This window comes from Streptosporangium sp. NPDC000095 (assembly GCF_042899335.1).
GTDB lineage: Bacteria > Actinomycetota > Actinomycetes > Streptosporangiales > Streptosporangiaceae > Streptosporangium.
Window position 1 is genome coordinate 171092 of the sequence record NZ_JBIAZS010000003.1, and the last position, 57008, is coordinate 228099.

General features: G+C 70.2%; 50 protein-coding genes (1 of these 50 cut by a window edge). 32 read left to right on the forward strand and 18 right to left on the reverse strand.

Annotated features, from left to right (window positions below):
- Positions 1 to 715, reverse strand: the 5' portion of a protein-coding gene (locus ACFY3V_RS09095; RefSeq protein ID WP_389771606.1) for a helix-turn-helix transcriptional regulator. It extends 125 nt beyond the left edge of the window; 715 of the gene's 840 nt are visible here — the first part of the coding sequence; the start codon lies at positions 713 to 715; its stop codon lies beyond the left edge, outside the window.
- 224 nt (positions 716 to 939) lie between these two features.
- Here ACFY3V_RS09095 and ACFY3V_RS09100 point away from each other — a divergent pair, with 224 nt between their 5' ends.
- The 7 genes from ACFY3V_RS09100 (at position 940) to ACFY3V_RS09130 (ending at position 9477) form a co-directional block, all read left to right on the forward strand.
- Complete coding sequence (locus ACFY3V_RS09100; RefSeq protein ID WP_362901685.1) at positions 940 to 1884, forward strand: SDR family oxidoreductase; 945 nt, start codon at positions 940 to 942, stop codon at positions 1882 to 1884.
- A 22-nt stretch (positions 1885 to 1906) separates the two neighbouring features.
- Entirely contained in the window at positions 1907 to 2488 is a 582-nt protein-coding gene (locus ACFY3V_RS09105; protein ID WP_362901687.1) for a hypothetical protein, read from the forward strand.
- 339 nt (positions 2489 to 2827) lie between these two features.
- Positions 2828 to 4387 (forward strand): serine/threonine-protein kinase, encoded by a 1560-nt coding sequence (locus ACFY3V_RS09110; RefSeq protein WP_362901689.1) that lies wholly within the window; start codon positions 2828 to 2830, stop codon positions 4385 to 4387.
- A gap of 297 nt (positions 4388 to 4684) precedes the next feature.
- Positions 4685 to 5935, forward strand: a complete 1251-nt coding sequence (locus tag ACFY3V_RS09115) for a hypothetical protein (protein ID WP_389771612.1) — start codon at positions 4685 to 4687, stop codon at positions 5933 to 5935.
- 353 nt (positions 5936 to 6288) lie between these two features.
- A complete protein-coding gene (locus tag ACFY3V_RS09120; protein ID WP_362901693.1) occupies positions 6289 to 7260 on the forward strand; it encodes an FkbM family methyltransferase in 972 nt (323 codons plus the stop codon).
- 227 nt (positions 7261 to 7487) lie between these two features.
- Positions 7488 to 8141 (forward strand): response regulator transcription factor, encoded by a 654-nt coding sequence (locus ACFY3V_RS09125; RefSeq protein ID WP_386209040.1) that lies wholly within the window; start codon positions 7488 to 7490, stop codon positions 8139 to 8141.
- A 163-nt stretch (positions 8142 to 8304) separates the two neighbouring features.
- On the forward strand, positions 8305 to 9477 hold the full coding sequence (locus tag ACFY3V_RS09130; RefSeq protein ID WP_389771617.1) for a sensor histidine kinase: 1173 nt from the start codon (positions 8305 to 8307) through the stop codon (positions 9475 to 9477).
- Between the two features lie 192 nt (positions 9478 to 9669).
- Here the strand turns inward: ACFY3V_RS09130 and ACFY3V_RS09135 are convergent, their stop codons facing one another.
- The 4 genes from ACFY3V_RS09135 to ACFY3V_RS09150 form a co-directional block, all read right to left on the reverse strand.
- A complete protein-coding gene (locus tag ACFY3V_RS09135; RefSeq protein ID WP_389771620.1) occupies positions 9670 to 11076 on the reverse strand; it encodes a S41 family peptidase in 1407 nt (468 codons plus the stop codon).
- A gap of 230 nt (positions 11077 to 11306) precedes the next feature.
- Positions 11307 to 14198: a DUF6493 family protein gene (locus ACFY3V_RS09140; RefSeq protein WP_389771623.1), complete on the reverse strand. Its 2892-nt coding sequence runs from the start codon at positions 14196 to 14198 to the stop codon at positions 11307 to 11309.
- Positions 14199 to 14476: 278 nt separating this feature from the next.
- Positions 14477 to 14803, reverse strand: coding sequence for an NYN domain-containing protein (locus tag ACFY3V_RS09145; protein WP_389771626.1), 327 nt, complete (start codon positions 14801 to 14803; stop codon positions 14477 to 14479).
- A 454-nt stretch (positions 14804 to 15257) separates the two neighbouring features.
- Positions 15258 to 15962 (reverse strand): formylglycine-generating enzyme family protein, encoded by a 705-nt coding sequence (locus ACFY3V_RS09150; RefSeq protein WP_389771629.1) that lies wholly within the window; start codon positions 15960 to 15962, stop codon positions 15258 to 15260.
- Between the two features lie 126 nt (positions 15963 to 16088).
- Here ACFY3V_RS09150 and ACFY3V_RS09155 point away from each other — a divergent pair, with 126 nt between their 5' ends.
- Positions 16089 to 16787 carry an alpha/beta fold hydrolase gene (locus ACFY3V_RS09155; RefSeq protein WP_362901705.1) on the forward strand — a complete coding sequence of 233 codons (699 nt, stop codon included), beginning with the start codon at positions 16089 to 16091 and terminating at the stop codon, positions 16785 to 16787.
- 54 nt (positions 16788 to 16841) lie between these two features.
- Complete coding sequence (locus ACFY3V_RS09160; RefSeq protein ID WP_350945117.1) at positions 16842 to 17450, forward strand: hypothetical protein; 609 nt, start codon at positions 16842 to 16844, stop codon at positions 17448 to 17450.
- Positions 17451 to 17518: 68 nt separating this feature from the next.
- Here ACFY3V_RS09160 and ACFY3V_RS09165 read toward each other — a convergent pair whose 3' ends face one another.
- The 5 genes from ACFY3V_RS09165 to ACFY3V_RS09185 all read right to left on the reverse strand — a co-directional run bounded on the left by ACFY3V_RS09165 (position 17519) and on the right by ACFY3V_RS09185 (position 21867).
- The gene (locus ACFY3V_RS09165; RefSeq protein ID WP_362901708.1) at positions 17519 to 18235 is read right to left on the reverse strand and encodes an NIPSNAP family protein; all 717 of its coding nucleotides are present in this window, start codon (positions 18233 to 18235) and stop codon (positions 17519 to 17521) included.
- A gap of 82 nt (positions 18236 to 18317) precedes the next feature.
- On the reverse strand, positions 18318 to 18740 hold the full coding sequence (locus ACFY3V_RS09170) for an Rrf2 family transcriptional regulator (RefSeq protein WP_350945119.1): 423 nt from the start codon (positions 18738 to 18740) through the stop codon (positions 18318 to 18320).
- A gap of 278 nt (positions 18741 to 19018) precedes the next feature.
- Positions 19019 to 19765, reverse strand: a complete 747-nt coding sequence (locus ACFY3V_RS09175; protein WP_389771634.1) for a phosphotransferase family protein — start codon at positions 19763 to 19765, stop codon at positions 19019 to 19021.
- 257 nt (positions 19766 to 20022) lie between these two features.
- Positions 20023 to 20676, reverse strand: coding sequence for a response regulator transcription factor (locus ACFY3V_RS09180; RefSeq protein WP_362901862.1), 654 nt, complete (start codon positions 20674 to 20676; stop codon positions 20023 to 20025).
- Positions 20677 to 20688: 12 nt separating this feature from the next.
- The gene (locus ACFY3V_RS09185; RefSeq protein ID WP_389771637.1) at positions 20689 to 21867 is read right to left on the reverse strand and encodes a sensor histidine kinase; all 1179 of its coding nucleotides are present in this window, start codon (positions 21865 to 21867) and stop codon (positions 20689 to 20691) included.
- A 352-nt stretch (positions 21868 to 22219) separates the two neighbouring features.
- Here ACFY3V_RS09185 and ACFY3V_RS09190 point away from each other — a divergent pair, with 352 nt between their 5' ends.
- From ACFY3V_RS09190 to ACFY3V_RS09205, 4 genes are all read left to right on the forward strand, one after another.
- Positions 22220 to 22645, forward strand: a complete 426-nt coding sequence (locus ACFY3V_RS09190; protein ID WP_389771640.1) for a hypothetical protein — start codon at positions 22220 to 22222, stop codon at positions 22643 to 22645.
- Positions 22646 to 22734: 89 nt separating this feature from the next.
- Positions 22735 to 23484 (forward strand): ATP-binding cassette domain-containing protein, encoded by a 750-nt coding sequence (locus ACFY3V_RS09195; protein ID WP_362901718.1) that lies wholly within the window; start codon positions 22735 to 22737, stop codon positions 23482 to 23484.
- Between the two features lie 3 nt (positions 23485 to 23487).
- A complete protein-coding gene (locus tag ACFY3V_RS09200) occupies positions 23488 to 24744 on the forward strand; it encodes a hypothetical protein (RefSeq protein ID WP_389771644.1) in 1257 nt (418 codons plus the stop codon).
- The gene (locus tag ACFY3V_RS09205) at positions 24741 to 25367 is read left to right on the forward strand and encodes a hypothetical protein (RefSeq protein ID WP_389771647.1); all 627 of its coding nucleotides are present in this window, start codon (positions 24741 to 24743) and stop codon (positions 25365 to 25367) included. The genes ACFY3V_RS09200 and ACFY3V_RS09205 overlap by 4 nt, the downstream gene beginning before the upstream one ends.
- Here the strand turns inward: ACFY3V_RS09205 and ACFY3V_RS09210 are convergent.
- Positions 25333 to 25602, reverse strand: a complete 270-nt coding sequence (locus ACFY3V_RS09210) for a hypothetical protein (protein WP_362901724.1) — start codon at positions 25600 to 25602, stop codon at positions 25333 to 25335. The two genes, ACFY3V_RS09205 and ACFY3V_RS09210, sit on opposite strands and share 35 nt — an antisense overlap.
- Before the next feature lie 592 nt (positions 25603 to 26194).
- Here ACFY3V_RS09210 and ACFY3V_RS09215 point away from each other — a divergent pair.
- The 13 genes from ACFY3V_RS09215 (at position 26195) to ACFY3V_RS09275 (ending at position 42555) form a co-directional block, all read left to right on the forward strand.
- On the forward strand, positions 26195 to 27943 hold the full coding sequence (locus tag ACFY3V_RS09215; protein ID WP_362901726.1) for a hypothetical protein: 1749 nt from the start codon (positions 26195 to 26197) through the stop codon (positions 27941 to 27943).
- A 247-nt stretch (positions 27944 to 28190) separates the two neighbouring features.
- Positions 28191 to 29186 (forward strand): zinc-binding dehydrogenase, encoded by a 996-nt coding sequence (locus ACFY3V_RS09220; RefSeq protein ID WP_389771652.1) that lies wholly within the window; start codon positions 28191 to 28193, stop codon positions 29184 to 29186.
- A 115-nt stretch (positions 29187 to 29301) separates the two neighbouring features.
- Complete coding sequence (locus ACFY3V_RS09225; RefSeq protein WP_389771655.1) at positions 29302 to 30258, forward strand: NADP-dependent oxidoreductase; 957 nt, start codon at positions 29302 to 29304, stop codon at positions 30256 to 30258.
- Between the two features lie 304 nt (positions 30259 to 30562).
- Positions 30563 to 31612, forward strand: coding sequence for a LacI family DNA-binding transcriptional regulator (locus tag ACFY3V_RS09230; RefSeq protein WP_362901732.1), 1050 nt, complete (start codon positions 30563 to 30565; stop codon positions 31610 to 31612).
- Positions 31609 to 32859: a sugar ABC transporter substrate-binding protein gene (locus tag ACFY3V_RS09235; RefSeq protein WP_389771659.1), complete on the forward strand. Its 1251-nt coding sequence runs from the start codon at positions 31609 to 31611 to the stop codon at positions 32857 to 32859. The genes ACFY3V_RS09230 and ACFY3V_RS09235 overlap by 4 nt, the downstream gene beginning before the upstream one ends.
- Before the next feature lie 2 nt (positions 32860 to 32861).
- A complete protein-coding gene (locus ACFY3V_RS09240; RefSeq protein ID WP_362901736.1) occupies positions 32862 to 33809 on the forward strand; it encodes a sugar ABC transporter permease in 948 nt (315 codons plus the stop codon).
- Complete coding sequence (locus tag ACFY3V_RS09245) at positions 33806 to 34687, forward strand: carbohydrate ABC transporter permease (protein WP_389771665.1); 882 nt, start codon at positions 33806 to 33808, stop codon at positions 34685 to 34687. The genes ACFY3V_RS09240 and ACFY3V_RS09245 overlap by 4 nt, the downstream gene beginning before the upstream one ends.
- Positions 34688 to 34705: 18 nt before the next feature.
- Positions 34706 to 36316, forward strand: a complete 1611-nt coding sequence (locus tag ACFY3V_RS09250; protein ID WP_362901740.1) for a glucoamylase family protein — start codon at positions 34706 to 34708, stop codon at positions 36314 to 36316.
- Between the two features lie 102 nt (positions 36317 to 36418).
- Complete coding sequence (locus tag ACFY3V_RS09255) at positions 36419 to 38242, forward strand: hypothetical protein (protein ID WP_389771670.1); 1824 nt, start codon at positions 36419 to 36421, stop codon at positions 38240 to 38242.
- 158 nt (positions 38243 to 38400) lie between these two features.
- Entirely contained in the window at positions 38401 to 39036 is a 636-nt protein-coding gene (locus tag ACFY3V_RS09260) for an RNA polymerase sigma factor (RefSeq protein WP_362901744.1), read from the forward strand.
- A complete protein-coding gene (locus ACFY3V_RS09265; RefSeq protein WP_362901746.1) occupies positions 39029 to 40114 on the forward strand; it encodes a CU044_5270 family protein in 1086 nt (361 codons plus the stop codon). Before ACFY3V_RS09260 ends, ACFY3V_RS09265 begins: the two co-directional genes overlap by 8 nt.
- A gap of 105 nt (positions 40115 to 40219) precedes the next feature.
- Positions 40220 to 40765 (forward strand): hypothetical protein, encoded by a 546-nt coding sequence (locus ACFY3V_RS09270; RefSeq protein WP_362901748.1) that lies wholly within the window; start codon positions 40220 to 40222, stop codon positions 40763 to 40765.
- A 320-nt stretch (positions 40766 to 41085) separates the two neighbouring features.
- Positions 41086 to 42555: a PepSY-associated TM helix domain-containing protein gene (locus ACFY3V_RS09275; protein ID WP_389771676.1), complete on the forward strand. Its 1470-nt coding sequence runs from the start codon at positions 41086 to 41088 to the stop codon at positions 42553 to 42555.
- 114 nt (positions 42556 to 42669) lie between these two features.
- Here the strand turns inward: ACFY3V_RS09275 and ACFY3V_RS09280 are convergent, their stop codons facing one another.
- The 3 genes from ACFY3V_RS09280 to ACFY3V_RS09290 all read right to left on the reverse strand — a co-directional run bounded on the left by ACFY3V_RS09280 (position 42670) and on the right by ACFY3V_RS09290 (position 47354).
- Positions 42670 to 43473 (reverse strand): helix-turn-helix transcriptional regulator, encoded by an 804-nt coding sequence (locus tag ACFY3V_RS09280; protein WP_350945146.1) that lies wholly within the window; start codon positions 43471 to 43473, stop codon positions 42670 to 42672.
- Between the two features lie 219 nt (positions 43474 to 43692).
- Complete coding sequence (gene secA2 / locus ACFY3V_RS09285) at positions 43693 to 45903, reverse strand: accessory Sec system translocase SecA2 (protein ID WP_389771681.1); 2211 nt, start codon at positions 45901 to 45903, stop codon at positions 43693 to 43695.
- Positions 45904 to 46289: 386 nt separating this feature from the next.
- On the reverse strand, positions 46290 to 47354 hold the full coding sequence (locus ACFY3V_RS09290; RefSeq protein ID WP_389771684.1) for a DMT family transporter: 1065 nt from the start codon (positions 47352 to 47354) through the stop codon (positions 46290 to 46292).
- A gap of 477 nt (positions 47355 to 47831) precedes the next feature.
- Here ACFY3V_RS09290 and ACFY3V_RS09295 point away from each other — a divergent pair, with 477 nt between their 5' ends.
- The gene (locus ACFY3V_RS09295) at positions 47832 to 48197 is read left to right on the forward strand and encodes a VOC family protein (protein ID WP_362901754.1); all 366 of its coding nucleotides are present in this window, start codon (positions 47832 to 47834) and stop codon (positions 48195 to 48197) included.
- Positions 48198 to 48322: 125 nt separating this feature from the next.
- Positions 48323 to 49180: a DMT family transporter gene (locus ACFY3V_RS09300; RefSeq protein ID WP_350945150.1), complete on the forward strand. Its 858-nt coding sequence runs from the start codon at positions 48323 to 48325 to the stop codon at positions 49178 to 49180.
- Between the two features lie 124 nt (positions 49181 to 49304).
- Here the strand turns inward: ACFY3V_RS09300 and ACFY3V_RS09305 are convergent, their stop codons facing one another.
- The gene (locus ACFY3V_RS09305) at positions 49305 to 50585 is read right to left on the reverse strand and encodes an FAD-dependent monooxygenase (protein WP_389771689.1); all 1281 of its coding nucleotides are present in this window, start codon (positions 50583 to 50585) and stop codon (positions 49305 to 49307) included.
- A 73-nt stretch (positions 50586 to 50658) separates the two neighbouring features.
- On the opposite strand from ACFY3V_RS09305, the gene ACFY3V_RS09310 reads away from it, so the two are divergent.
- Positions 50659 to 51237 carry a TetR/AcrR family transcriptional regulator gene (locus ACFY3V_RS09310; RefSeq protein ID WP_362901769.1) on the forward strand — a complete coding sequence of 193 codons (579 nt, stop codon included), beginning with the start codon at positions 50659 to 50661 and terminating at the stop codon, positions 51235 to 51237.
- 15 nt (positions 51238 to 51252) lie between these two features.
- Here the strand turns inward: ACFY3V_RS09310 and ACFY3V_RS09315 are convergent, their stop codons facing one another.
- Both ACFY3V_RS09315 and ACFY3V_RS09320 read right to left on the reverse strand, forming a co-directional pair.
- Positions 51253 to 51840: a GNAT family protein gene (locus tag ACFY3V_RS09315; protein WP_362901771.1), complete on the reverse strand. Its 588-nt coding sequence runs from the start codon at positions 51838 to 51840 to the stop codon at positions 51253 to 51255.
- A gap of 44 nt (positions 51841 to 51884) precedes the next feature.
- A complete protein-coding gene (locus ACFY3V_RS09320) occupies positions 51885 to 52481 on the reverse strand; it encodes a YdeI family protein (protein WP_389771693.1) in 597 nt (198 codons plus the stop codon).
- Between the two features lie 77 nt (positions 52482 to 52558).
- On the opposite strand from ACFY3V_RS09320, the gene ACFY3V_RS09325 reads away from it, so the two are divergent.
- The 3 genes from ACFY3V_RS09325 to ACFY3V_RS09335 all read left to right on the forward strand — a co-directional run bounded on the left by ACFY3V_RS09325 (position 52559) and on the right by ACFY3V_RS09335 (position 56374).
- Positions 52559 to 53761 (forward strand): acyl-CoA dehydrogenase family protein, encoded by a 1203-nt coding sequence (locus ACFY3V_RS09325; RefSeq protein WP_350945156.1) that lies wholly within the window; start codon positions 52559 to 52561, stop codon positions 53759 to 53761.
- Positions 53762 to 53950: 189 nt separating this feature from the next.
- Positions 53951 to 55126, forward strand: coding sequence for an acyl-CoA dehydrogenase family protein (locus tag ACFY3V_RS09330; RefSeq protein WP_389771697.1), 1176 nt, complete (start codon positions 53951 to 53953; stop codon positions 55124 to 55126).
- A 147-nt stretch (positions 55127 to 55273) separates the two neighbouring features.
- Entirely contained in the window at positions 55274 to 56374 is a 1101-nt protein-coding gene (locus ACFY3V_RS09335; RefSeq protein WP_389771700.1) for an acyl-CoA dehydrogenase family protein, read from the forward strand.
- Positions 56375 to 56381: 7 nt separating this feature from the next.
- On the opposite strand, the gene ACFY3V_RS09340 is transcribed toward ACFY3V_RS09335, so the two are convergent.
- Positions 56382 to 56984 (reverse strand): TetR/AcrR family transcriptional regulator, encoded by a 603-nt coding sequence (locus ACFY3V_RS09340; RefSeq protein ID WP_389771703.1) that lies wholly within the window; start codon positions 56982 to 56984, stop codon positions 56382 to 56384.
- Between the last annotated feature and the right edge of the window lie 24 nt (positions 56985 to 57008).

The following is a 57008-nucleotide window of genomic DNA, read 5'->3' on the forward strand; positions in this document are numbered from 1 at the left end:
TCAGCTCCAAGGCTCCGACCTCGGGGTGGACGAAGTGCTTGACCTCGTGGGGGCGTATCCCGATCTCGTGGGCGTCCCACACGCGCCGGAACTCGTCGCTGCGGGCGAGGAGCAGGTCGGCGAGATGCGCGGCTCGGGATCCGGGGCCGCGGAGGGTGGCGATCTCGCGCAGTCCCGAGGCGAACATCCGGGTGAGGAACGGATGTTCTTCCGGCGCGTAGAGATCCCGTGCGGCCGGATCGGTGAACCACCGGTATCCCAGGCTGCGGGCGGGCCCGGCGTAGCGGGTAGTGTCGCCGGTGAGCGCGACGCCCATCGAGGTCTGCCGCAGGGTTTCGCCGAGCTCGGTGACGATCTCCGCGGGAGTGTCGTCCAGACGGTCGAAAATGCGCAGCAGGCCGGGGCTGATGTGCTCGCCGACCCCGCTGCGGGCGGGTGGGTTCTGCCCCGCGAGACGGAACAGATGGTCTCGCTCGTCGAGCGAGAGGTGCAGGCCCTGGGCGATCGAGGCGAGCATCTGGCTCGACGGCCGCGGTCCGCGTTCTTGCTCAAGGCGGGAGTAGTAGTCGGTCGACATGTGGCACAGCGTCGCGACCTCCTCGCGCCGTAGCCCGTTCGTCCTGCGACGGGGACCGCGCGGGAGGCCGACGTCCTCGGGTTGCAGCACTTCTCGACGGCTTCGGAGGAACTCCGCCAGCCCGGCGCGATCGATCATGGCATTCCCTCCGCTCGCGGTGCTGTTCCGTTTCTATCGTCCTCGCGCGACGGCAACCACGGACCGTCGATCCCCCTCTCGGAGGTCTCGGAGGTCTCGGAGGTCTCGGAGGTTTTCGAGGTTTCCGAAGTGGGCGAGGCCGCATCCATGGATCGGTGGTCCCTGGAACATCCACGCCGCCTCCGGGACCGTGGATCCGAGACGACACCACAGGGAGCAGAGCAATGTCGCGTCAAGCAATCGACATCACCATTCCGGACCTGTCAGGAAAGCGTGCGCTCGTCACCGGCGCCAGCGACGGCATGGGGCTGGGCATGGCCGCGCGACTCGCCGCGGCCGGCGCGGAGGTCGTCATGCCCGTCCGCAACCTCGGCAAGGGCGAGAACGCGATCGCCGCGATCCGCCGGAACCTCCCGAACGCGAAGCTCTCGCTGCGCGGCCTCGACCTGTCGTCGCTCACGTCGGTCCAGGCCCTCGGAGAGACTCTCCGCGAGGAGGGGCGGCCCATCCACATCCTGATCAACAACGCGGGCGTGATGACCCCGCCGAGCCGGCAGACCACGGCGGACGGCTTCGAACTCCAATTCGGCACCAACCACCTCGGCCACTTCGCCCTCGTCGCCCACCTCCTCCCGCTGCTGCGCGCCGGTCGTGCCCGCGTCACGTCGCAGGTCAGCATCGCCGTGAGACGCGGCGGCATCAACTGGGACGACCTGAACTGGGAACGCGACTACGACGCCATGCGCGCCTACCGGCAGTCCAAGATCGCGTTCGGGCTCTTCGGTCTCGAACTGGACCGTCGCAGCAAGACCCACGGATGGGGCATCACCAGCAACCTCTCCCACCCCGGAGTGGCCCCCACCAGCCTCCTCGCCGCCCGCCCCGAGCTCAACCGCGACAAGGACACCGGTGGCGTCCGACTGATCCGCGCGCTCTCGGCGCGCGGCATCCTCGTCGGCACCGTCGAGACCGCGATGCTGCCCGCGCTCATGGCCGCGACCGACCCCGACGCCAAGCCCGGCGTCCTCTACGGCCCCAAGGGCCTCGGCGACCTGGGCGGCGCACCGGCCGAGCAGCGGATGTATTCTCCGCTACGCGGTACGGAGGACGCCGAGCGCGTCTGGCGGATCTCGGAGCAGCTCACCAAGACCGTCGTTCCGGCCACTTGACCCACGCCGAGGCCCTACGGGGGTGCGCATCAGAAAGATCGTCCTCATTCTGGCGTTGGGCGCGGTCGCCTGCACTCCCGACGCCTCTCCGGCAAGGCAGGAAACCGGCGTGCCGGCCTCGTCCTCGCCCGCTACCTCGGTAACCGTCGAGTGTGAGGCGACGGTCGGCGGAGAGCAGGTCCCCCCTGCCGGGTTCGAGATCATCGGTGGTGCGGTGGCGCTGCCGACGAGCCGTGATCGATCACATGCCCTGCAGGCCGGCGAGGTGAAGCTGCCTGACGGGAAGACGGGATTGTTCGCGAAACAAGGGCTGCTCGTACGGCGGGGCGAGCTTGTCGAGCTGATCGTTCCGGAGAATTTTCGGGACCGGTTCTGGATGAAATGGGGCAGGCCGGAGCCGCTGGGCGACCAGGTGATTGTCGATCGTTGCGACTCGGACAAGGAATGGCTCGCATTCGCGGGTGGCTACACCGTCCGGCGTGCTGCCTGTCTTCCGGTAGATGTTCGAGTCGGGAACGGTGAGCTGCACCGGGTGCAGATCGGTATCGGGGCGCCGTGTCCGGGACAACGGCCCGCGCCCGAGGCCGATTCGGGCTCTGGCTGAACCGGCGGCTCGCAGGTGACCGGGGCGCCGGGCTGCCGCGATGTCGGGTTGGCGGCAGCGGTGTAGAGAGTTCTGGATAAAAAATATCCTCATATATCCGTCAATGTCGTTTATGTCTGCTTAGACATTGAGAGACGTGCCGAAAACGGGGCTAAGTTTGTTTCAGTGAACGACTGAGGCATGAACTCCGCGAGAGGTGTCGGCGGGCGTGGTAAATGATCAGGAAGGCCTGTTTCCGGACTTAAGGGATAGACGGCAAGGGCTTAATCTGTCACCCGAAATCACCGCCGGACCGGTCGAAAACAAACAGGCAGCCCCTGATCCAGACGGCGGGCGGTTGTGAGCAGGCGGACGATCATCGGAGCCCGTTACGAGCTGGACCCTCTCTCGCGTCGCTCGGGAGGAATGGGCGAGGTGTGGTTCGGCTACGACAACCGCCTCGACCGGCCGATCGCCATCAAGTTCATCAGGATCGACAAGCTGCCCGACGGCCGCGAGGACGAGGAGCTCGCAAGACGATTCGTGCGCGAGTCACGGATCACCGCCCGGCTTGAGCACCCGGGGGTCCCCACGGTCTACGACTGCGGATCGCACGACGACGACCTCTACCTCGTCATGCAACTCGTCAACGGCGCCCCCGTCTCCTCGCTTCTCGACGAGACACAGGTGCCCGTCGCCTGGGCGGTGGCGATCGCCGCGCAGGTCTGCTCGGTGCTGGCCGTGGCCCACGCCAACTCCCTGGTGCACCGCGACCTCAAACCCGCCAACCTGGTGCTCTGCCCCGACGGCACGGTGAAGGTACTCGACTTCGGGATCGCCACCGCGCTGGCCGGTACGGAGACGACCCGGCTCACCAGAACGGGAGAGATACTCGGCACGCCGGCCTACATGGCACCGGAACAGGCGATGACCGGAATCGCCGGTCCGCAGAGTGATCTCTACTCCCTCGGCGTGATCCTGGACGAGATGCTCGCGGGCGAGAACCAGTTCGCCGCCCCCACCGCGCTCGCCTCGATGCGCAACCACACGGACGTCCCGCCCCGGCCGCTGCGCGCCAGAAGGCAGGGCATCCCAGAAGGTCTGGAGCGGCTCGTCCTGTGGCTACTCGCCAAGTCACCCGAGGAACGGCCGGCCAACGCGGGGGTGGTCTACGAGCGGTTGCTGGACTTCTGCCGCGAACTGCCGCCCTTTCCCGGCTACGTGAACCTGGACGCGCCGCACCCGGTGCGCATGTACGCCGCGGTCGTCGGACGCGTCGCCCCCATGGGAGCGAACCGGAACCGTCGGCCCGCCGATCCGGTACGGCCGCCGCGGATCAGGCTCGCCGCGGAATCGGCGCAGATCGGAGGGGACGATCTTGAGCGTGCCCGCAGGGACGCGAGGAAGCTCAAGGTGGAGTCCCGTTTCACCCAGGCGGCGGATGTGCTCGCGGAGGTGATGCGCCCCGCCGAGGGGTCGTTCGGCTCGGCCAGCTCCGAGGTGGTGGACCTGCGGATCGAGCTCGCCGAGGCGCTCTTCCTCGGCGGGGACTACCGCCGGGCGGCGCCCGAGTTCCGCCGGCTGGCGATCGACGTGGCCCAGGTGGAGGGACCCGGCAACAACCTCGCACTGCGATGCCGGTTGATGGAGGCGAACTGCCACGCGGCGGTGGGGGAGATGAGCCTCGCCCTGACGCAGTTTCGCGAGCTCCTCGCCGACGAGAGGCGGTTCGGTGCCGACGAGGAGCGGATTTTCGAACTCCGGCGTCAGATCGGGCTGGTGGAACTCGGTTCGGGTCATCGGACCCAGGCCAGGCGCACGCTGGGCGACCTGCTGGGCGACCTGGAGCGGAAGTACGGCCCGCAGCACGCGGAAGCCGGTAAGGTTCGCGCGATCCTCGAAGCTCTCGACGACCGATGACGCCTCCGCGACATCGACGTCCTTCGTCGTACGGAAAAGATCGATGACGCCCCGGCGACGCCGACATCGTTCGCCGTACGGAAAAGGCAGGAGCCCCCGGTTCCGGGAAATTCCGGAAAGCCCTGATCGCCACTGACCGGGGCGAGCATTCTTGTAGGGCGCCTGCACACATGAGAATCCCCGGAGGACACGGCGTGCCGAAGCTCGGAATCGACGAGGACTTTTCTCCGTGACTTCGGAAGGCGCGAACGATCCGCTCACGCCCTCGACCACGGAAAGCCACTTCAGGAGCCGATGATGGATGACGACATTCAGCTGATCAGCGACGGCGACGGCCTGGCGGTCATCGGAAGTCCGGCGGCCGTCGAACGCTTCCTCGCCTCCGAAGGACTGCCGTCGAAGGATCTCGGGCTGCCAAGGCTCCGATCCACCCTCGGCGCCGCGGCCGGAGTCGCGCAGGTGGGTTCCGAGATCGCCGCCAACTCGGGCCGCTGGGTGAAGTTGACCAAGGAGTCCGCGCAGGCTCTCAAGAAGTACAAGCTGATGAAAGGTTCGAGTCCGGGCGTCGACCGTGCCGTGTTGACGGAGAACAGCAAGTTCAAGGGAATCCTCGAATTCGTGAAAACGCCCGGACTGCGTTCGACCAACCCGGCGCTTCTGGCCAATGTCGGGGTGCTCATGGCGCAGCTCGCGATGCAGCAGGCCATGAACGAGATCACCGACTATCTCGCCGCGATCGACGAGAAAGTCGACGATGTGCTCCGCGCCCAGAAGGACGTGGTGTTGGCGGACATGATCGGAGCGGGCTTCGTCATCGAGGAGGCCATGACCGTCCGGGAGCAGGTGGGCCGGGTCTCCGAGATCACGTGGTCGAAGGTGCAGGCCATGTCGATGACGATCGCGCGAACCCAGGCCTACGCGCTGCGCCGACTCGACGCGCTCGCCGAGAAGATGGAGAACAAGACCAAGATCGGTGATCTGGCCAAGGCGTCCAAGGAGGCGGAGGTCGCGGTTCGGGAGTGGCTCGCCGTTCTGGCTCGTTGCCTCCAACTGCACGACGCGATCGCCGTGCTCGAACTCGACCGTGTGCTCGACGCGTCTCCGGACGAGCTGGACCGGCATCGCCTCGCACTCCGGGTCGCCCGGCAGAACCGGATGGAACTCATCTCACGGAGCACCGAGCGTCTGATGGCCCGCGTCGCCGCGGCTGCCGACGCGGCCAACACGAAGGTGCTGCTGCACCCGACCGCCTCCCCGGCCGTGGTGCATTCGAGCAACCACGTCGCGATCGCCGTCGTCGACTTCCACGGGCGGCTCGGGATCGAGCGGGGGCGGCAGTCATTGGACGCGAGACGATGGGGAGACGCGGCCGCGGAGGCGAGAGACAAGGTGCTCGAGACGGGAGCGGAGGGCGTCAATACCGCCAAGCGCCTCGGTAACGAGACCTTCGACCGAGCCAGATCGGTGACCGGCAGGCTCTCCGGCGGGATCACCGAGCGAGTGCTCCGTCGACGCGGCGACAACGAGGAACGCGACAAGGAAGGCTGAGACGCCGACACAGGTGCGCCGACGGCGGGGCGGCCGTTGCGGGAGGTCGGTGGATTCGGGCCCCACCAGCGGCCTCGATCTCGATGGGCCGGTTATCGGCTCGCGTCGGCGGTCGAAGGCAGGGTCAACGAGCCGCATTGCCCCGGTCGGTGTCGAAGGGGCATACCGGGGCAGGGGGAGCGAGAAGAGACCCGGATCTATTTCGGAAGGCGGCAGCGCTCCTTGAGACCCTGGATGACTCGGACACCGCGGACCTTTGGCGAGGATCGGCCCGTTGTTCGCCACGCACGCCACGTCGAAACGTTCTTCACCGACGTCCCTCGACACAACGGCGTCGGTGTCACGTCACGGTCATGTCGTTGAAGAGGCTGCGGCAGGATCTCGCCATCGGGGTGATGCGGGCGGCGAGGGCGGCGAACAGGAGTCGGGTGACCCGCACCCTGCTGCGCGGCCGTAGCGTCCGGCGTCTCCCCCTGGTCAACCGGCTCTATCACACGGTGTTCCGGCTGGGGGTCACCACCGGGAATCGCGACGCCGAGGCGCGCTACCGGGGCGTCGTGCTCACCGGCCCGGTGTGGGACGCGACGATCATGCCCTCGATCTCGGCGGGATACTACGAGGAGTTCGAGGTGAGCGTCTTCGAGCGGCTGGCCGCGTGCAGTCGTTCGATCCTCGATGTCGGGGCGAACATCGGCGTCTACGCCTGCACCGGCGGGACGCACCTTTCGCGGGGCGGCAGTCTGATCGCCTTCGAGCCGGTGCCGGAGAACCTCGCCTACCTGCGGCGCAACGTGGAGCGCAACGATCTGACCGGTTGTGTGACCGTGGAGCCGGTGGCCGTGGGGGCGTCGACCGGAGAGTTGACGGTGCATCTGTCGGGTGAACAGTCCGGCAAGCACTCGGCCGCGGCGGCGAACGTCGGGACGTCCGCGGGGACGATCACCATGCCGATGACGTCGATCGACGCCTATCTGGCCGACAATCGCCTCGGCCCACCCGACATCATCAAGATCGACGTCGAGGGGTACGAGGGCTTCGTGCTGCAGGGTGCGGCCCAGACCCTGACCGCCCTGCCGACGCTGCTGTTCGAACTGCACCCCGAACTCCAGGCGAACTGCGGCTGCGACACGAGCGAACTCCTCGACCTCGTCTTCGCCCGCTATCCCTGGGTCTTCCTGGTGGACGAGCTGAACAACGTCCTGCGGTCGTGTACGCGAGCCGACCTCGACGCCCCCGACGCGATCGGCCTCTACCGCTCCAACCTCGTGGCGGTCGGCCGGCAGGAGCACCGGGACGCGCTCCGGCAGTGGCACGACCTCGGCTGAGCGCCGCCGTACCCGGAGATAGGGCGAGGGCTTCCTCCAGGGGAAGGCGGATTCGTCAGAGGCGAGTCCATGTCCCGGACCGAGAGGTAGGGTCTGCCGGGTGCCGGGTGCCGGGTGCCGGGTGCCGGGCGATGACGAGGCGTACCCCCGCGCGGTCACCCCGGCGGTCGACGGTGTGGCACGGGCGTTAACGCCGCTGATACCGGTCGTCGGATACGACTTCGATCATGCGAATACTGGTGGCGGAGGACGAGCGGGACCTGGCAGACCTGGTGGCCATGGGGTTGCGGCGGCACGCGATGGCGGTCGACGTCGCGTACGACGGCGAGGCCGCGATGGAGCGGCTCACCGTCAACGACTACGACGTGCTCGTACTGGACCGGGACCTGCCCGGGATATCCGGCGACGTGATCTGCCGGGACCTGGTACGAGCCGGGGCACGCACCCGCATCCTGATGCTGACCGCGGCCGCGTCGATCCCCGAGCGGGTCGCGGGCCTGGGGTTGGGCGCCGACGACTACCTGCCCAAACCCTTCGACTACACCGAGCTGGTGGCGCGGGTACGTGCCCTGGGGCGGCGCAGCCAGGCAGCGCTGCCACCGGTGCTGGAACGCCACGGGATCGTGCTGGACCCGCAGCGGATGCAGGTCTCCCGGGACGGACGCTTCCTGAGGCTGTCGTTGAAGGAGTACGCGGTGCTTGAGGTGCTGATGCGGGCGAACGGTACCGTGGTCAGCGCCGAGACGCTGCTGGAGTCGGCGTGGGACGAGCACGCCGACCCGTTCACCACCGTGGTCCGCGTCATCGTCAGCCGGTTGCGCGCCAAGCTCGGCGACCCGCCGTGCATCCACACCGTGCCGGGCGCCGGATACCTGCTGTGACCTGGCGTACGCTCCGGAGGAACCCTGCGCTCCCGGTACACGACAGGAGGCGCGCGGCATGCCCGGCGTACGGTCGGAAAGGCACGGCATGCCCGGCACACGGTCGGAGAAGGGCGGTGCGTCCGGTGTGCGGTCCGGGAACGCGCGGTGCCGGAGGGCCGTTGTGAGCGGGCGCGCGGCCCGGAAGGTCTTCGGCACGGTACGGATGCGTCTGACCCTGCTGTACACCGGCCTGTTCCTGGTCACCTCGACGATCCTGCTCACCGTGGTGAACCTGCTGCTCAGCAACGCGCTGGAGAGCCGGGTCAGATCCATCAAGGAGGACTTTCCGCCCTTTGAAGGATTCCCCCCGGGGGTGCCCGCGCCGAGGGCACCAGACCTGCCCGACCTCCCGGCGCGCCCCGAGGTCGTCGACGTTGTGAACACACTGTCCGGCGCGGTGCTGCGCTACCAGTGGACGGTGAGCGCGATCGTGATCGCCCTGCTCACCGTCGTCTCGGTGGCCGCGGGCTGGTGGCTGGCCGGACGGGTGCTGAGCCCGCTGCGGCACATCACCGCCACCGCGCGCCGTCTCTCCCTGTCCAACCTGCACGAACGGATCGGGCTCGCCGGTCCCCGCGACGAGCTCACCGACCTCGCGGAGACCTTCGACGCGATGCTGGAACGGCTGGAACGGTCGGTCGACAGCCAGCGCCGGTTCATCGCCAACGCCGCCCACGAACTGCGGACCCCGCTCTCCGTCCAGCGGGCCGCGATCCAGATCGGGTTGGACGACCCGCTGCCGGACCGGCTGGTCCCGGTACGGGAGAAGCTGCTGACCGCGAACCGCAGGACCGAGCGGCTGATCGACTCGTTGCTCCTGCTCGCCCAGGCGGAACACGGCCCGGACGGCATGGAGCCGGTGGCCCTCGACACGCTGGTCCGCCAGGCGATCGAGGAGACGACCGCCGACGGCGTCGACGGCATCGTCATCACCTCGGAGCCCCGGCCGGTCGTCGTCGCGGGTGACCCGATCCTGCTCGGCAGGCTCCTGACCAACCTGCTGCAGAACGCGGTCCGCCACAACCGTCCCGGCGGGACCGTGCACGTCGGCCTCACCGTGACCGGCGTGCTGACCGTACGAAACACCGGCCCCAAGGTGCCCGCAGAACGGGTCGACGAGCTGTTCCAGCCGTTCCGCAGGCTGCACTCCCGGACCGGAAGCGCCGACGGCGCCGGTCTCGGCCTGTCCATCGTGGCCTCGATCGCCCACGCCCACCACGCCACCGTCACCGCCCGGCCCAACCCCGGCGGCGGCCTCGAACTGACCGTGATCTTCCCCGTCCTTAGTGGCTGACATGAGTCTCCTCGCCCGCAGCGGCCGACCGTTACAGCGTTCGATCGCGACTCTTCTCGCCCGTAGCAGCCGACCGCGAGCTTCCCCGTACGGGGCAGGGACCGCCCGCGACACAGAACGTACGCGGCAAGGGCCGCCCGCGACACAGAAGAAGGAGCCCGGCGGTCGCCGGGCTCCTTGCGCGGGGAGGGCCTACTTCAGCAAGGTGAGGGCCTTCGCGACGCCCGGGTCGCGTCCGGCGGACAGGTCCGCCGAGGTCATCGGGGCCTGGTGGTCGGGGGCGACACCGATGGTGTTCACGACCTCCCGGTTCGCTCCGATCTCGTGCTTCTTGGGCAGGATGAGGGCGCTGCCGTCGTCGAGCAGATAGCCGGCTCCGGGACCCGACACCGCGCCGGCGGTGCGGGTGCCGACCAGGGTGCCGAGACGGAGATCCTTGATCGTGCTGGTGAAGGAGTCGCACGCCGAGGCGCAGTTGCGGTCGGTGAGCGCGACGAGGGGCAGGCCCAGCAGCGGCACGGTGTCGTCGCTCCGGTTGGCGGTGCAGCGGCCGTGCACGTCGCACCAGTAGCTGGTGACCTTGCCGTGCGTCCAGGCACCGAGCAACCTGGAGACCTCCTGCGGGCTGCCGCCGCCGTTGCCGCGCAGGTCAAGCACGACCCCGCGCAGGGTCGCCTTCTCGCGCAGGGAGGCGATGGCCTCAAGGACCTTGTCCGCCGCGCCGGGGAAGAAGCCCGGCAGTGCGACGTAGGCGACGGAGCCGGAGAGCAGCCTGGAGTCGACCTTCGGCTCGGAGCCGGAGGAGGGGGCGGGGGTCACCGAGACATCGATGGTGCCGCCGGTGGAGGGACGGCGCAGGGTGAGCCGGATCTCCTTGCCCGCAGGGGGTCTGATGAGCCCGTCCAGGACTCCCTGGGAGAGCACCCCGTTGACGAAGAGCGGCACCCCCTCGGCCGAGACGAGTTCGTCGCCCGGCCGGATCCCCGCCTTCGCGCCCGGACCCTCCGGGCGTACGTCGGTGACGAAGAGCGGCGGGGTGGCCGCCGGATCGATTACCCCCGGGGGACGGAGGCCGGAGAGGCGGACGCCGAGCGACAGCCCGCCAGGGGCCGGGCGGTCCCAGTTCGCGTGGTTGTCGTCGAGGCTCCGCACCATGCCCCGCATCGTCGCCTCCGCGACCGCCTGCCGCACCTCGGGGTCGGCGGGCAACGTGCCGACGACCTTCTGGTAGACGGCGCTGAACGCAGCCCAGTCGGCTTTCTTGTTGCCGGTGAGCGCCGGCATCGTCGCGTTCGGCCGGTCGAGCCCGCGGCGCTGCAACTCCTGGGTGAGCGCGGCGAATGCGGGCACCAGCAGCGCGCGGGGATCCAGGACCGGGCCGCTGTAGTAGTTGGCGAAGACGCAGTGGTACGCCTGCTCGAGGGTGGTGACGGTGGTCGGCTTCAACGGCGGAGGCTCGGAGGGCCCCGACGGTCCTGACAGGGACACGCACGCCGGTGATCGGCCGCCGTACCCACGGTCGGCGCTCGCGCCGGTGGCCCCGGAACCGATGAGAGCGGCGAGCGTGATCGCGATGACGAACGATTTTCTGCTTCTCATGCCGCCGAGCTTCGCGATCATGCTGTTGCCCGGATGTGAACGCGAACGTTAACACCGCCGTAGCGGTCCCTCCGGTAGGAACACTGCTTTTGGGAGCCCGGCGCCGGTCGCGGGGAGATGGTACCGGCCGCGACCGATTGTGTCGGCTTGGCCGATCGGCCGACAGGCAGCCGGGCTACGTCATCGGGAGCGGGGGAGGAGGGATATCCGGTCGAGAAGGTTTTGCCTGTTCAGGCGGGTGTCTGTGTCGCGGTCCGCTCCTGTCGGCCGAGGAGTTGTTCGTGCAGGGTACGGGCGGTGCGTACGAAGTTGCTCGTCCCCTTGCGGGCCGCCGCCTCGGCGACCGCGGGGACAGGACCGCGCGCTCCGGCCCAGCGGGCGGCGTCGATCGCGAGGGAGAGCGCCTGGGTGTGCCCGGAATACGGTCGCTCTTCCGGTCCTGGCAGGTAGACCGGCAGCAACCCGGTCATGATCTCCCACACCTGCCGGTGCGCACCCTGTTTCGCGCATTCCTCCAGCGCCGAGCGCACGGGGCTCATCGTGGTCACCTCCCTGCGCAGGGACAGCCCGAGCTGACGTCCGCATTCCACGGCGGGCAGGCAGCCGGCGGCGGCCGCGTCCAGCAGCAACCGCAGACCGCGTTCGGGCCATGCGAACATGCCCAGCTGGGCCAACTGGACGGCGATCAGCAGCGCCGTCGCCTCACCCACCGGCCCGTCCTGGGAGAACAGCGCGGTCACGTACTGATGGAAGTAACCGGGCCGCTCCCAGGTGTTGAGCAGGTGCGGCAGCAGGTGCATGGCCACCGCCTCCCGATCCGAGGGCAGCGTCAGCCGCCAGAACTCCATGTACTTGCCGTCGTCTTCGCCCGTCCAGGAACGCGGGTCGGAGAGCAGCGTGTCGATCAGCGCGAGCCCCGTCGGTTCGATCCGGATGCGGGGGTTCAGCCGGGGGGAGTGCTCGCCCTTCTGCCGGTCGTGCGTGTAGGCGCCGCCGGCGTGTGCCCAGTCCACCCGCAACTGCGGCTCCGGCCGGTCGGTGAGCCAGCGCACCAGTGTGGCGCCCGCCTGAGAGGTCAGCTTCCCGGCACGGTCGATCACCTCGGCGGACGCCTCGCGAGGCAGTCGCAGCAGCGCCTGCCCCAGGTCGGCGGGCAGGGCCTGGGCGCCGGCCCGCTCGTACCCCTCCAGGCGGGCCACCAGCTCGGCGGGATCGAGGTGACCGGAGGTCAGGGTCGGGGTGGCCAGCAGGTACGGGGGCAGCGTCCCGGCTTTCAGCGCGGAGTGGACCTCGGCGCAGCGCAGCAGCATGGCGTAGTGCGGTGCCGAGAGGTGACGCGGGTCAGGCAGGCGGTCGTGCGGCGGCTTCTCCTGCTCCTCCAGGCTTCTCCAGCTGCCCGACGACATGATCCACACGTTCAGGATCTCCGCTTCGAGCGGCGGGCCCTGGGTGAAGTGCTCAAGATTGCCGAGCGGAGTGCCGTTCTCGGTGAGGGCCGCGGCGATGTTCTCTCGCATCTCGGCGGGCAGCCGGCCGAAGTCCACCTCGATGTCGCGCTCCTCGCCGCCTTCGGCGATGCGCACGCCGATGACGTGCCTGGCGTACTTGGGAGCCTGTTCTGGCTCGGGGATCGGCGGCTCCTGTCCGGGGTCGGCGGCCTCGCGCAGCAGCGCCTCCGTCCACTCCTCCAGGTGGCACCATTGGCGCCGCTGGTAGATGCGGCCCCGGCCGGGGCGCGGTCGCCTGGACGGGTCGCGGACGAAACCGTCGAGCCACCGTTCGAAGGTGATGACGTCGCTCACCTGGTCGTAGGTGGCGGTCAGGTCCTCCAGCGCCGGTGGGAACGGCTCGCGGGCGACCGGCTGGAACGGCGGCAGCGTCCCCGGCTCGAAGTCGTCGATCTCCTCCGGCTCGGCCGCCACCACCCCGTAAGACTGGGAGAGCCGCGCCGCCAGTTCGGCGGGCAGGACGCTCGCCGCCTCGCGGACGGCCTCGGCCCCGGCGGGCGTGAAGCGCCGGGCATGCTTGACGGCCAGGCGCACCGCGCGCTCGCGCACCTCGTAGGGCTCGCACAGGAATGCCGAGGCGAGCGCCGGGGCCAGCTCGTCGAGGTCGCCGTCCGCGTCGCGGGCGGCTTGGTCGAGCAGGGTCAGCCCGGCCCGCACGAGCTTGCCCTCGGGGCGGAACAGCAGCGCCGACACCGCCTCGTCGATCTCCTCGCCGCTCAGCCCACCCGCACCGCGCAGCTGCCGTAGCGCCAGCTCGGCCACCGGCCCCGGCGCGGCGGGCAGCAGCCGCAGGTAGTCGCGAGTGCGCTCAGCGCTCGGCGCCGGGTCGAGCATCTCGTGCAGGCGAACGAAGAAACGCAGGTCGGCGGGGTTGCCACCGCGCAGGAACCGGCGCAGGCAGCCGTCGACCAGCGGCTCGGGGGCGAGCCGGCCGGCCGTGACCGCGGCGCGCAGCGCCCCCAGCCAGGTGCGGAGGCTGGGATCCCACGAGGGCGGATCGACGCTGTCTCCGCGCAGCGCCCGGCCCACGCCCTCGGCCTCGAACAACCGGGGCACCAGGTGCTCGGCCAACGGGTCGTGCTCCAGATCCGGCGGCTGGGACACCCAGGCGACGGCGAGCGGGTCGTGCTCGGGCGGGACGGCACCGCTACGGCGCAGCAGCTCCAGGGCCAACGGCATGCTGTCGTCCCTGACCTGGGTCCGGTTGCCGCGCAGCCGCAGGGCCAGCCGCACCGCGAGACCGGCCTGCCACTGCTGCGGTCGCGCGGCGATCACCCGCAGCAGCGGCCCGGAGTCCAGCGGTGGCCGCCAACGGGTGAAGTCGCGCCGGTACAGCCAGGTCGCGACGGCGGCCACCCCGCCGAACACACCCGCGCCGGCGACCCGCATGGGCTCGATCCATTCCTCGCCGTCGGTCCACACCCCCTGGCGCCGGTCGCGTTCCTCGACCGCTGTCCTGGCGACGCCGATATGGTCGGGCAACTCGCGAGCCACCTCCCGGCACCCGGCCTCGTCCAGAGCCAACACGGTGTCTGCGACCAGGGCCGGGTCACCGGCGGCGATGGCCGAGCGCACGCTCGACCAGGCCCCGCTCACGGGGGAGTGTGTCGTCATGCCGCACACCGTAGAGATCGCCCCCGACAGAACCGGATCTCACATGAACAGCACCGGGTAGGCGATGCGTTGGAGGTGGAGGGCGGAGGTCGCCCGCCTCCTTGGCCTTGCTCAGGAGTTCGCGCACCCCGTGTAGGACATGGTGGCCGGACGGACAGGCCTGTTACTCCGAGTGGTTTGACAGACACGGAGGTGGACTGCTTCACTTGGGGCATCGCCCCACGGGACACGCGCCGGTGGGAACAGGCCCCGTCCGTTGGACGGGGCCTTGTATTTTCTCACCAGGTCGTCGGCCGCCGGATCTCTCCTCGCGAGTCCTCCAGCTTTTCCGGAAACTGGCAGGTGGCCAGGACGGTCTCCCGGATCTCTCGGAAGAAGGTTGGGGCGGCGGCTTGTAGGTCGAGACTCCGTCCGCGTATGCGATGGGGGTTGACCACGCCCACGCGAAGGCCGACTTCGTGGCAGACCAGTCGGATGGGCTCGGCCAGATCGGCGTCGTTGCTGATCACGATGGCGACCTGGCAATCCTCTCGGAAGGCGTCCGCGAGCAGATAGGTCGCAAGATTGACGTCCGAACCCTTCTCCTCGGTCTTGATGACCTCCACCGTCGTGGGGCCTACTACCGGTGGATAGGCGAGTCGCATTCTTGTCTTTTCCGCTGGAACCGTCCCAGATGGATGGTGAGGTGAGGAATGGTAGACAGGGCTCTGAGGTAAAAATCCTGTTTGTTTGGGCCATCGGGGTCATCGGGGCGGGCTGAAACCTTGGCGGTGAAGTAGCGGATGCGGTGGATCTGATGGGTGGGTGCGAGTCGCCGGGAAAGAGCGTCGAGGTCCAACCACTTGTAAGGAGTCCCCTTAAGGCAGCCGTAGAACAGGTTGAACCCGTCAACATAGAAGTTCGTAATCACAGAGTGAATCTATCGTCACGCAAAGTTAAAACAGTGGGGTTTGGCATACTGCTTGGGCGGAAGCGTGAGAGCCGGAAGCCGGTAGGACAATCGCCTCTCAACTGAAGAGTGCGACGTCGAGCGTGGCTCATCGAGGGCAGGCGGTCTTCTTACCGCGATCGGGCGAGCCGGAATCCCAGGTCGTCGATGCGGAGGGTCGGGTGGCTCTTGCGGCGGCACGACGCCCGGCATCCCCGGGGGTGATCGGACACACCTCCGCCCCTGAAGACCCGGTACGGGCCGTAGACCTCGGGGTCGTAGACGTCCCAGCACCACTCCCACACGTTGCCGATCATGTCGTACAGCCCCCATGGGTTCGGCGCCCTGGTCGCGACGTCGTGGACCTCGCCGCCGGAGTTGCCGCGGTGCCAGGCGATCTCGTCCAGCTCCCCGTAGCGGACGCCGGTGGTCCCGGCCCGGCAGGCGTACTCCCACTCGGCCTCGGTCGGGAGGCGGTAGCCGTCGGCCTCCCGGTCGAAGACCACGTCCTCGCCATCGGGGTTGTCGCCCATCGAGTAGCAGGGGGCGAGCCCTTCCGCCCGCGAGAGCAGGTCGCAGAACCGGACGGCGTCCATCCAGGAGACCTCGGTCACCGGCGTCCGCGGCCCCGCCGGGCTCGTGGGCGCCTCACCCAGGACGGCGCGGTACAGCTCGCGGGTCACCGGATGGGGGGCCAGCTCGAAGGCCCCGATCTCGACCTTCCAGATCGCCTTCGTGCCCTCGTCCCGCAGGAAGACGTTTCCCGCCGGGATCGCGACCATGTGCTCGGCGACGGCGATGGCGGTCGCCTCGCGCGGCGTCGACTCGGCGATCATCGTTCGTCCTGCTCCACCCGATCGGTCCCGGACACACCCGTCCGCGAACGCTACCAGGCGCGTCGGCGGGCCGACGGTCTCGCGGTCGCGACCGGGATTGTCGGTCTGTTCCGCTACGTTGCCGCCATGGCGGATTTCGTACTGGTCGCAGGTGCGTGGCTCGGGTCGTGGGCGTGGGACGAGGTGGTGCCCGAGCTGCGCGCGGCCGGGCACGGCGCCCATCCGCTGACACTGTCCGGTCTCGCGGACAAGCGGGGCGTGCCCGCCGGGCAGCGGACCCACGTTCAGGACATCGTCGACGAGGTCGAACACCGCGATCTGCGCGACGTCGTCCTGGTCGGGCACAGTTACTCGGGAATCCCGGTCGGTCAGGCCGCCGAGCGGATCGGTGACCGGTTGGCCCGCGTGGTCTTCGTCGACGCCAACGTTCCGGCCGACGGAGAGTCCTTCGTGTCCGGCTGGCCGTACGGCCGGGCGATGGTGGAGGCCTCGATCGCCGAGACCGGCGGCTTCTGGGCGCCGCCCGTCGCGGCCGACTACGACGGCCAGGGTCTCACCGGCGAGCAGATCGCCCGGATCGTGAGCGGCGCGACGCCGCATCCGGGCGCCACGTTGACCGAGCCGGCGGTGCTGGCACGCCCGCTCGGCGAGCTCCCGGCGACGTACGTCAAATGCCTGCTCGACGGCGACGAGCCGAGCGACGACGTGGCCAAGCTGCTGAGCGGTGAGCACTGGCGGCTGGTCAAGATGGACACCGGTCATTGGCCGATGTTCTCCCTGCCGCGAGAGCTGGCGCGGATCCTGCTCGACGAGGCCGCGGCGTGACGGCCACCGCCGTTCCGGCCACTTTTGTCAGGCGCATGAGTGGACGGTGTGGGAGTGCCTGAGCGGGGCGCGGGTGCCGCGGCGGAGCGCGGCGGTCTCGCGTGGGCGGTGACCGAGATGGCCGCGCCCCAGTACGTCGCGGTCGCGTTGCCGCCGGTGGCCGGTCTGCTTGCCCACGGATGGGTGGGCGCGCTGTGGGGTCTGCTCGCGTCGGCGCTGTGCGCCGGTGTGCCCGTTGGGGTGATCGCGGTCGGCGTGCGGCGGGGCCGCCTGGACTCGATGCATCTGGTCGACCGGAATTCTCGTAGGGGGCCGATGCTCACCGGGCTGATCGCGGTGGTCGTCGGTCTGGTGGTGCTGGTCCTGCTGGACGCGCCGCTCATCGTGACGGCCACGGCAGGGGTGATGCTCGGCTGGATCCTGGTCATGGGGGCGATCACCTTGACGTGGAAGGTCTCCTTTCACACGGGGGTGTCCGCCGGGGCGGTGGTCGTGCTGGCACATGTGCTGCCCGCCGCGGTGACGCTCGCGGTGGGTGCCGTCCTCGTCGGCGTGATCGGGTGGGCTCGGGTGAAGGTCTCCCACCACACGCCCGCCCAGACCCTCGTGGGTGCGGTGACCGGGGCGGGCGTGGCGTGGGCGGTGCTGGCACTGACGCTCTGACTCTGCCTTCGGTTTCGCGTGCTCCATCCCGGGATCGCGCTCCATCCCGAGATATGGGGCCGCACGCCTCAGCGCAACGATGACCTGGCCGTGGGCGCCAACCGGAGTCGCCGCGGAGCGCCGGTGAGGGTTTCCGACAGTTCCGGGAGCACCCGATCGCGCCATGTGCGTGAGCCGGCCAGCCGCTCCTGATGATCGGCGAGATCGTCGGGACCGGCGAACCGGGAGAACCACACGAAGACGTTCTCCCCGATGCGGATCGGCAGGGCGGGGAAGGTGTTCTCGGCGTACTCGGTTCGCAGGCAGGCGAGCGGTCGTGCTCCGGTCTCGGTCAGCACCGGTCGTACGAAGTGGTCGAAGAAGTCCGCGAACGCGTCGTCGAACGGCCGGTCGCGGTGACAGAGCGTCGCGACGACGATCGACGTCGGAGTGGCATCGCCGAGTGGAGGCCGCGCCGCTGCCGGGAAGTCCTCTCGGGTGCGCAACAGCAGCACGTCATCGGAGTCGATCATCGTCGCGTTGGCCCGATCGCGGTTCGCCTTCCAGACCGGACCGCCGTAGAAGGAACGCAACGCCTCGGCGCGGCGCTCCATGTCGGGAAATCCGCGGAGCCAGACGAATCGGTCCGGGGCGTCGAGGTCGCGGAACTGGCCGATGACGGTCATTCCCGTCGCCTCCTGCGGCTCGACGAACTCCCGCTCGAAGAGGTCGATCAGTACGTCGCGTTCACCCTCGTGCAGGGTGTACTGCCTGAGCTCGACGATCGGGTATCGACTGTCCTCCACCGGTGAGGCTCCTTCCGTTTTGATGGAACAAACATTGTTACTACTGAAGGCGCGTGTTATCCGAAGGCGGGCGTCGGTGCGCCTACAGGCAGTCCCGCAGCACGTCGGCGATCGAGGTGAGAGCGAGTTCGCGGCGCAGGCTCTGGTCGGCCCGGTCGTAGACCACGTCCAGCACGGGCCGGATTCCCCTGCCGATCGGGCATTCCAGGTTGGGTTCGGTGCGGTGCATGGCGAAGAGCGGTTCTCGCTCCACGGCGTCGTACACCTGAAGCAGGGTGATGTCCTCGGGCGCGCGGGCCATGCTCCAGCCGGCCCCGGCCCCGTGGCGGACCTCCACCAGGCCCGCCCGGCGCAGATCGCCGAGGCTGCGTCGGATGATCACCGCATTGGTGTTGACGCTGGCGGCGACCTGCTCCGAGGTGAGCCACTCCTGCCCGCGTCGCTGGGCGAGCGCGATCCAGGTCAGCGCGTGTACGGCGATCGTCAGCCGGCTGTTCGCGGCCATCGGCCCTCCTGTCTGTAACAAGGCATGTTACAGCTAAACGGCCGACGCTGAACCGGACGCGGGGCGCGCGAAAAGCGATCGGGTGCTTGGTCGTACGTGTTCACCGGCGGCGACGTGAGCTGATTCATGTCTGCAAGAAGGTAAGGCACAGGATCGGCCGATCATTGTTTAAAGGCGGCCCTGGCATCCGGAAGGTGCGCGACAGCGCCTTCCCGAACGCCGTCGCGCGGGCCGCCTCGTGAAAGCCCAGCTCCAACGGCATTCGGGCCCGCGCGACCTCACATCCGGGACCTCAGCACGTCGACCTCACAGCCCGGCGCGAACGGGTCGAAGCCATGCTCGCCCAGCCAGCGAACCACCAGCAGGCTCCGCAACGACCACCAGGCGCGGATCACGTCGAGGTCGACGTCGGTGCCGTAGCCGGTGACGACGTCGCCGAGGTGCTCCTCGTGTCCGAGCGTGAAGGTGGCGAGGTCGAAGAGGGCGTCACCTCGGCCCGCCTCGGACCAGTCGATGATGCCCGTGATCTCGTCGCCGTCGACGAACACGTGAGCGATCTGCAGGTCGCCGTGCGTGAACACCGGAGTCCACGGCCGGAGCGCGACCTCGGCGACCTGGCGGTTGCGGGTGACCAGGTCGGCGGGCAGGACGCCGTTCGTCACGAGCCACGCGCACTCGCGGTCGAGATCCGCCGCCAACTCCTCGATGCCCCGGCCGGCCTGGCCGAGCCGGGGCGGCAACGGCGCGTCGTGCAGCTTCCGGATGGCGGCGCCCGCCGCGGCCCATGCCGCCGGGGACGCGGTCGACGGCTCGCCGAGGCGGCCGAGGGCCGTTCCCGGGACCGCGGTGATCGCGAGCACCGGCGGCTTGTGCCACAGGACCTTCGGGGTCGGGACCGGCGCCAGAGCCATCGCCTCGACCTCGACGTCGATGCGCGCCTGATCGGCGTCCACCTTCAGGAAGACGTCCCCGACGCGCAGGGTCGCGCGCTCGGAATGGGCGACGACTACTTCGACCTCATCCATGGGCAGCCAGTATCCCGGGGGTGATCGTCGAAGTCGCCGGGTTTGTCGCGTGTGACGGCAGCGGCCGACCGCGTCCCACCACCGAGCGGCACCGGGCCACCCGAGCCGGACCTGGCTCGTCCCCGTCACCCGTGACTCGATGCGGGTGCGTACCGCCGCCGCCCGCCGCCCGCCGGTCGTCGTAGTCGGCGAGGAGGTTCGGCGTCTTCGCCCGGTGCCGGACGGAGGAACCCGGGTCGTAGTCAGGCGCGAGCGGGTCAGCCGAAGCGGACGAGCCCCTGCTCGAAGGCGAAGACGACGGCCTGGACCCGGTCGCGGAGGTCGAGTTTGGTGAGGATGTGACTGACGTGCGTGCGGACCGTCCCCTCCGACAGGTGCAGGCGGGCCGCGATCTCGGCGTTCGTCAGACCACCGGCGATCTCGGTGAGCACCTCGTGTTCGCGCGGACTGAGCAGCGCGGCCCGTCTGTCCGGGGACTTGCCCGCGTCGGGAAGGCGGGGGACGAAGTGCGACAGGAGCCGCCGCGTGGTGGAGGGGGCGATGACCGCGTCGCCACGGTGCACGGTGCGGATCGCCTCGACGAAGGAGGCCGACCCGGTGTCCTTCAACAGGAAACCGCTGGCACCGGCCTTGATCGCGCCGAAGGCGTACTCGTCCAGGTCGAAGGTGGTGAGGATGAGCACCTTGGGGCCGCCGCGCGCGCAGATGCGCCGGGTCGCCTCGATCCCGTCCATGCGGGGCATTCGCACATCCATCACCACCACGTCGACCTCGACCTCGTCCAGCAGGTCGAGCGCCTGCCGGCCGTCCGCCGCCTCACCGACGACGTCGATGCCGGGCTCTCGGCGCAGCACCAGCCGGAAGCCGGTGCGGACCAACTCCTGGTCGTCGGTGAGCAGCACGCGGATCATCTCGCCCACGGATCACGTCCAGGGAATGGTCGCCCCGACCTGGAAGCCGCCGCCGGGCAACGGCGCGGCCCGCGTCGTACCGCCGAACATCGCGGCGCGCTCGGCGATGCCGACCAGGCCGTACCCGGCCCCGCCGGGGTCGGGCGATGTCGCCGACCTGCGACGACTCTCACCGGCACCGTCGTCGGTGACCTGGATGTGCAGTCCGTCTTCGGCGTAGCGTAATAGCACCTCGGCGTTCGCTTCCTTGCCAGCGTGCTTGAGCGTGTTGGTCAGAGCCTCTTGCACGATCCGGTAGGCGGCCAGGCCCAAGCTGGCCGGTGGTTCACGAACTCGTCCCTCGACCCGTAACCGTACCCTCAGCGGCAGCCGCTCGACCAGGTTTTCTATCGCCTCGATGCCGGGCTGCGGTGCTACGGGGGCCTCACGCAACACCCCCAGGAGCAGCCGCAGCTCGACCAGCGCGACCCGGCCCGACTTCCCGATCGCGCCCAGCGCCTGCTCCACCTCGGCACGGTCGTCGTCCAGCAACGCGGCCGAGGCGCCGTCCGACTGGACCACCATCGCGCTCACGTTGTGCGCCACGATGTCGTGCAACTCCCGCGCGATCCGCACCCGCTCCTGGGCCAGCACCAGCTTCACCCGCGCGTGGGCCACGGCCTCGGCCTCGGTGTGCCTGAGCCTGCCCAGCCCCCAGGCCGCGACGCACACGACGGCCGATATCGCGAACAGATCCTCGGGAGGTACGGGCCGTGGGAGCGGCGTCAGCTCCAGACCGCTCCAGATCCGGGCAGCGGTCAACGCGAGGGGCAGCAGCATGCCGGCCAGGAAGAAGCCGACCCGTTTGGAAGAGACCCACCGTCCCGCCGTGTAGAACATCAGCATCAGCGCGGTCGGGGTGCTCAGGTCGGCCCACGAGGCGTTCCACTCCGTCCAGATGTCCCACCTTCCGCCGACGAACCACAGCGTCCAGACCAGGGCCAGCACCGACAGCGGGAACCTGCGCCGCCACGCCAGACTGGCGTAGGCCAGCAGGTCACCCCAGAACATCATCGGCAGCCGGGTGAAGTCGGCGATGCTCTGGTCGTAGTAGGGCACCTCGATCAGTAGGTACGTGCAGGCCGCGACGGCGAGGAAGGCGTCGGACACCTGCGGGTGACCGCTCCACCACACCAGCAGGCGCCGCACCATGTCCCCGACGCTACGGCAGGATCTCCGCGCAGGCATCGTCCGTCCCGCGTAGGTTCGCCTGCCTATCCGCCCCGGGGAGAATCGGCCGTGAGACGGATGCGCGCCGAGCGCGCGTCCGTCTTCTCCTTCGCCGCCGATCGTCTCGCCGGGGCATCCGCAGGGACTTTTCCCTTTCCGGCCGGTGTGCGCCCATCGGGGCTACGTAGATCCGCCGACGACGAATTCCGCGACGCGGCCGATGTGGACCGATCCGCTCGCGTCGCACCCTTGGGACGTCAGCGAATCCCGGGACCCGTCCGGTGAAACGCCGGACCCGGATTCCGGGCTCCAACCACCGAGGAAAGGGGTTCACATGGCGTTCCTGAGCAGGCGCCTTCTCAGCAGGGGGGTGGTGACCGCCGCCGCCGTCTGCGCGCTGGGCGCCTCCGGCGCGACCCTCGCCCACGCGGAGGGCCAGTTCACCACCAGGCTGGAGAACGTCGCCGCGGGCTTCGAGTCCCGCACCTGGAAGGATGCCAACAGCGACCACTGGAGGACGGCGGTCGAGCTGTCCGGCTGCTCGGCCAACTCAAGAGCGGCGGTGCCGAGTCTGGGGCTGTACCGGGAGCGCATCGGCCCGGACACGCACTACGGCACCAAGGGCTACGGCGGCTGCGGCTCGCGGAAGGTCCGGGGCGACTGGGGAGACGTCCGCTCCGGTAAGTACCACTTCACCGTGAAGAACATGGGCGCGGACTTCTACCGGATCTCCGCCCGCAGGGTCCAGGTCTACTGGTAAAGAGCGCACGGGGTCACGGCCGTTCAAGGTTTCGCACGATTCGGGAGCCGGCCGTGACCCCCGCCCGACGCGATCCCGTCGAGGAAGAAATGCCGATCTCATTTCAGGGGTGCGGATTCGGCCACCGCCGAGGCTCCCTCGTTCTCACCGGTCTTGATCTCTCCCTTCCCGAGGGCCGCACGGTGCTGCTCGGACCGAACGGGTCCGGCAAGTCGACGCTCCTCGGACTGGCCGCCTCGCTGTTGCGCCCGCGTACGGGCCGGGTCCTCTACCGGGGACTCGATCCCGCCCGCCGCCGGGACAGGGCACGCTACCGGTCGCTGGTCGGCTGGATGCCCCAGGAGATCCGGCCGCTGCCCGGACTGACGGTGCGCGAGCAGGTCGGCTACGCCGGCTGGCTCAAGGGACTGTCGCAACGGGAGGCCTGGCGCAGGTCACTGGAGGCACTGGAGGTGGTGGAGCTGGGCACGCTGGCGGACGGCCCCTGCGCGGAGCTGTCGGGCGGCCAGCTCCGCAGGGTCGGGCTGGCTCAGACGCTGGTGCACGACGCCGAGGTGATCCTGCTGGACGAGCCCACCGCGGGATTGGACCCGGACCAGCGCGAGCGGTTCCGGGAGATCGTCGCACGGGCGGGGGAGCGCGCCCACCTGGTCGTGGCCACCCACGACATCGCGGACCTGGCAGGCACGTACGACTCGGCCGTGGTGCTCGACGCGGGCGGGGTGGGCTACGCCGGGCCGCTCGCGGGCCTGGTGACATCGGCCGGCGGATCCGTCCGCGGCTCCTTCTCCGACCAGGTCGGGCGCGCCTACCGGCGGCTCGTGACGAGGGAGGTCTGACCCGTGCCGCTGCGTCGCCGGCTGCGCTCCTCCGCGGCCCTGACAGCCCTTCCTCTCATGGCCGTCTACCTGTTCCTCGTGCTGGGCGACTCGGCGAACTCCCTGGAGGACAACTGGCTGTCCGCCACCGTGCTCGCCGCGTCGGCCGGGGTGATGGCGATGGGCCCGGTGTGTGCGGCGGCGGGCGCCTGGGAGGGGGCCAGGCTGTCGCGCGGCCGGGTGGAGGGCACCGCCCCGGTACGGTCTCCAGCGGAGATCCTCGCCTGGTCGCTGCTCCCGATCCTGGGCGCCGCCGTGCTCGGACTGCTGGGCGCGCTCTCGTTGGTGGCGATCGCGATGGCGGACGTCCCGGGGTCGCCGGCACCCTCGGTTCTCGTGGTGGCGCTCCTGGTGATCGCCGCCTGGACTCTCGCCGGGTTCGCCGTCGGACGCTTCCTGTCCCCGCTCCTCGGCGTGCCGTTGCTGCTGGCGGGCACGTGGTTGTGGCTGGCCTACCCGGCCGCCCTGGAGACCTTCTGGGTACGCCACCTCACCGGCAACAACCTGGGCTTCTGCTGCGAGACCGGCACGACGTTCCACCCGGGCGCCCTGAGCGCCCAGACGATCCTCGCCCTGGCCGTCGCCGGGGCGGCGTTCCTGGCCTGGGCGCGTCACAGGGGCACGCGCCGGGCGTGGGCGGGGATCGTCGGCCTCCCCCTGGCGGCGGGCTTGGTGGCCTTTCCTCTCGTACGGGACATGGGCCCCGAGGCGCAGGTGCCACGCACCGGCGGCCTGGTGTGCTCCCGGTGGGACGGGGCCGAGGTGTGCGTGTGGCCGGAACGAGGGAAACGGCTCGCGTTCGCCGCCGGGATCGCCCTGCCCGCGGTGCGGCGGCTGTCGGCGGCGACCGGGCTGCCCGCACCCGGCCGCGTCACGGAGGGGCCCGCCGACGGCCGGACGTCCTGGCGCTTCGCGGTGCCACCGGGGGCCGGTGGCGATGACGTGCTCTTCGGCCTGGCCATCGGCCTGCTGCCCGCAGAGCCGCCGTCGTGCGGGCCCGACTGGTCCGGTGCCGACGCCTACGCGCCGCTGAGCGCCTGGCTGGCCCTGACGGCGGGTGCCGGGCGGGACTCGGTCGCGCGCAGGACCGGTTCGGCCTCCCTCGGCGTCGCCGAGCGCGCACTGGCACTGCCGTCGGCCGAGCAGGCCCGGTGGTTCCGGCACAACCTCGCGGCGCTGCGCCGCTGTGACATCCCTCCCCGGGAGGTGACCCCACTGTGAGGACCTGGCTCCACGTGCACCACGTCGCCTGGTCGGCACTCGCTCTCGCGATGACGGCGGGGGTGGTCGCGGTGGCCGGTGACGTCCTCGTACCGGTCCCGAACCTCTCGCGAGGGGACCTGGACGGCGTGCCGCTCGCCCTGATCGCGCCGCTGGCGGCGAGCGCCGTGCTCGTGCGCGGCGTGTACGCGGGCCCCGCGGACCTTGAGGCCGTCGCGGTCCGTCCCACCGGCGCCTACCGCGCCGGCCTGGTCGCCGCCGCCTGCGTGGCGCCACTGCTGGCGGGACTTCTCCTCGCCGGTACGGTGCCGTACGGGATGGCGGCGGCCCGCAACCTGGCGGGCTTCACGGGGCTGGCACTGGTGGCCTCCCGGTGGCGGCGTGACGCGGCCACCGCGGTGCCGGCCGCCTACATGATCGCCGCGATGCTCCTGGGCGGCGGATCCGGCACCGGATCACCGTGGGACTGGGCGATCACCGACTCTCCCGGCTACTCCTCCTGGGCCGTCCCCGCGACGGCGTTGGCATTCGGTCTGACCTGCTCGGTGTTCCCCGGGCGAGGGGGGAGCGGGGAAGAAGGCGTCGGGATCAAGCGTCGGGGATGTCCGCCTTCGCCGCGCTGAGCATGATGCCCGGGATGACGACCAGGCGCTCATCCGGAGCGAGGGACACGCCTTCCGGCAGGTGAGGGCCGTAGGCGGCCGTGAGGTCCCTGCCGATCACCGCGATGTCACCGTTGCTGAGTCGCCAGATGTCTGGGCATTCGTCACGGCCGTCCGAGTAACCTAACTCTTCGGCGGACTTTCCTAGTCGCCGTTCGAACAACGCGGAAGAGTCGGCTTCCCAGGAACGAGTCATGCCCGCCTCCACTCGGCTTGGCTGAGCGTTTCACCTGTGCGGAGCATATGTCGGACGCTTCTCCGGGACAACGGGATGAGCGGATTGACGCGTGAAAACAGCTGGAAGAACAAACGGTCGACCGAAACGGGAGCAAGGCGGGCCGATTGAAAATTTTCGCCCCACCGCTTCGCCGATTATCGATGCGCAGAGTTATGGTGCCTTTACGCCGGGTCAAGCTTGGGTGGCCGGATGTAGACCGTGATGGGCCTTTCCGGTTTAACGCTATGGCCGCATTTTCCAGCAACCGGTTTGTCGGTGATCGCTGCTGATGGTCGATGGACTCCAGAGGCGTCGGGAACATCATGCTATAAAAAGTGCACACGGATTTTCTTCGCCGAGACTCTCATATTCAAGAGGTGGAATCCCGGATGTCCATCCCTGCTGGACCACCCCTTCCCTGACTATCTCGCCTGCGACCTGCTGGGCGACCGGCGCCTCGCCGTCAGCGAAACAGCTTCGCGCGGGAGATTACGGAATCTGATCGGCGGGACGGGACCGCTTGTTTTGTTCTGTCCGCTTATACGGCAGTGCCGCGCTAAGATCGCGTCTCGTGCTTCCGAATAATTTATGGCGTATTACCAGGATTTGGGTAGTAGGTCTGGTTCTTGCGGCGGCGGTCGCGGGCCTGCTGCTCGGCGACGCCTGGCTCTGGGTGGCCGTCGAATGGTCGCCGTTCTACGGTTTCGACGAGTTCGACACCCCGACGACCGTGGTGCTGCTCGTGGTCGCCCTGGTGAAGGCCGCGCTCCTGTGGCTGATCCTGCGTCCCCCCGCGCCGGGACCGCTGGACCGCCGAGAGAAGGCGCTGCGCCGACTGCTGTATCTGGCGGTGGCGTACACCCTCGTGCTGTGGTATCCGATCATGCTGATCCCCGGCGTGGTCGACACGGTATTCCAGCTCGTGCTGTGGACCGCGATCGACGTCCTCTACCTGCTCGTTATCCGCTGGCGGTCCCGCGTGCTGCGCGTGGCGGCCGGAGCGACGTTCGCGGCCCAACTGGCCGGGACAGTCAGTCAACTGCTCGCCGAACTCGGCCTCACGGAGTTCGGATCGGGCCGCCTCGCCGAACTGGGCCTTCTGACGTTCGGCGGAGTGGCGGCGACGGCCATCACGGTCGTCGGACAGTGGCGTGACGGCCGGTGGAGCCGCGGCACGCAGGTCGCCGGATGGTTGTCGGTGGGCGTCTACGCGCTGGTGAACCCGTTCAACATGTTTTTTGCGGAGATTGCCGACGGCGGTCCGGCGGTGCCGATCATGATGGGCGCGGTCGGGCTCGTCAGCGTCGTGTGGATCGCGGCGACCGCCCGTGAACTGTCCGGCGAGGGCCGTCCGGCGGACCTTCCGCCCGCGCGGCGGCGCGTGATCCGCGTCGCGGTGACGGCCGTGGCCGTACTGCCGATCATCGCGATGATCCATCCGGAGCAGACCCCGCACCTCACCTACACCGGCTGGTCGACGGACTGCTACGACCGGCGCAACTTCGGCGACCTGAAACCCGCGGAACGCGACGCCGAGTTCCTGTGCCGGGCGCGGAGCGCAGAGGGCGGAGTCTCGCCCATGTTTCCCGACAGCCTGTCGGACCAGGGGGTCCTCGCGTACGGGCGGGCACTGTGCCACGCGAAGAACCGCGACGAGCAGGAGACGATTCTGACGCGGGCCGGGAGCGCGTGGCCCGCGCGGGGCGCGGACCCGTGGGACCTCGTCTACGTCTGCCCGGAGATCGTCGGTGCGACTCATCCCCAACTGCTGTGGTCGACCGCGGAGGCGGAGGCGGCGGGCACCGCCTACATCGCCGAGGAGAACGCGAAGTGCCGCGACCCGTGGCCTCGGACGAAGGGGGTCGCCCAGGCCACGGCCAAATACTTCCTGTTCGTCGACGGCGATCCCGGCTATCTGGTCCACGACTCCGGAGAGGCGGAGGAAGAGGCGATAGGCGAGTTCTACGACGACAGCGCCCTCGGCGGGGAGGCCGACGGTGCGGTGCTCATCGGACACGTCGCCGACGTCGTCGATCTGTGTCTTACGGTGAAGGCTTTCCGCACTGCACCGCCACGGCGGACGGCCGGGTGGGATCAGGTCACCGAGATGCCGATCGTCAGCCGCAGCGGCCGGCTCACCGTGCCGGAGATGGGCGATGGAGAGGTGGGTGCGGGTGCCCCGATGCCGAACCTGGCGATCGCGGGAAAGGGCCACTACCGGCTCCGTGTCTACGTGCGGGTCAGTGACGCGGAGGAGGAGGAGCACCTGGTCGTCGTGTTCCCGGGGGCGTCGAGGAAGAAGCTGAAACTGAAGTCGTGAGCGATGGCGGGACGCACTCTCCTGCGTCACGGCCGCCCCCCTGGATGTCGGCGGTTGCTTATCCACTGTGCCGCCACTCGGAAGAGCCGCGGATGTCTCAACCTTGTTCAACTTCGGAGAGCCGGTTTGAGCGCTGCTTTTGCGAAGGACGGTCAGTCCGTGTCCTGTGCTCTGTGCGGCCCGCTTGACGTCAAGCAAACTTTAGGTTTGAGACTGTGCGCGAGGAGATCGAGAGAAAGTGGTTGATATGCGCATTGTCCAGGTAACGGCGTTCGGAGGGCCGGAGGTGCTGGTGGTGGGCCGGGCAGCGGAGCCGGTCGCCGGAGCCGGGCAGGTCGTGGTCGGGGTGTCCGTGGTGGATGTGCTGTCCCTTGAGACGCAGCTTCGCACCGGTTGGGGTACCGAATTCTTCGGCCAGAAGCCACCGTACGTGCCGGGGGGTGGAGTGGGCGGGCGAGTGGTCTCCGTCGGGGAGGGGGTTGATCCCGGCTGGGTCGGCCGCGACGTCATCGCCATGACCGGCGACGGAGGGTACGCCGAGCGGGTCGTGGTTCCGCTGGAGGCGCTGGTCCCCGTACCGGATGAGCTGGGTGTGCGGGAGGCGACGGCGCTTCTCCAGATCGGCCCGGCCGCGCTGAGCCTGGCCGGCGCGGCCGAGGTCAAGCCCGGAGAGCGAGTGCTGGTCACTGCGGCGGCCGGAGGGCTCGGCACCCTACTGGTGCAGCTCGCCCACGCGGTCGGTGCCCACGTGATCGCGACCGCCCGGGGCGGGCGCAAACTCGACCTGGCTCGGGAGTTGGGAGCCGAGATCGTGGTCGACTACTCCGAGCCGGGGTGGCTTGAGCGGGTCCGGGAGGCGGCCGGCGGCGGGCGGCTGCCCAGGGTGGCCGGCGGTGCCGGGGTGGACGTGGTCTTCGACGGTGCCGGGGGCCGGATCGGTCAGGACTCGTTCGAGGTCACCGCGCGCGGGGGCAGGTTCTTCACGTATGGCGTGCCCGGCGGGAGCTCCGCGCAGATCGATCCCGGAAAGGCCGAACGGCGTGGGGTGAGTGTGCACGGGATGGAGCAGGTGCAGTTCGCCCCGGAGAAAGGCAGGCGGCTGGCCGGGCTGGCGCTGTCCGAGGCGGCGGCGGGCCGGATCAGGCCGGTCATCGGACAGACCTTCCCCCTCGATCGGGCCGCCGATGCGCACGCCGCGATCGAGGCACGCGACACCGTGGGGAAGACCCTGCTGCTGGTCTGAGAGGTTCACCGGCCGGGCCCCACTTCTAGCAGTGCCCTCGTCGTGGCGCACCGGGGTCGTGAGCCCGGGGTTCATGTCGTCAACCGGGCACACAAGCGCTCAGGGGGAGAAAACCATGTCCCAGGCCATCCGCTATGTCCGCTATGGCGGTCCCGAGGTGCTCACTCTCGACGATGTTCCCCTCCCCGATCCCGGCCCAGGTCAGGTACGGGTCGCGGTACGGGCCACCGGGGTCAATGGCATCGACTGGAAACTCCGCAGCGGGTTCATGGATCGTGGTCGGCGGCCGGTCGGGCCCACCGGCGTCGGTGTCGAGTTCGCCGGAACGATCGATGCTCTTGGCGCCGGCGTCGGTTCGGGTAAAGGTGTCGGGGGCTGGAGCGCGGGTCAGGCCGTCTTCGGCAGAGTCCCCTCCGGTGCCGCGGCCACCCATGTCCTGGCCGACACCGGGAACCTGCTGGCCATGCCCGACTGGCTCTCCTTCGAGCAGGCCGCCGCGCTGCCGGTGGCCGTGGAAACCGCCTGGCGTGCCCTGCGGGAGCTCGACGTGACGGAGGGACACACGCTGCTGATCCACGCGGTCGCCGGCGGCGTCGGGCTGGTCGCCGCGCAACTCGCCAGGGCCAGGGGGGTGCGGGTGGTCGGCACGGCGAGCCAGGCCCGTCACGATTTCCTGCGCGACCTGGGCGTGCGGCCGGTCGAGTACGGCGAGGACCGCGAGGACCGCGAGGACATGGCCGAGCGGGTGCGCGCCGCGGCCCCGGAAGGTGTCGACGCGGTCCTCGACGCCTCCGGCCGCGACGTGCTCGCCATGTCGGTAGAACTGGCCGGTGGGCCGGACAGAGTGGTCACCATCGCCGACGGACGGGCCGCCGAGTATGGTGTGCGCTTCTCCAGCGGTGTCGGCGGGAGTCCTCTGGAGGAGGTCTTCGCCGAGGTCCTCCCCTTGCTGGAGCGCGGCGCGCTGCGTGTGCCGCTCGAGAGGACCTTCCCGCTGGAAAGGACCGCCGACGCGCACCGTCTCAGTGAGCAGGGACATCTCCTCGGCAAGATCGTGATCACCGTTCCGTGACGCGGGATTCGCGGTCGCCGACTCCGCCGGGCTGACGGGGTGAGATCGGTGTGGAACTCCTGGGCAGGGCCTCATGAGGCTCTCGTTCGGGTCTTGCGAGGCCCCAGGTCGGGATCCTGTGAACCTCCCGGCCGGACCTCACGGGTCCTGGTATGGCACCGTGCTCGTTTGGTAACGGTGATGTAACAGACCTTTACCGGTGATTACGTTCGGTGGTTGACTCCGAGCATCCACTGTAAGCGCTTCCACCTTCAGTCGTCGTTGAGTGTAAGCGCTTCCACTCGGCAGGGAGATCGGACGACAGGTGGCAAACAGCGACGAAGGTCAGGGTGCGACCATCTACGAGGTCGCGCAGCGGGCGGGTGTCTCCATCGCCACCGTCTCCCGGGCTCTGCGCAACACCGGACCCGTCTCGGCCGGGACGCGCGAGAAGGTGCTGAGGGCGGTCGAGGAGCTCAGCTTCACCCCGAGCCGCCTCGGCGTCTCCCTCGCCCAGGGCCGCCACGCGGCCAACGGAATCGTCTTCCCCGACCTGTCGGGCCCCTACTTCGCCGAAGTCCTCCTCGGCTACGAGGAGGTGGCCTCCGAGCTCGGCCGTTCCGTGCTCATCCTGTCCACGCGCGGGCGGGCCGCCGTACAGGACCTGGTCAGGGACCTGGTCGGCAGGGTGGACGGCATGGTGATCTTCGGCAGGACCGTCGAGGACGCCGTGGTGGACGAGATCGTCAGGAGCAGGACGCCGCTGGTCCTGCTCGCACGCGACCCCGTCGAGCGGGCCGACGCGGTCTGCAGCGAGAACACCTCCTCGGCCGAGGCGCTCACCGCCCACCTGCTCGGCCACGGTTACTCCACCTTCGCGATGGCCGGGGACGATGACGGGGGCGACGTCACCCAGCGCTGGACCGGGGTGAGACGGGTCCTGTCCGACCACGGGATCCGGCCCCCCGAGCCGCTGCCCTGCGAGTTCACCGTGGAGGGCGGGTACGAGGCGGGGCGGACCCTGCTCGCGGGGAAAGCGGGGAAGGCGGGAAGAGCCGGTGGAGCGGGCCGGCCGCAGGCGGTGATCTGCGCCGACGACCAGGTGGCCCTCGGCGTCATCCTGGCGGCCGAGGAACTCGGCCTCGACGTGCCGGGCGACGTGGCGGTCACCGGCTGGGACGACATCATGGCCGCCCGCCACGCCAGGCCCGCCCTCACCACGGTGCGCCAGCCCATGCGCCTGCTCGGCGCCAGTGCCGCCCGCGCGCTGGACGAACTCATCAGGGGCACTCGCAACGTCCCGAAGTCCGAGATTCTCCCCACCCAGCTGATCGTCCGATCCAGCTGTGGTCCTCACCCCCTGGAGGAAAAGTGAAGAAGTACGCCGTCGGGATCCTCGCGCTGGGACTGGTGCTCGCCGGGTGCGGCCGGAGCGGGGACGGGGCCGCGGAACAGGCGAGGGAGGTCGACACCGGCAAGGCCACCGGGGAGGTCACGGTCTGGGCGATCGGGGCGGAGGGGGAGGCGCTGGGCGCCTTCGCCAAGGACTTCGAGACGGCGAACCCCGGCATCACGATCAACGTGACCCCGCTCGGCTGGGACGTCGCCCACGACAAGATCACCGCGGCCATCGCGGGGAACGCCACCCCCGACATCACCATGCTGGGCAGCACCTGGATGGGTGAGATGGCGAAGACCGGCGCCCTCGACCCCACCCCGGCCGACCTGATCGACAAGTCGGCGTTCTTCCCCGGCGCGTGGGGCACGGTCGAGGTGGAGGGGACCGCGTACGGCGTGCCCTGGTACGTCGAGACCCGCGCCCTGTACTACCGCAAGGACCTCGCGGAGAAGGCGTCGGTGAAGCCGCCCGTCACCTGGGAGGAGACCACCGCCTTCGTGAAGGCGCTCAAGGAGAAGGGCGGCGCCTCGCTCGGCGTGGAGCAGAACTTCCGGCAGGGCTCCTGGCAGGAGGTGCTGCCGCTGGTGTGGCAGGCGGGCGGCGAGATCGTCTCCGACGGGAAGTGGACGCTGGACACGCCCGAGATGGTCAAGGCGCTCAAGCAGTACGGCTCGTTCTTCGAGAGCGGGCTCTCCAGCACCGACCAGCCGACCGGCGCCTTCCCGCAGACGTTCGTCAAGGGGAAGGTCGGCGCCTTCTACTCGGGGCCGTGGATGATCGCGGGCCTGGAGAAGGAGGGCGGCGACGGCTTCGGGGACAAGTTCGCCGTCGCGCCCTACCCGAAGGGCAGCGCGGGAGGTCCCAGCCTGGTCGGCGGCAGCGACATGGTGGTCTTCAAGGACGCGAAGAACCGCGACGCGGCCTGGAAGTTCCTGAGCTGGCTCGTCGACCCCAAGGTCCAGGCCACCTGGTACACCAAGGTCAACGCGCTGCCCAGCGTCGAGGCCGCCTGGCAGGACCCGGCGCTCACCGCCGACGAGCGGGTCACCGTCTTCGGTGAGCAGCTCAAGGACGCGAAGGCCGTGCCCGCCGTCCCGACCTGGGAGCAGGTGGCCAAGGTGATGGAGACCGAGGTCGAGAAGATGGCCCTGGGCAAGCAGACCGCCGAGGAGACGGCCAAGCGCGTCCAGGAGCAGGCCGAGACCATCGGGACCGGGGTCTGACCATGGTGGTCAGCGAGCGGGTGGACTCGCGTGAGTCCACCGCACCGGCCCCCGCCAGGCAGTGGAGCCCCCGGGGCGGATTCCGCCGCACCGGTCTGGCCTGGATCTTCGTGACACCCTTCGTCGTGATGTTCGCGGTGTTCTGGGCGGGTCCGCTCCTCGTCGAGCTGGGCATGAGCTTCACCGACATGCGCAGTACCGACGTGCGCGACCCCCTGGCGGTGAACCTCGTCGGACTCGACAACTACCTGCGGCTCTTCGACGACGAGCTCATGCGCCAGGCGGCGCTGAACACGCTGATCTTCGTGGTGACCGCGCTCCCGCTCACCATCGCCCTGGGCCTGGGCGCGGCCGTGGCGCTGAACTCGGGGATCGCCCGGCTGCCGGCCGCGTTCTTCCGGCTCGGCTACTACCTGCCGTACGTCACCAGCATCATCGGCGTCGCGGTGGCCTGGAGGTTCCTGCTCGAACCCGACGCGGGCCTGGTCAACCAGGTGCTCGCGGCGGTGGGCGTGGACGGCCCCCGCTGGCTCGCCGACGAGAACCTGGCGCTTCCCGTGATCATCGTCATGACCGCCTGGCGGAGCTTCGGCTTCGACATGGTCGTCCTGCTGGCCGCCCTGCAGGGCATCCCCAGGGAGCTGTACGAGGCGGCGGAGGTCGACGGGGCCGGTCGCTGGGAGCGTTTCCGCTCCATCACGCTGCCGATGCTCCGTCCGGCGCTGCTGTTCTGCACCGTCTACAGCTCGATCGGGTTCGCCCAGTTCATGGAGGAGCCGCTGGTGATGACGCGGGGAGGCCCGGCGGGAGCGACCACCTCGGCCTCGCTCGCGATCTACAACCAGTTCGGCTCGGGCAACTACGGCTACGCCGCCGCGGCGGCGAGCGTCCTGTTCACCGTGATCGTGGCGCTGGCGGTCCTGCAGTTCCGGGTCGGGAGGTCCAGATGACAACCGCTTCGGGTCGTAAGGCCCCCGCGAGAGGCCAGGCTTCCGAGAGGCCGGGGCGCGGGGCCCTGGTGAAACGCCGCTTCTCCACGTACGCGCTGCTCAGCGCCGGGCTCGTGCTCGTCGTGCTCCCGTTCGTCTGGACGCTGCTCACCTCGTTCAAGCCGGAGACCGAGATCAGGCGGGATCCGCCGGAGTTCCTGCCGACGCAGTGGACGCTCGGCAACTACGGCGAGCTGCTGGAGAAGATGAACATCACGCAGGTGTTCTTCAACAGCGCGGTGGTGGCCCTCGCCACCGTCGCGGGCAACCTGCTGTTCTGCTCGATGGTCGGATACGCCTTCGCCAAGATGGCCTTCCGCGGCAAGAACGTGCTGTTCGCGCTGGTCCTGACGCAGATGGCACTGCCCGCCATCGTGGTGATGATCCCGCAGTTCGTGCTCATCGCGAAGCTCGGCCTGGTGAACACCTTCCTCGGGATCATCCTGCCCGGCCTCGTCACCCCGCTGGGCATCTTCCTGATGCGCCAGTTCATCGCGGACATCCCCGACGAGCTGATCCACGCCGCGCGGGTCGACGGCGCCAAGGAGTTTCGGATCTTCTTCAGGATCGTGATGCCGCTGTGCAGGCCCGCCCTCGCCACGCTCGGCCTGATCACGTTCCTCGGCTCGTGGAACAACTTCCTCTGGCCCGCGGTGGTGGCCCAGAGCGAGGACAAATACACGCTGCCCGTCGCGCTGGCGATCTTCAACGGCTACCAGGGCACCCAGTACGGGCTGCTCATCGCCGGGGCGGTGGTCGTCGTGCTGCCGGTCCTCGTCCTCTTCGTCTTCCTGCAGCGCTTCTTCACCCAGGGAATCGCCTCCACCGGACTCAAGTAATCCACGTAAGGAGCCCCCGTGCGTCGTCGTCACGCGGCCGCCCTGGCGGCCTGTCTCGCCCTGATCGCGGCAGCCCCCTCTCCCGCCTCGGCCGCCCCTTCCCCCGCCCCCTCCGCGTCTCCCCTGGTATCCCCCGATGTCCCCTTGACAACGTCGACACCCGCGACGGCTTCGACGGCGGGGCGGCAGCGGGAGGTGCTGCGCCGCTACGCCGCCGACACCTGGAAGTCCATGGCCGCGATGACCGACCCGGCGACCGGCCTGCCCTCCGACAAGATCGACGGCTCACTCGCCCCCGGCACCCGCGCCAAGGTGACCTCGCCGACCAACATCGCCACCTACCTGTGGAGTACGGTGGCCGCCCGCGAGGTCCGCCTCATCTCCAAGGACGAGGCCCGGCGCCGCGTCGCCGCGACGCTCGCCTCGACGGCGAAACTGGAGCGTCACGCCCCCACCGGGCAGTTCTACAACTGGTACGACCCGCGCACGCTGCAGGTCGTGCGCACCTGGCCCGAGGACGGCTCCGTCGTACAGCCGTTCCTGTCCAGCGTCGACAACGGCTGGCTCGCGGCCGCCCTCATGATGATCCGCAGTGCCGTGCCCGAGGTCTCCAAGCAGGCCGGGGCGCTGCTGAGCGGCATGGACTTCGAGTCCTACTACGACCCGCAGGCCCGGCCGGACGCGGGCACCGGCCTGCTGCGCGGCGGGTTCTGGCCGGAGAAGCCCACCGGCTGCTCGGTCGAGAGCGACTACAACGACTCGGGGACCACGGTCCACTCCACCTGCCACCACTACGGCGCGCTCACCGAGGCGAGGATCGCGAGCTACGTCGGCATCGCCCTCGGCCAGCTCCCGCCCCAGCACTACTACGGCATGTGGCGAACCTTCCCCGACACCTGCGACTGGTCGTGGGCCGAGCAGAAGCCGGTCGGCACCTGGCGCACCTACATGGGCGTCAACGTCTTCGAGGGCACGTACGGCTACCGGGGCATGCGCCTGGTGCCCACCTGGGGCGGCAGCATGTTCGAGGAGCTGATGGTGACCCAGCTCGTACCCGAGGACGTCTGGGGTGCCAAGAGCTGGGGCCGCAACCAGCCCGTCTACATCGCCGCCCAGATCGAGCACGGCATGAACGAGGCGAAGTACGGCTACTGGGGCTTCTCCCCGTCCAACGACCCCGCCGGGGGCTACCGCGAGTACGGCGTGGACGCGATCGGCATGGACACCCCCGGCTACACCTCCGACCAGGAGCGCACCTCCGTCGACTACGGGTTCGAGGGATGCCGCGAGGGGCAGCCGGAGCCGGAGTCCTACGGCGACGGCGTGGTCACCCCGCACGCGTCGTTCCTCGCGCTGCGCCACACGCCCGGTGCGGCCCTCGACAACCTCGCCAGGCTCAGGACGAACTTCGACGCCTACGGGCCGGGCGGCTTCTACGACGCGGTCGCGGTGCGCAGCGGCAAGGTCGCCAAGCAGTATCTCGCCCTCGACCAGGGAATGATCATGATCGCGCTCGGCAACGCGCTCGCCGATGACAGCCTGCGCCGCCACTTCGCGACCCGCGACGTCACGGCGAAGCTCGCGCCCGTCCTGAGGCAGGAGGAATGGGCCGTCGTGCCTCCCAGGTGACCGTCGTGCCCGCCAAGTGAATCGTGCAGCTCACGCGCGTTGTTCCTCGCGCGTGAGCCGCACACCCACCCCACCCACACCGACCATCGGGGAGACGTATCCATGAGCACGGCCGACGCCGCACGCCGAGACTGGCAGGCCCGCATCTACCGGGCGTCGGGGGAGGTGACCGCGGCCGGACGGGTCGAGGTCACCGCCCCCCGAGGGCTGCGCGCCGACAGCGGAGGCGGACAGGTCACGCTGACCTGGGAACGGGTGGCCGGGGCCATCGGCTACCTCGTCCACCGCGCGCCCGCCGAGGCGGGGCCGTACACCTCCACCAAGCAGCCCGACATCGACGTACCGGCCGTGCCGGATCCGCGCTACGTCGACACGCACGGGGAGCCCGCCTGGTACAGAGTTGCCGCCGTCACCACGATGGAACGGGCCGGCCCCTTCACCGAGGCGGTGTTCGCCGCGCCGCTCGCCGAGCCGGGCGCGACGGTCCTGCGGGTCGACGCCTCGACCAGCACGCGGCTCCTGCCCAGGCCGTGGAAGTACATGATCGGCTCCGAGCACCTGTCGTACATGCTCTCCGCCGACACCGTGGGCGGCCGCCCGATCGGCCCCGAGCTGACCGAGGCACTGTGGACGACGCGGGAGGAACTCGGCGTCGAGACCGTGCGCGCCCACGCGATCCTCTGCGACGACCTCGGCGTCTACCGGGAGGTGGACGGCAGGCCCGTGCACGATTTCACCCGGGTGGACGAGGTCTACGACACGATCACCGCGTTCGGCATGCGGCCGATCGTGGAGCTGTCGTTCATGCCGCACGACCTCGCCTCCGACCCGTCGAAGACGGTCTTCGGCTACGAGGCGATCATCTCGCCGCCCAGGGACTACGACCGGTGGGGCGACCTGGTCCGTGACCTCACCCGCCACCTCGTCGAACGGTACGGTCTGCGCGAGGTGGTCGACAACTGGGCCTTCGAGGTGTGGAACGAGGCGAACCTGGAGGTCTTCTGGAGCGGCACGCCGCAGGAGTTCTTCCGGCTGTACGACGTGTCGGCGGCGGCGGTCAAGGACGTCCACCCCGACATCCGCGTCGGCGGCCCGTCGTCGGCGGCGAACGGCTGGGTCCAGGAGCTGATCGACCACGTGGACGCCTCTGGCGCGGCGCTCGACTTCGTCTCCACCCACACCTACGGCAACGCCCCGCTCGACTGGCGGCCCGTCCTGGAACGGCACGGCCGCGAGGGCACGCCGATCTGGTGGACGGAGTGGGGCCCCACCCCCACGCACTTCCACGGCATCGGCGACGGGCCGTTCGGGGCGACGTTCCTGCTGCACGGGATGAGGTCGGCGGCCGGGCGGGTGGACGCGCTCTCCCACTGGGTGGCCTCGGACCACTTCGAGGAGCTGGGCCGCCCACCGGCGCTCTTCCACGGCGGGTTCGGCCTGCTCACGGTCGGCAACCTGCGCAAGCCCCGCTACCTCGCGCTCACCCTCGCCGACCGCCTCGGCGAGGACGAGCTCGCCTGCTCGGCCACCGGTGACGTCGCGGGAGTCGAAGTGTGGGCGGCGCGCTCGGCCACCGGCACCGTCGGGGTACTGGTGTGGAACGGCACCCTCGACCAGGACAGGGCCGGCGGCGCGGCGATCCTGTCACGCGAGGTCACCCTCACGGTCGAGGGACTCGCCGAGGGGGAGTACACGGTCGGCCACCACCGGATCGACGAGCGGCACTCCAACATCCGGGCGGTATGGGCGGAGATCGGCGGGGGCGCCGACTGGCCGGAGGGCGGGCAGTGGGACCGGCTCCGCGCCGCGAACGGCCTGGACGAGCTGGAGCCCGCCCGTACCGTCCGCGCGGAGGACGGGACCCTGCGGCTGGAGTTCACCCTGCCGATGCCCGCCGTCTCCTATCTGGAGTTCACCCTGGCGTGATGCGGGGATGCCCGCCGTCTCCTACCTGGAGTTCACCCCGGTGTGACGGGCACGCGCGTCCGTCCGAGTGGCGCGGAACCGCCATGGCGCTTTTCGGGAACCGCAGGCACGCGGGAGAGCAACAACGGGTGTCCTGACCGAGAGCCGAGAGGCCGGATATGAGCGAAACGAGCCGAACCCGGACGGGGGCGGGCGGCACCTTTCCCGCCGACGAGGCGGAGGCCGACGACGCCTCCCTCATCGGGCGGTCCCTGCGGGAGCCGGAGGTGTTCGCCGCGGTCTTCCACCGGCACGCGCCCGACATCAAGCGCTACGTCACCCGGCGGCTGGGAGCGGACGTGGCCGAGGACGTCGTGGCGGACACCTTCCTGGCGGCGTTCCGGGGGAGGGAGGGCTACGACCTCTCGCAGCCCGGCGCGCGCCCGTGGCTGTACGGCATCGCGACCAACCTGATCAGGCGGCACAAGCGTGTCGAGGTGCGGCGGCTGCGCGTTCTCGAACGGACCGGTGTCGATCCGGTGACCGTTCCGTTCACCGAGCGCAGCGACGAGCGGCTGAGCGCCGACGCCGTGCGGCGCAGGCTGGCGGCCGCCCTGGCGCGGCTGCCCGCGGGCCACCGGGACGCGCTGTTGCTGGTGACCTGGGGCGGTCTCACCTACCCGGAGGCCGCCCGGGCGATGGGCGTCCCGGTGGGCACGGTCCGTTCGCGGGTCAACCGGGCGAGAGGCAGGGTGCGCGAGGAGCTCGGCGGGATCGATCCCACGTCCGTCAGCGAGGAGACCTTTCATGGATGAGATGACCCAGGTGAACCGGTTGCGTTGCGAGGTGCCCCGGCCGGGCCCGGCGGAGTTGCGCGCCGAGGAGTCGCGGCTGCTGTCGGAGATCGCGGCCCTCGGCGCGGCGCCGACGGCACCGCCCGCACGCAGGGCACTCCGCCCGGCGAGCCTCACCGGGAACCTCGGGCTGAGCCTCAGGACGAGTCTCGCGGTGGGGGCCGGGGCCGCGGTGGTGGTGGGACTCGGCTTCGTCGGCGCCGACTCGTACCTTCAGCGGGAGAGGACCGTCCAGATGGCGCCCGTGGCGATGTCGGCGGTCCTCCAGCGGGCCGCCGACACCGTGAGCCTGCGGGACGAGCTGCGCCCGAAGCCGGGGCAGTTCCTCGCCTACGAGTTGCAGGTCATGTTCCCGGTCAAGCTCAAGGAGGGCGGGAAGGACGTCCGCTACCTCGACCGCAGCCGGTTCAAGGTGTGGCTGCCCGTCGCGGGTTCCCCCCTGGACGGCGGGGTCATGACGAGCGAGCACCTGGAGCCGAGGCCGTTCCCCGGGGAACCGCTGCCCGCCGAGGCCGAACGGCGGAAGGGAGGCGCCGGGGCGCCGTCGAAGCTCACCGGTTACGACATCCGTCCCGACCACCAGCGCACCGACTACGTCTCGCTGAGCCGGTTGCCCACCGATCCCGAGGGGATGCGCGAACACCTCTACCGAGGCCTGGGACGCGATCCCCTCGCCGACTACAAGGCGTGGGGGAGCGTCGGCTCGATGATCACTCAGGCGTACCTGCCGTCCGCCCAGCGGGCCGCGCTGTTCAGGGCGGCGGGGACGATCCCCGGCGTCGAGACCGTCGACGAGGCCGAGGACGCCGCCGGACGCAGGGGGGTCGCGGTGGCCATGGTCAACCGGCTCGGCGGGGTGCGGCACGAGTACATCTTCGACCCCGTCACCTACCTGTACCTGGGCGAGCGCGTCGTCGTGGTGGACGAGAGCGCGGCGGGAGCGCCCGAGGGCACCCTGCTGAGCTCGACGGCGCAGCTGAAGGTCGAGGTGGCCGACCGCGCGCCCGAGGTGGCCGCACCCGCTTCGACACCTGAATAGCACAGACCGCTCAATCGTGACACACAGCCCGAGGGGTATTAATCCACACTTTTAATCATGGAACAAGGGGGTGGCGAATCCGTCATTCTCTGCCACCATTGCCCCATGCACGCCTTCCGTCTTGTTCGCGCCGCGGTCTTCGCGGTCGTGTGCGTGACGGCGTCGCTGGTCATGCACGTGCTGGCCGGAGGCAGCCCGGTGGGGCCGGGTGTGCTGGTCTGGGCGGTGCTGCCGACCGCGGCAGGCGCGTTCGTGCTCGCCCGGCGGCGGCGTGGTTTCGGCATGCTGCTGGGGGCGAGCTTCGCCGCCCAGTACGGCATGCACCTGTGGTTCACCTCCGGTGCGCTGCCGCCGTCGACCGGGCATGAGCACGGCGCCGGCGGCCTGTCCACCGGCCTGTTCATGGTGCTGGTGCACGCCGTGATGGCGTTGCTGTCGGCCCACTGGCTGGAGCGGGGGGAGCGCGGTCTGACCACGCTCCTCTACCTGCTCTTCGCCTCGCTTCTCACCCTGCTGCGATGGCACGCGCCCGTCGCCTGCCGTCTCACCTTCCTCTCCGCCGCGCCCGACGACCGGGTCTCACCGGTCGCCCGGCTGCTCGCCGCCGCCGTCTCGCGCCGCGGGCCGCCCGCTCCCTCGCACGCCGTCTGACATCGGGCCGTCGCGCCCGGACGCCGCCGTGCCCTGCCGGGCCCGCGTCTCCGAGCGCCGTACCTTCCCCGACCGTGGATCGTCGCGCCGTCGCGTCCTTCCCGGCCGGTGAACCCGAGCGCCGTCCCATCGGCGCCTGACGGTACCCGCAGGTTCCTGTCTCCCCTATGCCGTACGGGCCCGCGAGCCCGGCTCCCAGCATGCCCTCCCGCTGGTGAGAGCCGGAATTCCGCCTGCCCCGCGCTACGCCGAACCGAACCTCACACCGCGGTGGCGCGTACCTGACGGTGCGCGCGTTCCCTGCGAACGGAGAACCCCCCATGACATCCGACGTCGACATCCCGCCCGCGGCCGACCCGGCCGACCCGGCCGGTCCCTCCCCGGCCCCCGCACTCAGGGAGCCCTCCACCTGGGTGACGCTGCGCTCACTCCTGCTCCGCCTGCACTTCTACGCCGGAATCCTCGTCGCCCCCTTCCTGCTCGTGGCGGCGACGACCGGCCTGCTGTACGCCGCCTCCTTCCAGCTGGAGAACATCGTCCACTCCAAGGAGCTGACGACCTCCGTACCGGCCGGGCAGCAGCGGCTTCCCCTCGCCCAGCAGGTCACCGCCGCCACCGCGGCGCATCCGGAGGGGACCCTCGCGCTCGTACGGACCTATGACGAGCCGGACGCGACGACCCAGGTGCTGCTCGACGTGCCCGGCCTTCCGGAGAGCACCCGCCTCGCGGTCTTCGTCGACCCGTACAACGGCGAGGTCCGCGGCGCGCTGGAGAGCTACGGCAGCTCGGGCGCCCTGCCCGTGCGAACCTGGATCTCCCAGCTCCACCGTCACCTGCACCTGGGCGAGCCGGGACGTATATACAGCGAGATGGCCGCCAGCTGGCTGTGGCTGGTCGGGGTCGGCGGCCTGGTGCTGTGGCTCACCCGCCGTCGCCGCGCCGGACAGCGGCTGCGGCGCGTCGTCGCTCCCGAGCGCGGCGCCCGCGGCCTGCGCAAGACCCTCTCCTGGCACGGCTCGGTCGGCACGTGGGCGCTGATCGGCCTGCTCGCCCTCTCGGCGACCGGTCTGACCTGGTCGAAGTACGCGGGAGCCAACATCGACGTGCTGCAGACCTCGATCGGCTGGTCCACCCCGTCGCTGCCCGTCTCCGGCGGCCACGGCGACCACGGCGGCCACGCCGCCGGGCAGGAGGCGGGCGCCGCGCCGGTAGCCGACGCCGACCAGGTCGTCCGGGCGGCGGCGGGCAAGGGCCTGTCGGGACCCCTGGAGATCGTCTGGCCCGCCGAGTCCGGCAAGCCGTACGTCGTCAAGGAGGCGGACCGCCTCTGGCCGCAGCGCAACGACCAGGTGGCGGTCGACGCCGCCACCGGCCAGGTGAGCGCCGAGCTGCGCTTCGCCGACTTCCCCATCGGGGCCAAGCTGACCCGCTGGGGCATCGACGTGCACATGGGGGTGCTGTTCGGCCTGGTCAACCAGATCGTCCTCGCCGTGCTCGCGATCTCGCTGATCTCGGTCATCGTGTGGGGCTACCGCATGTGGTGGCTGCGCCGCCCGACCCGCGGTTTCGGCACGCCCTACGCGCGCGGCGGCCTGCGGCGGCTGCCCCTCGCCGTCGCCCTGCCCCTGGCGGCCGTGGCGATCGCGGTGGGCGTGTTCCTCCCGCTGCTCGGCATCTCGCTGCTCGCGTTCCTCGTGATCGACGTCGTCCTGGGCAGGATCGCGGCGTCGCGGGCGGGGAAGGCCGAAGTCGGCGAGTCCAGTGAGTCCGGAGCCGGAATCCCCGGCTGAGGACACGGCGAAGACCTTCCAGGACCCGGACCGGCCGAGAGTGGACGCCTCGGCCGGGACCGGCTCGGCCGGCGGGGGTGTGGCGTGGGGCGCACGCCGCACCCCCGCCCCCGGTCAGTCGGGGTGGTGCTGGTGCTGCAGGTAGGCGGCGGTCTCGGGGTTGGCGGGGAAGTACGCCTCGATGGCGAGCTCGGCGACGGTGATGTCGAGCGGGGTGCCGAACGTGGCCATGGTGCTGAAGAAGGCGAGCTCCCGGTAGCCGCGGCGCAGCCGCAGGGGAATCACGATGTCACCGGGGCCGGGGCGGTCTATCTCCGGCTCCGGCTGGTCGCAGGGATAGTCGTCGAGCTCCTTCCAGAGCGCCGCGAGGTCGGGGTCGGCGGTGAGGCTCATCTGGCGGCGGAGCCGGTGCAGGAGGTGGGCCCGCCACTCGCCCAGGTTGATGATCCGCTGAGCCATGCCCTTGGGGTGCAGGCTCAGCCGCATCACGTTGACCGGGGGGACGAGCAGCTCCGGCGCGACCCCGCGCAGCAGCAGCCCGGTCGCGGCGTTGCGGTCGATGAGGTTCCAGTGCTGGTCGACGACGACCGCGGGGTACGGTTCGTGCCCGCTCAGCACCTGCCCCAGCGCCTCCCGTACGGACGCCATGTGCGGCGAGGTGAGCGGCGTCTCCGAGTAGAGCGGCGCGAAGCCGCCGGAGAGCAGCAGGTGGTTGCGCTCGCGAAGGGGGAGTTCCAGCTCCTCCGCGAGGCGCAGGATCATGTCCCTGCTCGGTTTGGACCTTCCTGTCTCCACGAAGCTCAGATGCCGGGTGGAGATGTCCGCCTGGATCGAGAGGTCCAGCTGGCTCATACGCCGGCGCTCCCGCCACTGGCGCAGGAGCTCACCTACCGGCCGGGACGCGCTGGTGGTGGTCATGAAGGTCACGATAACCGGGAGAGTGCGGTGAAACCATTACCGCGCGCGTAACGCACATCATGATGTCCAGGACCTGAAGTCGAGGCTGACTTTTCCTGGAGGAACCGGATCTGTGGTGGAACCGGACCGCCTGGGGAACCGGATTTGTTGGAGGCGCCGGACCGTATCAGTGCCTGAAGGGCGGCCCTCAGTGGTGTGAAGGCCGCCCCTGAAGAGGCGTCAGCGGTGGCGGACCTTGGTGGTGAGGCGGTTGAGGATGCGGTCCCACTCGGTGCCGAAGGGGTTGTCCTGGACGAGGTAGGTCCAGGTGGCGGTGGGACGCTTGAGGCCCGCGCCCTCCAGGTCCAGGCCGTCGGCGGTCACCGTCGCGGTCTCGAAGGTCTCGATCGAGCGTGACTCGATCTCGGCCAGCAGCCGCTGGTAGGCGGGGACGGCGTCCTTGTGGAACTCGTCGATCGGGTTGAGCCGCCCGAGGACCCGCAGGTGGATGCCCTCTCGCAGCTCTCCCAGGTAGGCCAGGTGCTCGGCCCAGCCGCGGTCGAGGTGGAAGAGCACGATCTGGCGGGCCGCCTCGTGCAGCACGTCCTCCTCGACGCTCTCGCGAAGCTCCGCCCACCGCTCGGGGGCCGCGGCGGCGAGGGCGTCACCGGCCACCCGCTCGCGCAGGACCCGGTCGCGACGCTCCAGCAGCTGGCCGCGCTGGCGCTCCAGCAGGCGGGTGTAGCGCCAGGTGTTGCGGTGGATCTCCATGTTGACGCCCTCGGCGACCCGCTGGGCGTGGCCCACCAGGGAGTGCTCGGGCACGCCCTTGGCGTACTCGTCGGCGACGTAGTGGGCGATCAGCTCGTCCTCGCCGCTGACGTAGAAGACCGAGCCGCCGGGGTCGCCCTGGCGGCCCGCGCGCCCGCGGAGCTGGTCGTCCAGGCGGCTGCTGGTGTGGCGGCCCGAGCCGATGACGTACAGGCCGCCGAGCTCGTCGACGCCCTCGCCGAGGCGGATGTCGGTGCCGCGCCCGGCCATCTGGGTGGAGACGGTGAGCGCGCCGCGCTCCCCGGCGCGGGAGATGATGGCCGCCTCCTCGGCGTCGTTCTTGGCGTTGAGGACCACGCACTCCAGCCCGCGCCCGCTCAGGGTGAGCGCGAGACGCTCGGACTCGGCCACGTCCATGGTGCCGATCAGGATCGGCCGTCCGGTGGCGTGCACCTCGACGATCTCCTCGACCAGCGCGAGGTCCTTCTCCATCCGGTACTCGAAGAGCCGGTCGGGCTCGTCGGTGCGCACGCACGGCCGGTTGGAGGGGATCACGGCCACCTTGAGGTCGTAGAACTCCCGCAGCTGGTCGCCGACCGCGACGGCGGTGCCCGTCATGCCGCACTTCTCCGGATAGCGGGTGATCAGCGCCTGGACGGTGATCGAGTCGAGGATCTCACCGGTCTCCGAGGGCGAGAGCGCCTCTTTGGCCTCCACCGCCGCCTGCAGTCCGTCGGGCCAGCGCTGCAGCAGGGCGACCCGGCCCCGCGAGGGGTTGATGAGGTGCACCTTGCCGTCGCGGACGATGTAGTCGACGTCCTTGGTCAGCAGGGCGTGCGCGTGCAGGGCGAGGTTCACCTCGGTCAGTGTGGCCGGGGTGTCGTAGAGGTCGAGGCCGAGCGCCTGCTCGACGGTGTCGATGCCCTTGCTCGTGAGGTGGACGTTGCGCGCCTGGTCGTCGAGCTCGTAGTGGTAGCCCTTGACCAGCTGCCTGACCAGCACGGCCATCTCCGGAACCGCGTCGCCGGGGTCGGCGGCACCGGCGAGCACCAGCGGCACCCGGGCCTCGTCGACGAGCACGGAGTCGGCCTCGTCGATCACCGCCACGGCCGGCGCGGGCACGATCAGGTCGTCCACGGAGGTGCTCAGCCGGTCGCGCAGCACGTCGAAACCGATCTCGCTCACCGAGCCGTACGTCACGTCCGCCGCGTAGGCCGCCCGGCGCTCGGCGGGCGTGGAGTTCTGCCCGATCCAGCCGCTGGAGACGCCGAGCGCCTCGTACAGCGGGCCCATCCACTCGGCGTCACGCTGGGCGAGGTAGTCGTTGACCGAGATGACGTGGACGCGCTTGCCCTGCAGGGCGTATCCGGCGGCGGCCATCGCACCGGACAGGGTCTTGCCCTCGCCGGTCGCCATCTCCGCGACGTTTCCCGACAGCATCGCCAGCATGCCGACCAGCTGCACGTCGTAGGGGCGCAGGTCGAGCGTGCGGCGCGCGGCCTCCCGCACGATCGCGCAGAACTCGGGGAGGTCGTCGACCGAGGGCGCGGGCAGCTCGTCGAGCGCGCGGATCCGCTCCTCGCGGGTCCCCGCCTCGGCGACGACCCGCTCGAACTTCGAGAGGTCGATGGTGCCGGGGCGTTCCAGGAAACGCCGGAAGAGCTGGGTAATCGAGGCCACGTTCCCTCCAACGCCCGGTTCCGGGCTCGCGTTCCGTCTCTTCGCACATTGTGGTGCAAAGATCGGCCGTTCAGGATCGCGGTGCGTCCGCCAAACTTTCGGGGCACCGGCGACTTGTCACGCTTTAGCATGATAAGTCGGACGCGATTTTAGCCAATACGCCCCAATAAAAGGCGGGCCTTCCGGGTGACCCAGGGCCCAGGGCTCAGGGGCCGGGATGCCACGGGACGGCCCAGGGGCCGGGTGGCCGGGGCGCGCGAGGGGCCCGTGCGGATTCGTCGGGATGACCTGGGGCGTCGCGAGGTCTCCCACGGATCTGTCGGGACGGCCCGAGGCGCCGCGAGGGTCCCCGTACGAATTCCTCGTACGGGGACCCTCACCGACTTTTACGCGGCTACACCGACGCGATCACCCCTCTCCTTCAGGGCGAGCAGGGCGACCGCGCCGAGCAGCAGGGCGCTCCCGCACGCCGCCGCCGGAGTGAGCCGCTCGCCGAGCAGCAGGATCCCCAGGATCGCCGCGCCCACCGGCTCCACGAGGGAGATCACGGCGGCCGTCGTGGCGCGTACCGCGACGAGACCGGTGAAGAAGAGCCCGTAGGCCAGGGCCGTCGGGACCGTACCCAAATAGACGACGACCGCCCAGGAGGCGAGTGGGTCACCCGAGGGCAGCAGACCCTGGGCGAGCGCGACGGGAAGCAGACAGAGCCCACCGACGACGAAGCCACCCATCGCGGTGACGTACGGCTCGTCGGTGGAGGCCCGGTTGAGCAGGGTCACCCCCGCGTACCCGGCCGCCGACAGCAGCGCCCAGCCGATACCGGCCGCGGAGAACGTCGCCGACCCGCCGTCGAGCGTGAGCATGGCCAGGCCGGTCAGGGCGATCGCGACCGCGCCCAGTCCCGTGGCGCTCAGGCGTTCGCCCAGCAGCAGAAACCCGCCCGCGGCCACCAGGACGGGGGTGGCGCCTATCGTGACCACGGTCGCCACGGCCAGGCCCGATTCGGCGATCGCCGCGAAGTAGGCCGTCTGGTAGACGGCCATCGCCACGCCGGTGACCAGGATCCGCCGGAGCATCGAGCCCCGCCGGGCGGGGCGGGCCCGCCGAAGGACGGAGAACGGTCCGGTACGTCGGGTTTCTTGGGCGGCCTGGTTCCAGGTGGTGGTGAGTGGTCGGGGCTGTCGGGTTTCTTCGGCGGCCGGGTTCCATCGGGTGGGACGGTTTCGCCGGATGGTGGTGGACGTTTCGGCGGTCCCGGGCCTGCCGAGGCCGAACAGGAACCTGGCCAGCAGGAGCACGGCCGCTCCGGCGGCGAACCGCCAGAAGGAGACGGCGACGGGGCCGAGCCCGCCCGTCTGGTGGAGCAGCGCGCCGGCCGCGCCGCCGGTGCCCCAGGCGGTCGCCGCGATGGACACGTACAGCAGGCCCCGCCGTACGGAGACATGCGTCATGGAGATCTCTCCAGATGAGGTGGTCGTCGTCAGGTCGCACGTATGCGGACGGCAAGCACCCACCGGACCACTCGGGTCCGGTCGTCAGGAGAGAAGGGCCGCCCGCTAGAGGGCGGGGGGCGGGGAAATGATCGGAAGCACGGGGTAACCCTAGCCAGGTGCTCTGCGCGGCGGCCACCACTTATGGGCCGCTGCCCTTCACACAGGTCACTGCTCATGGGACAGGTGCCCTTTGCGAGGGTCTCCCCTGTGGGACAGATGCCCTTTGCGAGGGTCCCACCTGTGGGCAGGAGCCCCTCGCGGCGGCGACCGCTCACGGGCCGGGCGTCTGTCACGGCGGGCATCACCTGTGGACCGGATCCTCTTCGCAGGTTCCCCGCCTACGGATCAGGTGCCCTCACGGCGGTCACCACCACGGATGGAGATGTCCCGGCAAACGTGACAGCAGCTGACAGGTATGGGCGAGACGATCGCTCCATGACCGCAAAAGCGCAATTCATCGCCGTGACCATCGACTGCGCCGAGCCCAGGCGGCTCGCCGAGTTCTACGCGGCCGTCTTCGGTTACGAGGTTCAGTACGCGGAGGACACCTACGCCGGCATCGGCGACGGCACGATGAGCATCTACTTCCAGCAGAATCTCGACCGCAAGCCGTCCACGTGGCCCGGCCCCGACAAGCAGTTCCACCTGGACGTCCGCGTCTCCGACCTGGAGGAGGCCGTCAGGGACTACCTGGAGCTCGGAGCCACCCGCCCCGACTTCCAGCCGGGCGAGGGAAAGTGGGTCGTGCTCGCCGACCCCGAGGGGCACCTGTTCTGCGTCTGCCCGCCGAGCGGTCAGTGACCACCACAGACAGGGTCTCGTGCAAATCGGCGAAACTCCCTACCCGTTCGCCGGGCGCTCTAAGCTTGCGGGATGACCCGTGATTCGCTTCTTTCTGGATGCCTTGTCCGTTATGTGGGGTGGCGATGACCTGGGTCGGGATATCCATCGCCCTGGTCGGGGCGCTGGGCTACGCACTGGGGGCCGCGCTCCAGCAGTTCGAGGCGGTCTCCGAGGGCGCCTCGCTGAAACTGATGAGGCGGCCCCGCTGGTGGATCGGCGGCATCGTCGGTTTCACCGGGGCGTCCCTGCACGCCGTCGCCCTCAGCTTCGCGCCGCTCATCATGGTGCAGCCGATCAGTGTGCTGACGCTGGTGTTCGCGGTACCGCTGGCGGCGATGCTGCACGGCAGGCGCCCGCACAGGGCGGAGCTCGTCGGTTCGGGCGCGGTGGCCGTCGGACTGCTCGGACTGCTGCTGCTGGTCCCCGTGCACCCGGTGAAACCGCACATGACGAACTCGGAGGCGCTGGGTTTCCTCGGCTGCGTCGGGCTGGTCGTGCTCGTGACCCATCTGGTGGGGCGGAGGATGACCGGCCAGGCCCACGCGCTCGTGCTGTCGGTCGCGGCGGGCGCCGTGACGGCGAGCGTCTCCACCTTCGTACGGGTGGTGGGCGGCGGCTTCGACGGTGACCTGCGCACGCTGCTCAACTGGTTCACGCTCGCCATCCCCGTGCTGCTCGTCTGCGCGGTCGTGCTGCTGCAGAAGACCTACGAGGTGGGCTACTTCGGCATGTCCTACGCCGCGGTCCAGATCGTCGACCCGATCGTCTCCATCCTCGCGGGGGCGCTCCTGCTCGACGAGGCGGTGCCCAGCGGCTGGCTGAACGTGATCCCCGCCCTCCTCGCCGCCGCGCTGCTCGTCTGGGGGACGATCACCCTGGGGCGGCTCTCCCCTGACCGGGGGGTTCCCGCCGCGGTGCGTGAGAAGGCGGGCGTCGTTTAGCGGGCGTCGTCCGTACGGGTTTCCGCCAGGCGGCTTTCTCGCGTTCGCACGGTTTCCGCCGGGCGGTTCTCTCGCGTTCGTGCGGGTCCCGGAGGTTCTCCGGTGATTTTCCCGGGAGAAACGGTCACGCGGAGGGCGGTGTCCAGCCGAACACCTCGTCCATCGGGCCGTTCACGCCTGAGGGGGCGAGCCGCCAGCTGAGCGCCGTCATCGTGTCGCGCAGCCGCACGGCGAGCGGGCCGCATATCCGGGTGACGCGGCAGATCGCGGCGGACCTGGCCACGATCTTGGACGTACGCTCAAGCCGAGCGGCGGTGTAACCGGCCAAGGGGTCGACTCCGCCGCTCCCACCGGTGGCTCTGTCGTTTCCGGCGTATGCTCCACGCCCCTTCCCCGTCGTCCTGGCGCTCCCGCCCGTCGCCTCGCGGCTCTCGCCCACAGGTACGGCACTCGCGCCGTTCGCTCCGGTGAACCCCTCGCCGTCGCCGACCACGTGGGCCAGCACCACCGCGTCCTCGATCGCCTGGCAGGCGCCCTGACCCAGGTTGGGAGTCATGGCGTGCGCGGCGTCGCCCAGCAGGGCGACCCTGCCCCGGTGCATGGCGGGCAGGGGGGTGGCGAGGTAGCGGATGTCGTTTCTCAGGACCTTCTCCGATGAGGCCGCGGCGAGCAGCTCGGGGATAGGGGAGTGCCAGTCGCCGAACAGGCGTCGCAGCTCGGCCAGCTGGTCTCCACCACCGCCGCCCGCGGGGACGGTGTCGGTGGCGTAGCAGTAGGACGTGCCGCCGGCCAGTGGCATCACGCCGAAGACCCTGCCGCGCCCCCAGCTCTCGTACGCCTCACCCGGGGCGCCCGCGGCGGGGATGAGCACCCGCCAGCTGGTGACGCCCGCGTAGCGAGGGGCCGGATGGCCGGGAAACAGGGCCGACCTGATGACGGAGTTGATGCCGTCGGCCACCACCACCAGGTCCGCCTCCACCTGCTCGCCGGGGAGAGTCACCACACCGCTCTCCGCGTCGACCCCCGAGACCCTGGCGTTCAGCCGAACCGTGCCGGGGGTGAGGCGGGAGAAGAGCATGGCGATCAGGTCCGCGCGGCGCAGCAGCACCACGGAGTCGCCGCCGTGGCGCGCGGAGGCGGCCTCCGCGCTCGTCTTCACCAGCCATCTGCCGTCGGAGCGCCGGATGCCGCCGCTGCCCTGGACCACCGACAGCTCGCGGATCTCGTCACCGGCCCCGAACGTGTCGAGCGCCTTGAGCGCGTTGGCGGCGACGGCCAGTCCCGAGCCGACCGACTCCAGGGACGCCGCCCGCTCGAACACCGTCACGTCCCAGCCCCGCCGCTGCAACGCCACCGCCGCCGCCAGCCCGCCAATGCCCGCTCCGATGACCGTCGCACGCGCCATGACCCTCTCCTTTACTACGAATGTAGTGAATATTACTACGCCTGTAGTTAGACTACAAATGTAGTATCGAGGGGTGAAGTCCCAGCGTGCCGAGCTCGTCGCCGATACCGCCATCGACCTGCTCGCCGATCGTGGAATGCGCGGTCTGACCCATCGAGCGGTGGACGAGGCGGCGGGACTGCCGCCGGGATCGACCTCCAACCTGGCCCGCACCCGGTCCGCGCTCCTGGAGCTGACCCTCGCGCGTCTCACCCAGCTGGAGTCCACCGCGTTCGCGGCGGCCCCCGCACCCCCCGGGGCGGACATGGTCGAAGCCCTCGCCGAGATGACGGCCCAGGCGCTCTGGACACAGCTGACGGTCGGCCGTCGGCAGACGATCGCCCGCTACGAGCTGGCCTTCGAGGCCAACCGCAGACCGGAGCTGCGCACGATCTACGACAGGGCCGGTGAGCGCTTCCGCGACCTCGCGGTCGCGATCCTCTCCGCCGCGGGGTCGTCCGACCCGGTACGGCACGGGCGCCAGTTCGTCGCCTTCGGCGAGGGGGTGATGTTCGACGCGCTCATCGGCGCCGGAGCCGAACCGGCCCTGGACGACCTCCGGCTGGGGGTGCGGGAATTCCTGCGCGGCATGCTCGGCGAGGGAGCCGCATAGGCGCGGGGACGCGGTTCAGCGGGGCAGGCCGGTGAGGCGGGCGCGGTGGGCGGGCCACTCGTCGTCGAGGATGCTGAAATAGGCGGTGTCGCGCCAGGTGCCGTCGGTGCGACGGCGCTGGCGGCGCAGGACGCCCTCGGGGACGCCGCCGATGCGCATGATCGCGTTCTGCGAGCGGACGTTCAGGTTGTCGGTCTTGAGCTGCACCCGGTTCACGCCCAGCTTGTCGAAGGCGTGGTCGATCAGCAGCACCTTGCACTCGGTGTTCACCGCGGAGCGCCACACCGACCTGCCGTACCAGGTCCAGCCGATCTCGATGCTGTCGGCGTACCCGGGGGTGTCGATGTAAGTGGTCCAGCCGACCGCGCGGCCGGTCTCCCGCAGGATCACCGCGAACGGCACGTGGTCCGGCGTCCCGGCCAGCCGCGCGGCGATCTCCGCCAGTGCGGCCTCGGTGCGCGGGGTCGGGGCGGGCATCCAGCGCCACACCTCGTCGTCACCGCCACCGGCCAGGAACAGGTCGGGCACGTGGTCGCCGGTCAGCGGCTCCAGTCGTACGTTCTCGCCTTCGAGGGTGACGGGCGCGGGCATCTTCGCGGTCATGGGGACGACCCTAGAACCCACAGTGGACCTGTCCGAAGGTCCACTCAGGAGGTGTTCCCGGGGACCACTCCGCGCTCGAGGTGGGCCAGCCTGCGGCCCGCCGCGCAATCCTCGATCAACAGCGTGAGACGTCTCTCCCTCGTCTCGGGCCGCTTCGCGGTGGTCACCCAGTGCAGCGCGGTCTTGCGGTAACCGGGCGGCCGGCTCTGGAACCACTCCCACGCCGTGCTCTCCGCACGGAAGCGGCGCTCCTGCTCCTCGTCCAGCGTGGCGGTCTCGGCCTGCTCGTGGGAGTAGATCACCGAGTTGTCCTCGGTGCGCCGCTCGAAGGCGAGCAGCCCCGCCGGACGCATGAGACCGCGCTCGGTCAGCTCGGCGACCTTGGCGATGTTGACCGCGCTCCACGTACTGCGCGCCTTGCGCGGCGTGAAACGGATGCTGTAGCTCTCGGCGTCGATGCCTTTGCGTACGCCGTCGATCCAGCCGAAGCACAGGGCCTGCTCGACGGACTGGGGCCAGGTGAGCCCTGGGCGGCCTGAGCCCTTCTTGGGGAATCCCACCAGCAGTTCCGTCTCGGTCTCGTGGTGTGCCTCCAGCCAGGCGCGGAACTCCTCGGGGGTGGCGAAGAAGACGGGGTCCATGGGGTCCAAGGGTAGGGGGTGTGTCGACAGGCATACCGTCCGGTCGGTACTCTCGCGGGAGACTGTGAGGAGGGTCCATGGATTTCGCGTTCGACGCCAAGACCGAGGAGCTGCGGGGACGGCTGCTCGGTTTCATGGACGAGTGTGTGTATCCGGCGGAAGAGGCATTCGAGGCCCAGGCCGCCGAGAGCGGGTGGGCCAGCCCGCCGCTGATGGAGGATCTCAAGGAGGAGGCGCGCAGGCGTGGCCTGTGGAACCTCTTCCTGCCGGGTGAGCACGGCGCGGGCCTGACCAACCTGCAGTACGCGCCGCTGGCCGAGATCATGGGCCGCTCGCCGAAGATCGCTCCCACCGCGACCAACTGCGCCGCCCCCGACACCGGCAACATGGAGGTCCTCTCCATGTTCGGCAACGAGTGGCAGCGCAAGGAGTGGCTGGAGCCGCTGCTGCGCGGCGAGATCCGGTCGGCGTTCGCGATGACCGAGCCCGACACCGCCTCCTCCGACGCCACCAACATCGCGCTGTCGATCGTGCGGGACGGCTCGGAGTACGTCGTCAACGGCCGCAAGTGGTTCGCCTCCGGCGCGATGAACCCCAAGTGCGCGATCTTCATCGTGATGGGCAAGACCGACCCCGAGGCGTCCTCGCACCGGCAGCAGTCGATGATCCTGATGCCGCGCGACACGCCCGGCATGCACATCAAGCGCGGCATGCACGTCTTCGGCTACTCCGACTCCGACCACGGCGGACACGCCGAGATCGTGTTCGAGGACGCCAGGGTGCCGGTCGACAACCTGATCGGCGAGGAGGGCGGCGGCTTCGCGATCGCCCAGGCACGCCTCGGCCCCGGCCGCATCCACCACTGCATGCGGCTCATCGGGATGGCCGAGCGGGCCGTCGAGATGATGTGCCTCCGGACCCTGTCGCGGAGCACGTTCGGCAAGCCGATCGCCCAGCAGGGCGTCGTCCAGGACTGGATCGCCGAGTCGCGGGTGAGGATCGAGCAGCTCCGCCTCCTCGTGCTGAAGACCGCCTGGCTGATGGACACCGTGGGCAACCGGGGAGCCCACGCGGAGATCCAGGCCATCAAGATCGCCACACCGCGCGATGTGGAGTGGATCCTGGACAAGGCCGTCCAGGCCCACGGCGCCGGAGGCGTGAGCCAGGACTTCCCGCTGGCCGCGCTCTGGGCCGGAGCGCGCTCGCTGAGGCTGGCCGACGGCCCGGACGAGGTCCACAAGCGCTCCCTCGCCTACCGGGAGCTCAAGAAGCACATGTGACCGGCGCCGCCCGTCGGCCGTCCCGCACGCCAGGGGCGGTGGGTGGTGTCTCCGAGCTGGGGAGAGCACGAACCGACGTGGATCGGCGGGCGGTGTGAGGCGTTCCAAGGCCGGGCGTGGGGTGCGCGAACCGACGCGAGTCGGCCAAGATTGACGCGGGTCGACGGAGATCGACGAAGGGAGCCGTTCGTGGCGCTGGACGAGAAGGCGGTGAGGGAGCGCGCCGCCGCGTTCCTGGCCGGGCACGACCCCGCCGGGGATCGGCTGGAGTTCCTGAGGGCCAGGTTCGACGCCGGACTCGCCTGGGTGCACTTCCCCGAAGGGCTCGGCGGGCTCGGAGCCGCACGCGAGCTGCAGAACGTGGTGGAACGCGAGCTGGAGGGGACACCGCAGCTTGATCTCGGGGTGCAGACGATCGGGCTGGGGATGGCGGCGCCCACGATCCTGACGTTCGGCACCGACGAGCAGCGCGCACGGTTCCTGCGTCCGCTGTGGACGGGCGAGGAGATCTGGTGCCAGCTCTTCAGCGAGCCCGGTGCCGGTTCCGACCTGGCCACGCTCGGCACCCGCGCGGTGCGGGACGGCGACGAGTGGGTGGTGGACGGGCAGAAGGTGTGGACCTCCGGCGCCCACCACGCCCGGTGGGCGATCCTGGTCGCCAGGACCGACGTGGACGTGCCCAAGCACCGGGGACTCACGTACTTCGTGTGCGACATGCACGCTCCCGGGGTCGAGGTGAGGCCGCTGCGGCAGATCACCGGCGAGGCCGAGTTCAACGAGGTCTTCCTCACCGGCGTACGGCTCGGTGACGACCTGCGGCTGGGGGAGGTCGGCGACGGCTGGCGGGTCGCGCAGACCACGCTGATGAACGAGCGGGTCGCGATCGGCGGCGCGCCGGTCCGGCGGGGCGGTGGCATGGTCGGCCTGGTCACCGAGACCTGGCGCTCCCGGCCCGAGTTGCGCACCCACGACCTGCACCAGCGGCTGCTGCGCCTGTGGGTGGAGGCGGAGGTGACGCGCCTGGCCGGGACGCGCCTGCGCGAACAGCTCTCCGCCGGGCAGCCGGGGCCCGAGGGCTCCGGTATGAAGCTCGCCTTCGCCGACCTCAACCAGGCTCTCTCAGGGTTGGACGTGGAACTGCGCGGCGAGGAGGGCCTGGTCTACGACGACTGGACCTTCCGGCGCTCCGACACCGTCGACTTCTTCGGCAGGGGGCCCGGATACCGCTACCTCCGCGCCAAGGGCAACTCCATCGAGGGCGGCACCTCGGAGATCCTGCGCAACATCATCGCCGAGCGCGTGCTCGGCCTTCCCTCGGAGCCCCGCGTCGACAAGGACGTGCCCTGGAAGGATCTTCCGCGATGACGGGAACGGGCTCGACGCGGTGAGCGGAGCGGGTCGCGTGGTGCATGAGGAGCGGTGAGCGGTTGTGACGGGAGTGAACCCGGCGCGGTGAGCGGAGCGGGTCGCGAGGTACGAGTGGTCCGCGTGGCGAATGAGGAGTGGTGAGCTGTGACGCTGCTGTACACCGAGGTCGAGGAGGAGCTGCGCGCCTCCGTGCGGGATCTCCTCGCGGACCGCTGCGGGGCCGCCGCCGTGTTGAGGCGGGTCGAGTCCGGGACGCCGTACGACATGGACCTGTGGAAGACGCTGTCGCGGGAGATCGGGGTCGCGGGCCTGCTCGTGCCCGAGATCTACGGCGGGGCGGGGGCGTCGGCGCGGGAGGTCGCGGTGGTGCTGGAGGAGCTGGGGCGGGCGGTGGCGCCGCTGCCGTTCCTCACCGGTTCGGTGCTCGCGACCGAGGCCCTGCTGCAGGTCGGCGAGGAGGATCTGATCCAGGAGCTCGCCTCGGGGGAGACGACGGCGGCGCTCGCGGTGTCGCTGGCGGCTTCGCCGTACCGGCCGCTGCCGGAGACCGTCACCGCGGACGGGGGGATCCTGAACGGCGAGGTGAGGGCGGTGGCGGGCGCGGAGGTGGCGGACGTGCTGCTCGTGCCCGTCGGAACGGCGCTCTACCAGGTGGAGGCGGCGGATGTCCGGATCGAGGTGGTGCCGTCGCTCGACCTGACGCGCCCGGTCGCCACCGTCACGTTCTCCGACACTCCCGCCGGTGAGGCGATCGGCCGGCTCGACGTGCGAAGTGTGCTGAGCTTCGGCGCGGGACTGCTCGCCTCGGAGCAGCTCGGGGTCGCCGAGTGGTGTCTGAGCACGACGCTCGCCTACATCAAGGAGCGCCGGCAGTTCGCCCGCCCGGTGGGGTCCTTCCAGGCGATCAAGCACCGGATGGCCGATCTCTGGCTGGACGTGGTGCGCGCCCGCGCCGCCGCGAGGAACGCGGCCGACCTGCTCGCCGCGGACCCGGGATCGCCCGGTGGACAGGAGGCGGTCCGGGATCGCGAGCTGGCGGTGGCGGTGGCCGCGTCGTGGTGCTCGGAGGTGGCGGTGCGCGTCGCGGAGGAGAGCGTGCAGCTGCACGGCGGGATCGGGATGACCTGGGAGCACCCCCTGCACCTCTATCTCAAGCGCGCCAAGTCCGCCGAGGTCGCGCTCGGCACTCCCGGTGCCCACCGGGACGCCCTGGCGGCTCTCGCGGACCTGCCCGCGCCGGTCTGACCGGGGGTCAGGCGGGGAGCGTCCGTTGGTTCGGGCGCAGCGAGGTGAGCAGCAGGTCGGCGAAGTGCGCCCCCAGCTCGGGGCCGGAGAGCGCGCCCTCCGCGCTGTACCAGGTGCCCAGGTGGTGGACGGAGCCGAAGAAGAAGTCGACGACGATGTCGGCGGGGATGTCGCTCCTGAAGGTGCCCTCGCGCTGCCCCTCGGTGACCAGGTCGCGGAAGCGCTCGTGATAGCGGCGCCGCTCGGCGCGTACGACCTTGCTGGTGTCGGGCGCGAGCAGGTGCATCGAGCGGAAAAAGATCTTGAAGTCGTCCAGGTTGTCGACCGTGGTCGTCACGACGTCCGCGGCGGCGGAGTACAGACGCTCGGACACCGGCCCCGGGCCGTCGGCGAAGTGCGTCAGGCGCTCCATCTGCAGGCGCAGCACCCGCCCGTAGATCTCGTGGAGCAGGTCGTCCTTTGAGTCGAAATAGTGGTACATGGCGCCCTTGGTGACGCCGGCCGCCGAGACGACCTCCTGCACCGACGTGCTCTCGAAGCCCTGCTCGGCGAACAGGCGGGTGGCCTCGCTGAGCAGGCGTTGTCGTACCGGCTCCTGGTCCTGAGTCATGCGTCCCCCATGGTGTGGTGTGGG

What these genes read in the sequence shown, in the direction of transcription:
- ACFY3V_RS09100 (WP_362901685.1), top strand. Translation starts at nt 940, where the DNA reads ATGTCGCGTCAAGCAATCGACATCACCATTCCGGACCTGTCAGGAAAG.
- ACFY3V_RS09115 (WP_389771612.1), top strand. Translation starts at nt 4,685, where the DNA reads ATGGATGACGACATTCAGCTGATCAGCGACGGCGACGGCCTGGCGGTC.
- ACFY3V_RS09120 (WP_362901693.1), top strand. Translation starts at nt 6,289, where the DNA reads ATGTCGTTGAAGAGGCTGCGGCAGGATCTCGCCATCGGGGTGATGCGG.
- ACFY3V_RS09125 (WP_386209040.1), top strand. Translation starts at nt 7,488, where the DNA reads ATGCGAATACTGGTGGCGGAGGACGAGCGGGACCTGGCAGACCTGGTG.
- ACFY3V_RS09135 (WP_389771620.1), bottom strand. Translation starts at nt 11,076, where the DNA reads ATGAGAAGCAGAAAATCGTTCGTCATCGCGATCACGCTCGCCGCTCTC.
- ACFY3V_RS09140 (WP_389771623.1), bottom strand. Translation starts at nt 14,198, where the DNA reads ATGACGACACACTCCCCCGTGAGCGGGGCCTGGTCGAGCGTGCGCTCG.
- ACFY3V_RS09150 (WP_389771629.1), bottom strand. Translation starts at nt 15,962, where the DNA reads ATGATCGCCGAGTCGACGCCGCGCGAGGCGACCGCCATCGCCGTCGCC.
- ACFY3V_RS09155 (WP_362901705.1), top strand. Translation starts at nt 16,089, where the DNA reads ATGGCGGATTTCGTACTGGTCGCAGGTGCGTGGCTCGGGTCGTGGGCG.
- ACFY3V_RS09170 (WP_350945119.1), bottom strand. Translation starts at nt 18,740, where the DNA reads ATGGCCGCGAACAGCCGGCTGACGATCGCCGTACACGCGCTGACCTGG.
- ACFY3V_RS09175 (WP_389771634.1), bottom strand. Translation starts at nt 19,765, where the DNA reads ATGGATGAGGTCGAAGTAGTCGTCGCCCATTCCGAGCGCGCGACCCTG.
- ACFY3V_RS09180 (WP_362901862.1), bottom strand. Translation starts at nt 20,676, where the DNA reads ATGATCCGCGTGCTGCTCACCGACGACCAGGAGTTGGTCCGCACCGGC.
- ACFY3V_RS09185 (WP_389771637.1), bottom strand. Translation starts at nt 21,867, where the DNA reads ATGGTGCGGCGCCTGCTGGTGTGGTGGAGCGGTCACCCGCAGGTGTCC.
- ACFY3V_RS09190 (WP_389771640.1), top strand. Translation starts at nt 22,220, where the DNA reads ATGGCGTTCCTGAGCAGGCGCCTTCTCAGCAGGGGGGTGGTGACCGCC.
- ACFY3V_RS09195 (WP_362901718.1), top strand. Translation starts at nt 22,735, where the DNA reads ATGCCGATCTCATTTCAGGGGTGCGGATTCGGCCACCGCCGAGGCTCC.
- ACFY3V_RS09210 (WP_362901724.1), bottom strand. Translation starts at nt 25,602, where the DNA reads ATGACTCGTTCCTGGGAAGCCGACTCTTCCGCGTTGTTCGAACGGCGA.
- ACFY3V_RS09220 (WP_389771652.1), top strand. Translation starts at nt 28,191, where the DNA reads ATGCGCATTGTCCAGGTAACGGCGTTCGGAGGGCCGGAGGTGCTGGTG.
- ACFY3V_RS09225 (WP_389771655.1), top strand. Translation starts at nt 29,302, where the DNA reads ATGTCCCAGGCCATCCGCTATGTCCGCTATGGCGGTCCCGAGGTGCTC.
- ACFY3V_RS09240 (WP_362901736.1), top strand. Translation starts at nt 32,862, where the DNA reads ATGGTGGTCAGCGAGCGGGTGGACTCGCGTGAGTCCACCGCACCGGCC.
- ACFY3V_RS09245 (WP_389771665.1), top strand. Translation starts at nt 33,806, where the DNA reads ATGACAACCGCTTCGGGTCGTAAGGCCCCCGCGAGAGGCCAGGCTTCC.
- ACFY3V_RS09255 (WP_389771670.1), top strand. Translation starts at nt 36,419, where the DNA reads ATGAGCACGGCCGACGCCGCACGCCGAGACTGGCAGGCCCGCATCTAC.
- ACFY3V_RS09260 (WP_362901744.1), top strand. Translation starts at nt 38,401, where the DNA reads ATGAGCGAAACGAGCCGAACCCGGACGGGGGCGGGCGGCACCTTTCCC.
- ACFY3V_RS09265 (WP_362901746.1), top strand. Translation starts at nt 39,029, where the DNA reads ATGGATGAGATGACCCAGGTGAACCGGTTGCGTTGCGAGGTGCCCCGG.
- ACFY3V_RS09270 (WP_362901748.1), top strand. Translation starts at nt 40,220, where the DNA reads ATGCACGCCTTCCGTCTTGTTCGCGCCGCGGTCTTCGCGGTCGTGTGC.
- ACFY3V_RS09275 (WP_389771676.1), top strand. Translation starts at nt 41,086, where the DNA reads ATGACATCCGACGTCGACATCCCGCCCGCGGCCGACCCGGCCGACCCG.
- ACFY3V_RS09280 (WP_350945146.1), bottom strand. Translation starts at nt 43,473, where the DNA reads ATGACCACCACCAGCGCGTCCCGGCCGGTAGGTGAGCTCCTGCGCCAG.
- ACFY3V_RS09290 (WP_389771684.1), bottom strand. Translation starts at nt 47,354, where the DNA reads ATGACGCATGTCTCCGTACGGCGGGGCCTGCTGTACGTGTCCATCGCG.
- ACFY3V_RS09295 (WP_362901754.1), top strand. Translation starts at nt 47,832, where the DNA reads ATGACCGCAAAAGCGCAATTCATCGCCGTGACCATCGACTGCGCCGAG.
- ACFY3V_RS09300 (WP_350945150.1), top strand. Translation starts at nt 48,323, where the DNA reads ATGACCTGGGTCGGGATATCCATCGCCCTGGTCGGGGCGCTGGGCTAC.
- ACFY3V_RS09305 (WP_389771689.1), bottom strand. Translation starts at nt 50,585, where the DNA reads ATGGCGCGTGCGACGGTCATCGGAGCGGGCATTGGCGGGCTGGCGGCG.
- ACFY3V_RS09315 (WP_362901771.1), bottom strand. Translation starts at nt 51,840, where the DNA reads ATGACCGCGAAGATGCCCGCGCCCGTCACCCTCGAAGGCGAGAACGTA.
- ACFY3V_RS09320 (WP_389771693.1), bottom strand. Translation starts at nt 52,481, where the DNA reads ATGGACCCCGTCTTCTTCGCCACCCCCGAGGAGTTCCGCGCCTGGCTG.
- ACFY3V_RS09325 (WP_350945156.1), top strand. Translation starts at nt 52,559, where the DNA reads ATGGATTTCGCGTTCGACGCCAAGACCGAGGAGCTGCGGGGACGGCTG.
- ACFY3V_RS09340 (WP_389771703.1), bottom strand. Translation starts at nt 56,984, where the DNA reads ATGACTCAGGACCAGGAGCCGGTACGACAACGCCTGCTCAGCGAGGCC.